At 62.3% G+C, this 57,671-nt stretch carries 44 protein-coding genes and 1 pseudogene (2 of these 45 only partly in view); 29 read left to right on the top strand and 16 right to left on the bottom strand.

Annotation, left to right across the window (positions count from 1 at the left end; all coding sequences use genetic code 11):
- From DMX11_RS11750 to DMX11_RS11740, 3 genes are all read left to right on the top strand, one after another.
- A protein-coding gene (locus DMX11_RS11750; protein ID WP_110744686.1) for an RHS repeat-associated core domain-containing protein crosses the window boundary here: on the top strand, positions 1 to 904 show its 3' end. It extends 3,290 nt beyond the left edge of the window; only the last 904 of its 4,194 coding nucleotides appear in the window; its start codon lies beyond the left edge, outside the window; the stop codon is at positions 902 to 904.
- Entirely contained in the window at positions 904 to 1,170 is a 267-nt protein-coding gene (locus DMX11_RS26435) for a MafI family immunity protein (protein ID WP_110744685.1), read from the top strand. Before DMX11_RS11750 ends, DMX11_RS26435 begins: the two co-directional genes overlap by 1 nt.
- 132 nt (positions 1,171 to 1,302) lie before the next feature.
- Positions 1,303 to 1,593, top strand: a complete 291-nt coding sequence (locus tag DMX11_RS11740) for a hypothetical protein (RefSeq protein ID WP_110744684.1) — start codon at positions 1,303 to 1,305, stop codon at positions 1,591 to 1,593.
- A 74-nt stretch (positions 1,594 to 1,667) separates the two neighbouring features.
- Here the strand turns inward: DMX11_RS11740 and DMX11_RS11735 are convergent, their stop codons facing one another.
- On the bottom strand, positions 1,668 to 2,186 hold the full coding sequence (locus tag DMX11_RS11735; protein ID WP_110744683.1) for an Hcp family type VI secretion system effector: 519 nt from the start codon (positions 2,184 to 2,186) through the stop codon (positions 1,668 to 1,670).
- Between the two features lie 740 nt (positions 2,187 to 2,926).
- Between DMX11_RS11735 and tssA the strand changes: the two genes are divergently transcribed.
- The 20 genes and pseudogenes from tssA to DMX11_RS11635 form a co-directional block, all read left to right on the top strand.
- Entirely contained in the window at positions 2,927 to 4,489 is a 1,563-nt protein-coding gene (gene tssA / locus DMX11_RS11730) for a type VI secretion system protein TssA (RefSeq protein WP_110744682.1), read from the top strand.
- A gap of 34 nt (positions 4,490 to 4,523) precedes the next feature.
- Positions 4,524 to 5,033: a type VI secretion system contractile sheath small subunit gene (gene tssB, locus DMX11_RS11725; protein WP_110744681.1), complete on the top strand. Its 510-nt coding sequence runs from the start codon at positions 4,524 to 4,526 to the stop codon at positions 5,031 to 5,033.
- A 27-nt stretch (positions 5,034 to 5,060) separates the two neighbouring features.
- On the top strand, positions 5,061 to 6,533 hold the full coding sequence (gene tssC / locus DMX11_RS11720) for a type VI secretion system contractile sheath large subunit (protein WP_110744680.1): 1,473 nt from the start codon (positions 5,061 to 5,063) through the stop codon (positions 6,531 to 6,533).
- Between the two features lie 12 nt (positions 6,534 to 6,545).
- Positions 6,546 to 6,953, top strand: a complete 408-nt coding sequence (gene tssE, locus DMX11_RS11715; protein ID WP_110744679.1) for a type VI secretion system baseplate subunit TssE — start codon at positions 6,546 to 6,548, stop codon at positions 6,951 to 6,953.
- Between the two features lie 72 nt (positions 6,954 to 7,025).
- The gene (gene tssF / locus DMX11_RS11710; protein ID WP_110744678.1) at positions 7,026 to 8,813 is read left to right on the top strand and encodes a type VI secretion system baseplate subunit TssF; all 1,788 of its coding nucleotides are present in this window, start codon (positions 7,026 to 7,028) and stop codon (positions 8,811 to 8,813) included.
- Positions 8,777 to 9,784: a type VI secretion system baseplate subunit TssG gene (gene tssG / locus DMX11_RS11705; protein WP_110744677.1), complete on the top strand. Its 1,008-nt coding sequence runs from the start codon at positions 8,777 to 8,779 to the stop codon at positions 9,782 to 9,784. Before tssF ends, tssG begins: the two co-directional genes overlap by 37 nt.
- Before the next feature lie 11 nt (positions 9,785 to 9,795).
- On the top strand, positions 9,796 to 12,375 hold the full coding sequence (gene tssH, locus DMX11_RS11700) for a type VI secretion system ATPase TssH (protein ID WP_110744676.1): 2,580 nt from the start codon (positions 9,796 to 9,798) through the stop codon (positions 12,373 to 12,375).
- A 10-nt stretch (positions 12,376 to 12,385) separates the two neighbouring features.
- Positions 12,386 to 13,903 carry a sigma-54-dependent Fis family transcriptional regulator gene (locus DMX11_RS11695; protein WP_110744739.1) on the top strand — a complete coding sequence of 506 codons (1,518 nt, stop codon included), beginning with the start codon at positions 12,386 to 12,388 and terminating at the stop codon, positions 13,901 to 13,903.
- A 35-nt stretch (positions 13,904 to 13,938) separates the two neighbouring features.
- Complete coding sequence (locus DMX11_RS11690; protein WP_110744738.1) at positions 13,939 to 14,076, top strand: type VI secretion protein; 138 nt, start codon at positions 13,939 to 13,941, stop codon at positions 14,074 to 14,076.
- 21 nt (positions 14,077 to 14,097) lie between these two features.
- Positions 14,098 to 15,264 (top strand): type VI secretion system-associated FHA domain protein TagH, encoded by a 1,167-nt coding sequence (gene tagH, locus DMX11_RS11685; RefSeq protein ID WP_110744675.1) that lies wholly within the window; start codon positions 14,098 to 14,100, stop codon positions 15,262 to 15,264.
- Positions 15,265 to 15,269: 5 nt separating this feature from the next.
- Positions 15,270 to 15,761 carry a type VI secretion system lipoprotein TssJ gene (gene tssJ / locus DMX11_RS11680; protein ID WP_110744674.1) on the top strand — a complete coding sequence of 164 codons (492 nt, stop codon included), beginning with the start codon at positions 15,270 to 15,272 and terminating at the stop codon, positions 15,759 to 15,761.
- Positions 15,758 to 17,092, top strand: a complete 1,335-nt coding sequence (gene tssK / locus DMX11_RS11675) for a type VI secretion system baseplate subunit TssK (RefSeq protein WP_110744673.1) — start codon at positions 15,758 to 15,760, stop codon at positions 17,090 to 17,092. The genes tssJ and tssK overlap by 4 nt, the downstream gene beginning before the upstream one ends.
- Positions 17,093 to 17,094: 2 nt before the next feature.
- Positions 17,095 to 17,964: a type IVB secretion system protein IcmH/DotU gene (icmH, locus tag DMX11_RS11670; RefSeq protein WP_110744672.1), complete on the top strand. Its 870-nt coding sequence runs from the start codon at positions 17,095 to 17,097 to the stop codon at positions 17,962 to 17,964.
- A 15-nt stretch (positions 17,965 to 17,979) separates the two neighbouring features.
- A complete protein-coding gene (gene tssM, locus DMX11_RS11665) occupies positions 17,980 to 21,474 on the top strand; it encodes a type VI secretion system membrane subunit TssM (protein WP_110744671.1) in 3,495 nt (1,164 codons plus the stop codon).
- A 2-nt stretch (positions 21,475 to 21,476) separates the two neighbouring features.
- Positions 21,477 to 22,202, top strand: coding sequence for a PP2C family serine/threonine-protein phosphatase (locus DMX11_RS11660; protein ID WP_110744737.1), 726 nt, complete (start codon positions 21,477 to 21,479; stop codon positions 22,200 to 22,202).
- Positions 22,199 to 23,191, top strand: coding sequence for a serine/threonine-protein kinase (locus DMX11_RS11655; RefSeq protein WP_110744670.1), 993 nt, complete (start codon positions 22,199 to 22,201; stop codon positions 23,189 to 23,191). The genes DMX11_RS11660 and DMX11_RS11655 overlap by 4 nt, the downstream gene beginning before the upstream one ends.
- Complete coding sequence (gene tssI / locus DMX11_RS11650; protein WP_110744669.1) at positions 23,178 to 25,421, top strand: type VI secretion system tip protein TssI/VgrG; 2,244 nt, start codon at positions 23,178 to 23,180, stop codon at positions 25,419 to 25,421. The genes DMX11_RS11655 and tssI overlap by 14 nt, the downstream gene beginning before the upstream one ends.
- Positions 25,422 to 25,436: 15 nt before the next feature.
- Complete coding sequence (locus DMX11_RS11645) at positions 25,437 to 26,690, top strand: VRR-NUC domain-containing protein (RefSeq protein WP_110744668.1); 1,254 nt, start codon at positions 25,437 to 25,439, stop codon at positions 26,688 to 26,690.
- Positions 26,691 to 26,701: 11 nt separating this feature from the next.
- A complete protein-coding gene (locus DMX11_RS11640; RefSeq protein WP_110744667.1) occupies positions 26,702 to 27,817 on the top strand; it encodes a type VI immunity family protein in 1,116 nt (371 codons plus the stop codon).
- Positions 27,818 to 27,840: 23 nt separating this feature from the next.
- Positions 27,841 to 28,505: pseudogene (locus DMX11_RS11635) on the top strand (OprD family outer membrane porin); the annotation flags it as partial.
- A 196-nt stretch (positions 28,506 to 28,701) separates the two neighbouring features.
- Here DMX11_RS11635 and DMX11_RS11630 read toward each other — a convergent pair.
- The 3 genes from DMX11_RS11630 to DMX11_RS11615 form a co-directional block, all read right to left on the bottom strand.
- Complete coding sequence (locus DMX11_RS11630) at positions 28,702 to 29,379, bottom strand: thioredoxin domain-containing protein (protein ID WP_110744666.1); 678 nt, start codon at positions 29,377 to 29,379, stop codon at positions 28,702 to 28,704.
- Between the two features lie 497 nt (positions 29,380 to 29,876).
- Complete coding sequence (locus tag DMX11_RS11620; protein ID WP_110744665.1) at positions 29,877 to 30,392, bottom strand: DUF4880 domain-containing protein; 516 nt, start codon at positions 30,390 to 30,392, stop codon at positions 29,877 to 29,879.
- A 434-nt stretch (positions 30,393 to 30,826) separates the two neighbouring features.
- A complete protein-coding gene (locus tag DMX11_RS11615; protein ID WP_110744664.1) occupies positions 30,827 to 31,138 on the bottom strand; it encodes a DUF6124 family protein in 312 nt (103 codons plus the stop codon).
- Positions 31,139 to 31,268: 130 nt separating this feature from the next.
- On the opposite strand from DMX11_RS11615, the gene DMX11_RS11610 reads away from it, so the two are divergent.
- Positions 31,269 to 31,931, top strand: a complete 663-nt coding sequence (locus tag DMX11_RS11610) for a LexA family transcriptional regulator (protein ID WP_110744663.1) — start codon at positions 31,269 to 31,271, stop codon at positions 31,929 to 31,931.
- 355 nt (positions 31,932 to 32,286) lie between these two features.
- Here the strand turns inward: DMX11_RS11610 and DMX11_RS11605 are convergent, their stop codons facing one another.
- The 4 genes from DMX11_RS11605 to DMX11_RS11590 are packed head-to-tail and all read right to left on the bottom strand — an operon-like array spanning position 32,287 to position 37,845.
- Positions 32,287 to 34,239, bottom strand: coding sequence for an acetyl/propionyl/methylcrotonyl-CoA carboxylase subunit alpha (locus DMX11_RS11605; protein ID WP_110744662.1), 1,953 nt, complete (start codon positions 34,237 to 34,239; stop codon positions 32,287 to 32,289).
- The gene (locus DMX11_RS11600; protein ID WP_110744661.1) at positions 34,236 to 35,051 is read right to left on the bottom strand and encodes a gamma-carboxygeranoyl-CoA hydratase; all 816 of its coding nucleotides are present in this window, start codon (positions 35,049 to 35,051) and stop codon (positions 34,236 to 34,238) included. The genes DMX11_RS11605 and DMX11_RS11600 overlap by 4 nt, the downstream gene beginning before the upstream one ends.
- Before the next feature lie 3 nt (positions 35,052 to 35,054).
- Positions 35,055 to 36,662 (bottom strand): carboxyl transferase domain-containing protein, encoded by a 1,608-nt coding sequence (locus DMX11_RS11595; RefSeq protein WP_110744660.1) that lies wholly within the window; start codon positions 36,660 to 36,662, stop codon positions 35,055 to 35,057.
- Between the two features lie 19 nt (positions 36,663 to 36,681).
- Positions 36,682 to 37,845: an isovaleryl-CoA dehydrogenase gene (locus tag DMX11_RS11590; RefSeq protein ID WP_056803169.1), complete on the bottom strand. Its 1,164-nt coding sequence runs from the start codon at positions 37,843 to 37,845 to the stop codon at positions 36,682 to 36,684.
- Between the two features lie 243 nt (positions 37,846 to 38,088).
- On the opposite strand from DMX11_RS11590, the gene DMX11_RS11585 reads away from it, so the two are divergent.
- Entirely contained in the window at positions 38,089 to 39,762 is a 1,674-nt protein-coding gene (locus DMX11_RS11585) for an AMP-binding protein (protein ID WP_110744659.1), read from the top strand.
- A gap of 37 nt (positions 39,763 to 39,799) precedes the next feature.
- Here the strand turns inward: DMX11_RS11585 and DMX11_RS26045 are convergent, their stop codons facing one another.
- Entirely contained in the window at positions 39,800 to 39,961 is a 162-nt protein-coding gene (locus tag DMX11_RS26045) for a hypothetical protein (protein WP_003251307.1), read from the bottom strand.
- A 139-nt stretch (positions 39,962 to 40,100) separates the two neighbouring features.
- On the opposite strand from DMX11_RS26045, the gene DMX11_RS11580 reads away from it, so the two are divergent.
- From DMX11_RS11580 to glgB, 3 genes are all read left to right on the top strand, one after another.
- The gene (locus tag DMX11_RS11580; protein ID WP_110744658.1) at positions 40,101 to 42,119 is read left to right on the top strand and encodes an alpha-1,4-glucan--maltose-1-phosphate maltosyltransferase; all 2,019 of its coding nucleotides are present in this window, start codon (positions 40,101 to 40,103) and stop codon (positions 42,117 to 42,119) included.
- A gap of 74 nt (positions 42,120 to 42,193) precedes the next feature.
- Positions 42,194 to 45,514, top strand: a complete 3,321-nt coding sequence (gene treS / locus DMX11_RS11575; RefSeq protein WP_110744657.1) for a maltose alpha-D-glucosyltransferase — start codon at positions 42,194 to 42,196, stop codon at positions 45,512 to 45,514.
- Positions 45,511 to 47,721 carry a 1,4-alpha-glucan branching protein GlgB gene (glgB, locus tag DMX11_RS11570; protein ID WP_110744656.1) on the top strand — a complete coding sequence of 737 codons (2,211 nt, stop codon included), beginning with the start codon at positions 45,511 to 45,513 and terminating at the stop codon, positions 47,719 to 47,721. Before treS ends, glgB begins: the two co-directional genes overlap by 4 nt.
- A 55-nt stretch (positions 47,722 to 47,776) precedes the next feature.
- Here the strand turns inward: glgB and DMX11_RS11565 are convergent, their stop codons facing one another.
- Positions 47,777 to 48,853 carry an autotransporter outer membrane beta-barrel domain-containing protein gene (locus DMX11_RS11565; RefSeq protein ID WP_110744655.1) on the bottom strand — a complete coding sequence of 359 codons (1,077 nt, stop codon included), beginning with the start codon at positions 48,851 to 48,853 and terminating at the stop codon, positions 47,777 to 47,779.
- Positions 48,854 to 49,042: 189 nt separating this feature from the next.
- On the opposite strand from DMX11_RS11565, the gene DMX11_RS26215 reads away from it, so the two are divergent.
- The gene (locus tag DMX11_RS26215) at positions 49,043 to 49,168 is read left to right on the top strand and encodes a hypothetical protein (protein WP_256590603.1); all 126 of its coding nucleotides are present in this window, start codon (positions 49,043 to 49,045) and stop codon (positions 49,166 to 49,168) included.
- Positions 49,169 to 49,171: 3 nt separating this feature from the next.
- Here DMX11_RS26215 and DMX11_RS11560 read toward each other — a convergent pair whose 3' ends face one another.
- The 6 genes from DMX11_RS11560 to treZ form a co-directional block, all read right to left on the bottom strand.
- Positions 49,172 to 49,966, bottom strand: a complete 795-nt coding sequence (locus DMX11_RS11560) for an endonuclease/exonuclease/phosphatase family protein (protein ID WP_110744654.1) — start codon at positions 49,964 to 49,966, stop codon at positions 49,172 to 49,174.
- A gap of 120 nt (positions 49,967 to 50,086) precedes the next feature.
- Complete coding sequence (gene glgX / locus DMX11_RS11555) at positions 50,087 to 52,240, bottom strand: glycogen debranching protein GlgX (protein ID WP_110744653.1); 2,154 nt, start codon at positions 52,238 to 52,240, stop codon at positions 50,087 to 50,089.
- 153 nt (positions 52,241 to 52,393) lie between these two features.
- Complete coding sequence (locus DMX11_RS11550) at positions 52,394 to 52,675, bottom strand: DUF2934 domain-containing protein (RefSeq protein ID WP_110744652.1); 282 nt, start codon at positions 52,673 to 52,675, stop codon at positions 52,394 to 52,396.
- A gap of 17 nt (positions 52,676 to 52,692) precedes the next feature.
- Positions 52,693 to 55,467 carry a malto-oligosyltrehalose synthase gene (locus tag DMX11_RS11545; protein ID WP_110744651.1) on the bottom strand — a complete coding sequence of 925 codons (2,775 nt, stop codon included), beginning with the start codon at positions 55,465 to 55,467 and terminating at the stop codon, positions 52,693 to 52,695.
- Positions 55,464 to 57,533, bottom strand: coding sequence for a 4-alpha-glucanotransferase (gene malQ / locus DMX11_RS11540; protein ID WP_110744650.1), 2,070 nt, complete (start codon positions 57,531 to 57,533; stop codon positions 55,464 to 55,466). Before malQ ends, DMX11_RS11545 begins: the two co-directional genes overlap by 4 nt.
- Positions 57,530 to 57,671 carry the end of a malto-oligosyltrehalose trehalohydrolase gene (gene treZ / locus DMX11_RS11535; RefSeq protein WP_110744649.1) on the bottom strand. Its footprint extends 1,601 nt past the window's final position, so the window shows 142 of its 1,743 coding nt (coding positions 1,602-1,743); its start codon lies off the right edge, out of view; its stop codon occupies positions 57,530 to 57,532. The genes malQ and treZ overlap by 4 nt, the downstream gene beginning before the upstream one ends.

The following is a 57,671-nucleotide window of genomic DNA, read 5'->3' as shown; positions in this document are numbered from 1 at the left end:
AACCTGGCATGGCACACAGTTGCAAAGTGAAGCGCATTACCGCTACGACTGCCTGGGTCGGCGTATTGGCAAAGAGGTCACCCGCAACGGTCAGACCGAGCGCATTACGTTCCTGTGGCAAGGGTTGCGCCTGCTGCAAGAGCAGCAACCGCAATTGCGCAGCCTGTACATCTACGAGCCAGACAGCTACGCCCCGCTGGCGCGCATCGACAGCGATCCCGAGCAGCCGGAACGACCCGGCAAGTGCTACTGGTTCCACACGGACCAGATCGGCACGCCGCAAGAGCTGACCGATGCCGAAGGGCAGGTGGTGTGGCGGGCGTACTACAAGGCGTGGGGCGGGCTGGAGGCGCTGTCGCCGAACGGGGTGGAGCAGAACCTGCGGTTTCAGGGGCAGTACCACGACCGGGAAACGGGGCTGCACTACAATACGTTTCGGTATTACGATCCGGGGGTGGGGCGGTTTACGACGCAGGATCCGATTGGGTTGGAGGGAGGAACAAACTTCTACCAGTACGCCCCTAACCCACTGAACTGGATCGATCCCCTCGGGTTATTTGGCTGTGACCCAAAGGCGCAAAGGCATATTCTTCATGGTGATGGTCCCGGTCGTGGCGGCCATATGTGGCCCGGACAACCTGGTAAAACCGTTTTCCCTCAGTCTTGGAATTCGAAAAAAATCATTTCTGAGGTGAATGACATTGTGAACTCACCGTCAACTAAGTGGTATGCTCAGCAAGGTATTGGCGGCGCATTAACCAAATCAGGAAAAGCTGCTAATTGGGTCGCATGGGAGGTCAGAGGTGGAGTGCAAATCAGAGTAGTGTATCAGCCAGCAAGGGGACGGATAGTAACTGCGTTCCCAGATAACGGACCCGTTCCACACTTGCCGGGGGCAAAATAATGGCTACAGTTGCTGGCACCAAATTGAAAAGCCTTGGTGAGACATTCAATGATAGAGTCTCCGCCGAGGAGTTGAATTATGCATTGAGCTATATAGATTTTGGAGAGGAGCCACTGGCACTTGAAATGCTTTGTGATCATATCTGTGAGCACGAAATTATCATAACTAAAAATGAATATGAAAGCATCTGCAAACTCAACTCATCACTTAATAATCCTTTGGACAAAAATGTAATCAATCACCTGAAGTCTTTAATAAGTAGCTAGTTATAGAATTTGCAAGCACTATATTTTCGCTAAATTCTACTGGCAATCAAAAACAGCAGCGACGCCTATCAACGCTTCCACTACGACAGCGAGAACCGCCTGGTCCGTGCAGAAACCTGGCATGGCACACAGTTGCAAAGTGAAGCGCGTTACCGCTACGACTGCCTGGGTCGGCGTATTGGCAAAGAGGTCACCCGCAACAGTCAGACCGAACGCAGTACGTTCCTCTGGCAAGGGTTGCGCCTGCTGCAAGAGCAGCAACCGCAATTGCGCAGCCTGTATCTCTACGAGCCGGACAGCTATGCCCCGCTGGCGCGCATCGACAGCGATCCCGAGCAGCCGGAACGACCCGGCAAGTGGTTGCCGTTGGTGCCCTGGATGGAGAGGGTGAGAGAACGCTGGCTTGCCTGCCTGAACATCTAATGCCGTTAAGGTCAGGTAGCGTTGAGGTGGTAAGCGCCGACGGCGCGGAGTACCGTCGGCAGGTTCACGCGTGGTTACACCGAGACCGGGGTACGCCAGTCGTCGGAGCCGGACGTGCCGGAGACCTCGTGGGTCCAGGTAATCTTGCGGTAGGTAAAGTAGACGTCTTCCAGATGGGTGAAGTGCGCCATGTTGGGGTCTTGGCAATTAGCCATGTTGGACTGCACGTCGACGATGATCGCGTCTTCGAGCTTGATGGTGTAGTAGTGCTCTTGAGTGCCGGAGGCCGAGGTGCGGAACCACTTCAGGGTGCACTCCTTCAGGCGCTCACCACTCGTCAGGGCAGTGAAGATCAGTGGTGAGGACTTATCGAACACCTTCGTGATCTTCAGTGGTTTGTGCACGCGCTGGCCGGTCGGCTGTCCGGACTGCGGGTCACGCGGAATGATCACCTGGTGGTCGAAGGCCTGCACCAGGATCTCGTCCTCATGGCCTTCCTGGAAGATGTTGCCGACCGAGTCCTGGGTGAAGGTGCCGGCGGTCATGAGGCCTTGTTTGGTGCCTTGCAGGGTCAGATACGCGGGTGTTGGCATTGCAGCTCTCCTTGCGGAATAGGTATGGATTGGCCGGGTATTTCTGTTCCGGTCACGCCAGTTCTAATCAAGTTGCATGCCATACATTAAGAAACCCAATAAAATCACGGGTTTGTTGATGTCGGACATTTTTCAGTGCGTCGGTATGATGGGATTCAGGGCGAATGTGCGCAGCTTTCTGCGCGGCAATGTGCAAGAAGTTGCGCACCGTGTCCCGGCGCCTGTCAAAAGGGTGCCTGATAGGTATCATCTTCTATTTCTTGTAAATGGTTGCGCAACTTTTTGCGCAGTTCGCTATCTGTGGATTTCCTGCTTTTAGCTCTTTGAGTGTGAGTGGGTGTTTTCTATGGTGCATATAAATAATGCGCACTCTAAGAGGTGCCAATATCTTGTAGGAAAATTCGTTGCAGCGTGTAGGACTCGCCCTTCGAGTGTGTAGGAAAGATTCTGCTACTTGACCTGAGTCGCGCGTCGAATCAATCGGTTCTATGCCTCTAGGGTGCAGGTTTCAAGGGTGATTCTGCTTGTTTTTAACGTGCTCGGACCTGTTCGAAAATACGTTGGGTGGAAAGATGTATAAATAGAGTGAGCGGTTTAAGGGCGCTTGCGTCTTGCTGGGTCACCATTTATGCTCCAATTAACTGCCCCTCTGGCGTAGCGTTCCAAGTATGCGAATCTTCATTAGCTTGTTTAATGAAGGGTTGCTCGTGGCACGCCAAAAAACCGTTAAAAGGCCGCGGATGGCGTATTCAAATAAGTTGTGCACTCGTTATCTAGAACTCGTGAAATCGCCTGTGTCTGGTGCTGCATTCGCTGGTGAGGACGTGCGCTTTTCCAACGAATTCGAGGCGCTGGAAGAAGAACTCAACAAGGACTCGGCAATGCATGATGTCGGTCGCACCGACTGGGCCAAAGTGATCGACGGCTGCGAGGTTCTGCTGCGCGACCAGACTCGTGATCTGCGCGTTTGCGTGTGGCTTATTTGGGCGCTGCATCAGCGCGAATCTTTCGTCGGACTGGTGGCCGGCTTGGGCATGTTGCGGTACCTATGCCGGCAGCACTGGGCCGAGCTGCACCCGCTGAAAGTGCGTACCCGCGCTGGCGCCTTTGTTTGGCTGATGTCGCGTCTGGAGCAGACGCTGACCGATGACGTACCGGTTAAAGAACAGCTGTTGCTGTTCCGTGCCATAGTTGAACACCTTGAGGCACTCGACGAAACGCTTGCCGCCCAGCTGGGCGATGACGCGCCGCTGATCCTGCCAATGTGCCGGCGCTTGGCCAAGATGGTCGAGCGCGGTGGCGAAGGCCAGCCTGGGCCCGGCAGCGTCGGTGCGATGTTGGCTCAGGTCAAGCACGCCGCCACCCAGTTAGTCACGCCGGGCGCAACCATCGACAATGAAAAGGATGCCCACAAGGCCTTGCGCGCCCTGCAGGACGGTGGGCGGCCGCTAGGTGCCTGGTGGCTGAAGCAGAAAGCAAGCGACCTGCGGGCGTTGCGGCTGAATCGCACTCTGGCCTGGTTGCCAATCGAAGGCTTACCTGGCCGCAACGCTGAGCAGGTCACCGCGTTGCGCGGCTTGCCCACCGACAAACTTAACGACTATCGCCAGCGCTTCGAGGCCGGCAAGTACGCTGACCTGTTGGTGGACGTCGAGGCCAGCTTAGCGCTTTCGCCGTTCTGGTTCGATGGCCAGTGTTTGGCCTGGGAATGCTTGCACGCCTTGGGCAGCGAGGCGGCTATGCGCGAGGTGGAGATAACCTTCGCGCTGTTCCTGCAACGCCTGCCAGGCATCACCGACCTGCGTTTTCACGATGGTCAGCCGTTCGCCAGCGCCGCCACCTTGAGCTGGATAAGCGCCACAGTGTTGCCGCACCTGGCAGCCCCAGTCGCCGCGCGCCTGGTTGGGCCCGATGAGCAGGAGCGTCTGCCAGCCTGGGAGCTGGCGCTGGAGACTGCCCAATCTGTATTGCGCGAGGATGGTCTGAAGGCTGCGGTTCAGCAGCTCAAACAGGGCATGCAGTCCGCTCAGGGCGGGCGGGAGCGGTTTTTTTGGCAATTTAGCCTGGCTCGGCTTTGCCACCATGCCAAGAAGTACGAACTGGCCCGTACCCAACTCGAATCCCTCGATCGCCAGCTGCATGGCGCAGGACTGGATCCCTGGGAGCCGGCGCTCGTGCTGCAGGTTCTGCAGTTGTTGCACAACTGCTGTGAACTGCTGCCGCAGAACCATGAGGTGCGCGAGCGCAAGGACGAGGTTTATCGCAGGTTGTGCCACCTTGATCTTGAGGTGGTGCTCGATTAGGCCCTCGGGCCGTAACCGCAAATGGAGAAGACCGATGGCCAAAGAAGGCTCGGTAGCACCCAAGGAACGCATCAACGTCACGTTCAAACCAGCCTTGGGTGATGCCCAGGAAGAAATCGAGTTGCCGCTCAAGCTGCTGGTGCTGGGTGATTTCACCCAGCGTGCCGACGATCGCAAGATCGAGGACCGTAAGCCAGTCAGTATTGATAAGAACAACTTCGACGATGTGCTGGCCAAGCAGAGCCTGAGCCTAACCCTCAGTGTGCCGAATCGCCTGCAGGACGACGTGGCCGAAGGCGAAGAGCTGGCGGTGGAAATCAAGGTCTGCGCCATGCAGGACTTCAACCCAGCCAACCTGGTCGAGCAGGTCCCGGAGTTGCAGAAGTTGATGGAGCTACGCGAGGCACTTGTGGCGCTCAAGGGGCCGCTGGGCAACGCCCCGGCCTTCCGCAAGGCTATCGAAGGCGTTTTGGCTGATGACGAAGCGCGCAACCGTGTGCTGGGCGAGCTCGGCATGGATGCCTCCCCCAAGCAGCACGCTTGAGCCCGGACTGTATAAGGACACTGACCCATGAGCACCGAAGTACAACAAGTAACCGAAAGCCTCGCCGAGTTCGGCATCCTCGATCAGATCATCGCCGAAACCAGTCTCACCCCGGAAGACGATGCCTACGGCATCGCCAAGCGTGGCGTCTCGGCCTTCATCGAAGAGCTGCTCAAGCCGCAGAACCAGGGCGAGCCGGTCAAAAAGGCAGTCGTCGACCGGATGATTGCCGAGATCGATGCCAAGCTCAGCCGACAGATGGACGAGATCCTGCACAGTCCCGAGTTCCAGTCACTGGAAGCTTCCTGGCGTGGTCTGAAGATGCTGGTGGACCGCACTGATTTTCGCGAGAACATCAAGCTCGAGCTGCTCAACGCCTCCAAGCGGGATTTGCTGGACGATTTCGAAGACTCTCCGGAAGTTATGCAGGGCGGCCTCTACAAACATGTGTACACCGCAGAGTACGGTCAGTTTGGCGGTCAGCCGGTGGGCGCGATCATCGCCAACTACTTCATGTCGCCCAGCGCACCTGACGTAAAACTGATGCAGTACGTTTCAAGCGTATCGTGCATGTCCCACGCGCCGTTTATCGCTGCCGCCGGCCCGAAGTTCTTTGGCCTGGAGGCTTTCACCGGTCTGCCAAACCTGAAGGATCTCAAGGATCACTTCGAGGGCCCGCACTTCGCCAAGTGGCAGAGCTTTCGTCAGTCCGAAGACTCGCGCTACATGGTTCTGACCGTGCCGCGCTTTCTGCTACGTAACCCCTACGATCCTGAAGAAAACCCGGTTAAGACCTATGCGTATCGGGAGATGGTTGCCAACAGCCACGAGCACTACCTATGGGGCAACACCGCCTTTGCGTTTGCTACCCGCCTGACCGACAGCTTCGCCAAGTTCCGCTGGTGCCCGAACATCATTGGGCCGCAGAGCGGTGGCGCGGTCGAGGACTTGCCGCTGCATCAGTTCCAGAGCATGGGCGAGATCGAGACCAAGATCCCGACCGAAGTCCTGATATCGGACCGCCGCGAGTACGAGTTGGCCGAGGAAGGTTTCATTTCCCTGACCATGCGCAAGGGCAGCGACAACGCCGCGTTTTTCTCTGCCAACTCCGTGCAGAAGCCCAAGTTCTTCGGCAACAGTGAAGAAGCCAAGAGCGCTGAGCTGAACTACAAACTCGGTACACAGCTGCCGTACATGATGATCATCAACCGCCTGGCACACTACCTGAAGGTGCTGCAGCGCGAGCAACTGGGGGCGTGGAAGGAACGCACCGACCTCGAGGATGAGTTGAACAAGTGGATCCGCCAGTACGTAGCTGACCAGGAGAACCCGAGCGCAGAAGTACGTGGCCGTCGCCCGCTGCGTGCTGCCGCCATTGCCGTCAGTGATGTCGAAGGCGAGCCGGGCTGGTACCGCGTGAGCCTGAACGTGCGCCCGCACTTCAAGTACATGGGGGCTGATTTCACCTTGTCGCTGGTCGGCAAGCTCGACAAGGCTTGATTGGAGTAGTGCATGAGCGGATACGGCAGTCTGTTCGAGCGCCTCGCTGGTGAGGCCGCCGGACGCAGCGAGTACGACCGCGAAGTCAGCGTGACCACCTCGGTGGCCAGCCACCTGAGCAAGATGCTTAGCACCCGCGCTGGCAGCGTGCAGATGCTGCCCGACTATGGGCTGCCGGACCTCAACGACATGCGTTTGAGCCTGCATGACGCCTTGGCCCAGGCCAGGGAGGCGATCCGACGCTTCATTGAAACCTACGAGCCGCGCTTGGGCAGCGTCCAAGTGGTCTCGCAGCCGCAGGGCGGCGATCCGCTCACTCTCACGTTCGCCATCGAAGGTTGGCTTGAAGTGGAGGGGATCCGCTGTGCGGTCTCCTTCACCGCCCAGCTCGATGGCAGCGGCAAGGTCAAGGTTCGATAAGGAGTTTCGACATGGGCGAACCCGCTGCATGGGGCAGTGCCCCAACCATTTCGCAACAGAGGTAATTACCCAGTGTCGTTCAACCACTACTACCAGAGCGAACTCACCGCCCTGCGCCAGTTGGGACGGCGCTTCGCCGAACGTAGCCCGGCGCTGGCGCCGTACCTGGGCCAGAGCGGGCGCGACCCGGACGTCGAGCGCCTGCTCGAAGGTTTCGCCTTTCTCACCGGGCGCCTACGCCAGAAGCTCGATGACGAGCTGCCCGAATTGACCCACTCGCTGATGCACCTGCTGTGGCCCAACTACATGCGTCCGCTGCCGTCGTTCAGCATGCTGCAGTTCGAGCCGCTGCGACAGGCCGGCCCGGCGCAGACGGTCGCGCGCGAAACCCCGGTGGAAAGCGTCCCGGTCGATGGCGTGCGTTGTCGCTTTCGCACCTGCTACGCCACTGAGGTACAGGCCCTGGACCTGGCCGCCATCGATTACGCTGTCATGGGCGACGGCGCGGTGCTGACCCTGCGCACCGAGATGAGTTGCGATGGCTTTCTCGCCGAGCTGGAACTCAAGCGCCTGCGCCTGCATTTGGCCGGCGAACGCTATATCAGCCAGATGCTCTACTTGTGCCTGCTGCGCAACCTCGAAAGCATTGAGCTGGTGCCACTGGACCAGCACGGCAAGCCGTTCTCGCGCATCAGCGCCCCCGATCTAAGCTACATCCTGGGCGGCGACAAGGTTTCTGCGGTTGGCTTTGGTGAGGAGCACGCGCTCATTCCGTACCCGCTCAACACCTTCCGCGGCTATCGTTTTCTGCAGGAATATTTCTCGTTCCAGGACAAGTTCCTGTTCGTCGACCTCGAAGGCCTGGAGGCGCTGGCGGCCATTCCCGAGACGCTGCAGGAGCAAGTGCGCGGCGTGGCAATCCGCTTCAACATCCGCAAGAGCGGCATCCAGCGCCTGCGCCCGAGCCTTGAAAATATCAAGCTGCACTGCACCCCCATCGTCAATCTGTTCCGCCACGACGCGCTGCCGATTCGCTTGGACGGCAAGCAGGACGAACACCTATTGCTGCCGGCTGAGTATGACCTGCAAAGCTGCGGCGTGTTCGCTGTGGAAGGGGTGACCGGTTGGCTGCCGGGCGGCGTGGGCTACCGCAACTATGTGCCGTTCGAGTCGTTCGAGCACGACGCCAGCTTCGATGTGAAGGAATGCAGCCCGCACTACAGCGTGCGTCAGCGTAGCTCGCTGCTGCACGAAGGCCTGGACACCTATCTGAGCTTCGGCATCCGTCAGACCCAGTCCCACGAGACACTGTCGATTGAGCTCACCTGCACCAACCAAAACCTGCCGCTGCGCCTGCGTGAGGGCGATATCTGCCTGATAGCCGAAGGTACCCCGGAATCTCTGCGCTTTCGCAATATCACCGCCGCCACCCCTAGCTATGCGCCGCCCATCGGCCGGGACTTCCTCTGGCGGCTGATCAGCAACATGTCGCTGAACTACCTGTCGCTGGCAAACGTTGAGGCGCTCAAAGTGGCCCTTGAGACCTACGACCTGCCGCGCTACTACGACCAGCATGCGGAAAAGGTCAGTAAGCGACTGCTCGGCGGCCTCAAGTCCGTGCGTCACGAGCATATCGACCGACTACACAAGGGCCTGCCGCTGCGCGGTCTGCGCACCGAGCTGACGATCGACCCGGAGGGCTACGTAGGGGAGGGCGACCTGTTTGTTTTCGCCTCGGTGCTCAACGAGTTCTTCGCACTCTACGCCAGCCTCAACTCGTTCCATGAGCTGAGAGTCAAAAGCACACAAGGAGAGGTGTACCAATGGGCACCACGCATGGGCCTACAGCCTCTGCTCTGAACGATCTGACGCGCCATATCCGCGAATATTCATTGTACCAAGCGGTGCTGTTGGTGGTCGATCGTCTGCGCGAAGACAGTCCGTGGCTCGACCAGGACGAGCTATACGAGCGCCTTGAGTTCGAAGCTAACCCGAGCTTGGGCTTCCCCGGCAGCGATGTTGACCGTGTGCAGTTTTTCCACGAGCGCGGTGAACTATGCGCGCGCTTGCGGCTGAACGTGGTTGGCCTTGTGGGCGCCAGCTCTCCATTACCCACTTTCTACGCTGAGCAGGCGATCGGTGACAGCGACGAAGGCAATGCTACCCGCCAGTTCCTCGACCTGTTCCACCACCGGTTGCAGCGCCTCATGTTGCCGATCTGGCGTAAGCATCGCTATCACGTGCGCTTCGAGGCCGGCGCCACCGACCCGTTCTCGGCGCAACTGTTCGCCCTGATCGGCCTGGGCGGCGAAACCATTCGCCAGGCCAGTGAGCTGAACTGGCGGCGCCTGCTGCCATATTTGGGCCTGCTAAGCCTGCGCGCCCATTCGGCGGCGTTGATCGAGTCGGTGCTGCGTTACTACTTCAAGCACGAGGAGCTGCTTATCGAGCAGTGCGTTGAGCGCCGTGTGGTGATCCTCGACGAGGAACGTAATCACCTAGGTTTAGCAAACAGCCTATTGGGCAACAACGCGGTGCTGGGTGAGTGCTTGCGCGATCGCGGGGGCAAGTTTCGCATCCATGTGTATCAGCTCACATGGGAGCAATTTCACGGGTTCCTGCCGGTCGGGCCCGGCTATCAGCCCTTGTGCGCACTGGTGCGTTTCACCTTGCGCGATCCCCTGGACTACGACCTGCGCCTAGTCCTCAAACACGAGGAAATTCGCGAGTTGCGCATCGGCGAAAACAACGCCTGCCGCCTCGGCTGGACCAGCTGGCTCGGACGCGAACGCGCCGACGGGGTCGTCACCCTCGGCAGCCGGATTCATTGAGGACCAATAAAATGATCAACGTCGATTTGCAACAGCTCATCAAGGCGCTGGACGCCGAAACCCGCCGCGACCTGGAAGGCTGCGCGCAGCGTTGTGCCGGTCGGGGCGGCAGCAAGATCCTCGTCGAGGACCTGCTGCTGGCCCTGCTCGAGCGCCCCGAAGGCCTGCTGGCCAAGGCCCTGCAGGATGCCGAGGTGGACGCCCAGGTACTCGCCGCGGCGCTACAGCCGTTGCCCGAGCACAGCGCTTCGCGCAATCCCGTGTTCGCCCCAGAGTTGGTGCAATGGCTCCAAGACGGTCTGATGGCCGCCAGCCTGGAACTGGGGCAGAACCAGATCGACCAGGCCGCTCTGATCCTGGCCCTGCTGCGCAATCTGGTGCGCTATGCCGGCAGCCGCTACCAGCCGTTACTGGTATGCATCGATGCTGCTCGCCTGCGCGAATATGCGCTGGCCCAGCGCCCTGAGGTCGCCCCAGGCAAAACCGCCGCCGGTGGCGAGTCGCTGCTGGCCAAGTTCACCCACAACCTCACTCAGCAGGCCCGCGATGGCAAACTTGACCCGGTGCTGTGCCGTGACGGCGCGATCCGACAGATGGTGGATATCCTCGCTCGTCGGCGCAAGAATAACCCCATCGTGGTTGGCGAGGCCGGTGTGGGCAAGACCGCGATCGTCGAAGGCTTAGCCCTGCGCATCGCCGCTGGCGAAGTACCCGAGTCGCTCAGGGGCGTCGAGGTGGTGGCCTTGGACATGGGCTCTCTGCAGGCTGGCGCCAGCATCAAGGGTGAGTTCGAGCGTCGCCTGAAGGGCCTGATCGACGAGGTCAAGGCCTCACCCAAACCGATCATCGTGTTCATCGATGAAGCCCATACCTTGATCGGCGCGGGTGGCCAAACCGGCGGCGCCGATGCCGCCAATCTGCTCAAACCGGCCCTGGCCCGTGGTGAGCTGCGCACCATAGCGGCCACCACCTGGGTCGAGTACAAGAAGTACTTCGAGAAAGACCCAGCCTTGGCCCGGCGGTTCCAGCCGGTGCAGTTGCACGAGCCCACTGTCAGCGAGGCGGTGACTATTCTGCGCGGTCTGGCGCCGGTGTACGAGAAGAGCCACGGCATCTACCTGCGTGATGACGCGGTGGTCGCTGCTGTTGAGCTGTCGGCCCGCTACCTGTCCGGCCGGCAACTACCGGACAAGGCTGTAGATGTGCTCGACACCGCCTGCGCCCGAGTGCGCATCAGCCTGGCCGCCGCCCCCGAACGCATCGAGTGCCTGCGCGCTGAACGGGCCGAGGGTGAGCGCCAGGTGCAGGCCCTGCGTCGCGATGCCGAAGCCGGCCTGCCGGTCGAACACGACGCCTTGCAAGCACTGGAAACCCGCCTGCAGCAGGCCAGCGACGAGCAACGTGCACTCCAAGCCCTGTGGCAGGAGCAGCGCAACCTGGCTGAACGCCTGCTCGACCTGCGCCAGCGCCTGGCCAACCCGCCGGGTGGCGACGAAAGCTCCGATGCCGTGCAGTGTCAAACCGAATTGCTGCAAGTGCATGGCGCGCTGACCGACGCTCAGCAGCGCGAACGCCTGGTCAGCTTTGAAGTGTGCCCGCGCCTTGTGTCGGAGGTCGTCAGCGCCTGGACCGGAGTGCCGCTGACCCAGCTGGCCCGCGAACACAATGCTAAGGTAATCAACTTCGCTGACGACCTGCGCCTGCGCATCCGTGGCCAGGAGCAGGCGGTCCTGGCCCTCGATCGCGCCATGCGCGCCACTGCTGCCGGCCTGAACAAGCCAGATGCGCCGGTGGGCGTGTTCCTGCTGGTCGGCCCCAGCGGGGTGGGCAAGACCGAAACCGCCCTGGCGCTGGCCGACCTGCTGTACGGCGGCGAGCGCTTCCTGACCACCATCAACATGTCCGAATTCCAGGAGAAACATACCGTTTCGCGCCTGATCGGCGCGCCGCCTGGCTATGTCGGTTACGGCGAGGGCGGCATGCTCACCGAGGCGGTGCGCCAGAAGCCGTATTCGGTGGTGCTACTGGACGAGGTGGAAAAAGCCGACCCTGACGTGCTTAACCTGTTCTATCAGATCTTCGACAAGGGCGTGGTCAACGATGGTGAAGGGCGCGAGATCGATTTTCGCAACACTCTGATCCTGATGACCTCGAACCTGGCCAGCGAGCGTATCAGCCAGCTCTGCGAAGACGGCCAGCGGCCCTCGGCTCAGGACCTTGAAGCGGCCATCCGCCCGGCCCTGAACAAGCACTTCAAGCCGGCCCTGCTGGCGCGCATGCGCGTGGTACCGTACTACCCGGTGGGCGGTGCAGTGCTCAACGAACTGGTGCAGATCAAGCTCGGCCGCCTGGGCGAGCGTCTGCAACGCCGCCAGTTGGGTTTCAGCCACTGCCAGGCATTGGTCGAGCACCTGGCCCAACGCTGCATTCAGAACGACAGTGGCGCGCGTCTGATCGACTACCTGATCGATTCGCACTTGCTGCCGAGCATCGCTGACCGCCTGCTGGATGCCATGGCTAGCGGTGAACGACTGACTCAGGTGCACGCAACCCTCGACGGCAACGGTGGGGTGGTTTGTGAGTTCGGTTGAGATGACCGGGCTGTTCGGCCAGATCCCTAGGCCGCTGGGCTACCCCGAGCAACTGCTGGCTGCGTTTGGCGTGCTGTCGCAAGCTGCGGAGCAGGGCGCGTTACTGGATGCCTTCGCAAGCCAGGCCTGCGCCCTGAGCGGCTGCGAGCTGGCACAGGTCTACCTGCTTGATGCTGGCCACAGTGCACTGCGCCTGGGCGCCGAGTGCCTGCGTGGCAAGCTGCGTACGGGCGATGGCGCGGTGCTGTCGGCCGACTACCGCGGCGATGAGCTGCTGCAGTTCAGCCTGTGCCAGAACCGCGTGCTGTGCCTGGACTCTCTCGGCGACGGGCTGTATTCGACCAACTTTCTTCCGGCCAGCGGCGACGCCTGGCGCAGTCTGCTGTGCGTGCCGCTGAACAATGCGGCGGGCGAGGTGGGCGGCTTGCTGATCAGCGCAAGCCCGAGGGCACTGGAACTGCAACATTTCGTCGCTTCGCTGGCACAGCTTGGTCGCTTCGTGCTCACCCAGGCTGCGCTGATGCTGCGTCTGCGCGGCAGCGCCGTGGTAGCAACTGCTCCCCCCGACAGCAACGTGTGCCCCAGCGACTACGGCCTGATCGGCACCAGCGAGGCTATGCGCAAGACCTATCGGTTGATCAGCAAGGTGCTGCACAGCACCTACACCGTGCTGCTCAACGGCGAGACCGGCACCGGTAAGGAAGTGGTAGCCCGCGCCTTACACGAATGCGGCTTGCGCCGCAGCAAAAATTTCATCGTGCAAAATTGCGCGGCGTTCCCCGAGGACCTGCTGGAGAGCGAACTGTTCGGCTACTGCAAGGGCGCCTTCACCGGCGCCGATCGCACCCGGATGGGCCTGTTCGAGGCCGCCGACGGCGGTACCTTGCTGCTCGATGAGATCGGCGACATGCCCTTGGCGCTGCAGGCCAAGCTGCTGCGGGTGCTACAGGACGGCGAGATCCGCCCACTGGGGAGCAATCAGACGCGCAAGATCGACGTGCGCATCATCGCCGCTACCCATCGCGACCTACCTGCCATGGTTGCCCAAGGGCAGTTTCGCGAAGATCTCTACTACCGCCTGGCGCAGTTCCCTATCAGCCTGCCGCCGCTGCGCGAACGCGGCGATGACCTGTATTTACTGGCTGAGCACTTCGTCGCCAAGGCCTGTAACTGCATCGGCCGCGGCCCGCTGCGCTGGTCCGAGGCCGCGCTGGCGCATTTGGCAGGCCACGGCTTCCCCGGCAACGTGCGCGAGCTCAAGGGCATGATTGAGCGCGCGGCGCTGCTGTGCGACGGCGATGAACTGCGCGCAGAGCACTTCGGAGTATGTGACGAGGCGCCGGCAGAACCGAACAACCTGCACCTGCGTGAGTACATGGAGCGTGTCGAGCGCGCCTACATGTTGGGGTGCCTGCGCCGCAACAAAGGCAACCAGACCGTCGCCGCCCTGCAGTTGGGGCTGCCGCGTCGCACCCTGTTGTACCGACTCGACCGCCTGAACATCGACCCGAGGGAGTTCAAGGCGTGATCTTCGATTACTTGATATCGCATGGGGACTTTTTGATGCCTTCACGTCCATGGCTTCTCTCCGCCGGGCTGGTGCTGCTGCTCGGCCTTGCCGGTTGCCACGGCAACTACAAGTTTAACGATGACCAATACCGGCCCCTGGGTGAACCCCAGGTGGTAAACCGCGGCCGATGACCGCAAGGAGTGCACAAACACATGGAACTCGTGCTCGAGATTCAGAACACCCGGCAACTGATTCCCCTGCATGCCCGCACCTGCCTGTTCGGCGTCGCCGGCGGAATCATCGGTCGTGCCAGCGATTGTGAGTGGATCATCCCCGATGGTAAGAAGCACCTGTCAGGACACCACGCCAAGGTCAGCTGCGAGCGGGGCACCTTCTTCCTGACTGACCTCAGTCGCAACGGCGTGTTCACCGGCTCCGGCGTGCTGTTGCCCAAGGGCGAGCCATTTCGCATCGAGCACGACAGCGTGTTCCGTCTGTGTGACTTCGAGATTCACGCACGCCTTGTGCGTGAGCCGGCGCGTTTCGACGGCGAGATCGGGCGCGCGGTGCCGGCCGGCAGCATCATCCCTGACGATGCCTTCCTCGCCCTCAACCCACTCAGCGCCTTCACGGCGTCGGCCGACAACGCCTTCGCCAGCGCTTGGCACGAGCCGGTGCAGCGCAGCGATTCTGCGCGCATCGACACTGAGAACCTGATCGTCCCGGAACTGGTGCCGGAGCCTGTGGTCGAGCGGGGCTACCAGGCCCCGGCGTTCAAAGGGGAGGCAGTGTCGGAGCAGTTCTGGGCGCGCTTCGGCGAGGCCCTTGGGGTCGATGTGCATGCCCTTGATGGACCTGCCCGCGAGGCCCTGGCGGTGAAGGCTGCGAGCTTGCTCAAGCAGAGCATCGGTGGCCTGCAGCAGAGCCTGCGCACCCGCAACGACCTGAAGAACGAGCTGCGCCTGGGCCACACCACCGCACAGCAGAGCAGCAACAACCCGCTGCGCCAAGCCGGCGACAGTGCTCAGGCCCTGCGGCTGCTGCTGCAGCCCGGGCAGGGCTGTTCCGAGCAGGTACTGGCCAGGAGCTTGCGCGACTTGCAGGCGCATCAGGTGGCGCTGCTGGCCGGTAGTCGCGCGGTGGTGCGCAGCACCCTGGAGCACTTCACCCCTAGCCAACTGACCCTGCGTTTCGAGCGTGAGCGCGGCAAGCCGCTGCTGGCCACCGCGGGTAGCCGCTGGCGCGCCTTCCAGCGCTATCACCAGGCCTTGAGCCTGGACGACGATTTTGCCGAGCGGTTGCTGGCCCGTGATTTCGCCCAGGCCTATGAAGAGCAGGTTCGCCTGATCGCCACCCTGCACAGCGAGCATGAAGGATGAACCCCATGCCTCCCCTCAAGAACTTGATCAGTGCACTGGGCCTGCTGTTGCTGGCCGGCTGTTCGGCGCTGTCGCCGTATTCGACCCAAACCAAGCTGCAGCTGAGCTTGGTTAGCAACGAGCGCCTCAACCCCGACGTCAACGGCCGTGCCTCGCCGATTGTGCTGCGACTGTATGAGCTCAAGCACCCGGTGGCGTTCGAAAACGCCGATTTCTTCAGCCTGTACGAGCGTGGCAAGGAGGTGCTGGCCCAGGACCTGGTCAACAGTGAGGAGTTGGAACTGCGTCCAGGCCAGGTCATGGACCTCAAACTCAGCGTCGCCGGTACGAGCCGCTTCGTCGGAGTGATGGCCGCCTACCGCGACATCACCGACACCCAGTGGCGCTACGTGATCACTGTGCTTCCCGAGAAGATCACCCGCATCCAGCTGGTGCTGGACCAGAACGGCATCCACGATGCCGCCGAGCCTATCGCCAAGGTGGATGACCGCACATGAACATCGACAAAGTCATCTGGCAGGAAGGCATGCTGCTGCGCCCGCAGCATTTTCAGCAAAACGATCGCTATTACGATAACCAGATGAAGTCGCGCACCCAGTTGCTGGGGCGTTACAACTGGGGCTTTCTCGGCCTGGAAATCGACCTGCAGTTCCTCGGTATGGGCAAGCTGGTGGTCAGCCAGGCCAGCGGAGTGCTGCCCGACGGCACCCTGTTCAACCTAGAGAGTAGCCGTGAACCGTTGGCTGTGGATGTGCCACCGAACATCACGAAGATCCCGGTGTACCTGGCCCTGCCGCTGGTCACCGGCGGCCATGTCGAGGCCCGCCGCCCCGACCAGCCCGATGTGCTGGCGCGTTACACCGCCTATGGCTTGGAAGTGAATGACTCCAACGCTGGCGAGGATGCCAGCAGCCAGGTCAGCTGCGCTCGCCCTGACTTTCGTCTGCTGCTGGGCGAGCAGCAGAGCGACCAGGCCTACGTCAAGCTCAAGGTGTGCGTGATCAACGACACCTCGCCCGACAGCGTGATCACCCTCGACAGCGACTTCGTGCCGAGCTTCGTCGACAGCCATTCTTCGCCATACCTGCTGTCGTGCCTGAAAGAAGTGATCAGCATCCTCGACAACCGCGGCGATATCCTCGCCGACCGTATCCACGCCAACGGCAAGGTCGGCGGCGCCGAGGTCGGCGATTTTCTCATGCTGCAGCTGATCAACCGCACCAGCCTGCTTTTGCGCCACTACATGGGCGTGGAGCAGGTGCACCCCGAAGAGCTGTACCGCACCCTGCTGACCCTGTTCGGCGACCTGTCGGCGTTTTCCAGCGACAGCAAGCGCCCGCGCAACGACAGCCGCTACGAGCACAGCGACCAGGGCGCGAGCTTCCGCAAGCTGATGGAATCGATCCGCCAGGTGCTGTCGATGGTGCTTGAACAGCACGCCATCGAGATGGCCCTGCAGGAGCGCCAGTACGGCATCTTCGTGGCCCCGTTGCATGACCATCAGCTGCTCGGTCACGCCCAGTTCGTGCTGGCGGTCAAGGCCAACTGCGACACCGAGGAGCTGCGACACCGCCTGCCCAGCCACCTCAAGGTCGGCCCGGTAGAGCAAATCCGGCAGTTGGTCAATCTGCACCTGCCGGGCATCAAGGTACGGCCTATGCCGGTGGCGCCGAGGCAGATTCCATTCCACTCGGACAAAACCTACTTCGCTCTCGATTTCAGCACCGAAGACCTGGCTAGGCTCGAACGCTCTGGCGGTTTTGCCTTCCACGTCTCCGGTGAGTTCTGCGAGCTTGAATTGAAATTCTGGGCCATAAGGAACGCATGAGCATGACCAAGGAAATGGAGTGCAGCCAGGACGATCGTACGGTCCTGCTCAATCAGCACGGCGAGCGCCCAAGTAATGAAGCTTTGACCGACTTTGCCCGCCCGCCGCGCTATGAGGACCTTGAGGAACGCATGGTGTATGCCTCCAATCGGCGGCTGGAGCAGCGCTTCAACATCAGTCTGAATCCATTGGTAGCAGCAGCTTCACCGCTGCTGTCGGCGATCATCGAGATCAAGTCCAGCGGCGAGGGCAGCAACCTCAGTACCCTCAAAACCAGCCTCGTCGAGCACCTGCGCCATTTCGAGACACGAGTGCTTGAGGAAGGTGTGGACCACGGTGAAGTGATGATGGCGCGCTACGTGCTATGCACCGTCACCGACGAGGCGGTGGTAACCACCAGTTGGGGCAACGAGAGCGAGTGGTCGACCATCAGCTTGCTAAGTAGCTTCCATAACGAGACATCTGGGGGCGAGAAGTTCTTTCAGCTGTTGGAGAACATGGGGCGAAATCCGATGAAACATCTGGCCATGTTGGAGCTGATGTACATCTGTATGTCGCTGGGCTTCGAAGGCAAGTTCCGCGTCCAGGCACGCGGCAACATTGAGTTGGATGCCATCCGCGATGGCGTCTACCGGCAGATCCGCCAGTTGCGCGGCGATGTACCGCGTGAGTTGTCACCGCGCTGGGCGGGCTTTACCAGTGCTCGCCAGGGGGTGGTGCGCATGGTGCCCTGGTGGCTGGTGACGGTCTTCACCGGTATCTCCCTGGTGGTGATGTTTTCGGGCTTCGCTTATGTGCTGGGTGACAAGCGCGAAGCGGTACTGCAGCGCTACCAGCCGGCCGACCCGGTGGTGGTCGAGGCCAAGTCGTAACTTCAGGGACGTACCATGAACAACTTTTTCCGTAAGACCTGGGCATTCTTGACCAAGACCTGGGTCTGGACCCTGCTGCTGGTGCTTTTGACCGCATTGTTGGTGTGGTTTGTCGGCCCTTTGCTGGCGATCGCAGACAATAAATTCTGGGAGGACTCCAGTTCGCGCTTGCTGACCATCGCGGTGCTGTTTCTGCTGTGGGGCCTGTTCATCGTCTTCGCCAGCTGGCGCGGCAATGTGCGCAAGAAGGAGGTTGCGCAGAGCGAGACCGGCCAGGCCGACCTGGCCCGCCGCGCTGCAATCGAAGTCGCCGGGCGCACCCTGCGCGAGCGCTTCAAGGATGCTCTGCGCACCCTCAGGACCTCCAGCATGTACCGTGGTCGCAGTGAGCGCTGGCGCAACGACCTACCGTGGTACCTGGTGATTGGCCCCCAGGGCGCCGGCAAGACCAGTCTGCTGGACTTCTCTGGCCTTGAGTTCCCGATCAACAAGGTCGAACGCAAGCTCAGCCGTGATACGAGCAGCACCGCTTTTTGCGACTGGTACTTCGCTGAAAATGGCGTACTGATCGACACCAGCGGCCGCTACATGGATCAGGGCGACAGTGACGTCGACGGCGCTGGCTGGTCGACCCTACTAGGGCTTTTGCGCTCGCGCCGCCGCAATCGGCCGCTCAATGGCGTACTGATCACCGTCCCGGTGACTACGCTGCTTAGCGGAGATCGCGAAGGCATGGTGGTCCTGGGGCGCTCCTTGCGCGACCGCCTGCAGGAGATCCAACAGCAACTGCACGCCGACGTGCCGGTGTATCTGGTGCTGACGAAGGCCGATAAGATTCTCGGTTTCGACGCCTTTTTTGACCAGTTAGCGCGCGAAGAGAGCGAGCAGGTACTCGGCGCCAGCTTCGGCAAGGACCAGAATGGCGCCGATGTGGCAGTGCTTAACCACGAGTTCGAGGACCTGCTGTCGCGCCTTGGCGCCCAGGTGATCACGCGCATGCATCAGGAGCGCGATGCCCAGCGCCGTGGCCTCGTCCTCGACTTCCCGCAGCAATTGGGTCAGGTGAGGGCCAACCTCGGCATGCTGGTGGATGCTGCATTCACCGGTAACCGTTATCAGCGCGCCAGCACCCTGCGCGGCTTTTACTTCACCAGTGCGCCGCACACCAACGCCGCCGGGGCAGTGGACGCCAAGGGCCAGCCGCTGCCAGTGACCTACAGCGGTCGCACACGCTTTATCTATGATCTGATGACCAAGGTGGTGTTTCCCGAGGCGGCCCTGGCCGGTCTCGACAAGCGCGAAACCAACCGTATCAAATGGAGGCAACGTGCGTTGTACGCCGGAGCGCTGTGCTGCATGGGGCTGTTCGGCCTGTTGTGGGCAGGTAGTTTTTCGGCCAACGACGGTAACTTGGAGAAACTCAGGGTCTTGGCCGACCGCCACGGCCGCGAGGGCTCCGCACTGACCGCCCGTGACGATGACATGGCAATCCTGCCGCTGCTGGACAACCGCTACGCCGCTACTCAAGTGTTCCCGGCTCCGGGCGATGCCTCCTACGCCGAGCGCGGTGGTCTGTATCAGGGCGATGAAACCAGCGCGGTACTGCTGGAGGCTTACAACCGTGAGCTGATCGAGCAACTACTGCCACGTGTGGCGCAAACCCTCGAAGGGCAAATCCGCAGCAGTATGGGCAACCGCGAACGCCTGCTGGCCAGCCTGCGCGCCTACCTGATGCTGAACATGCCCGACCGGCGCGATAACGCGTTGCTCAAGGAATGGATGGCCAAACAGTGGTCGGGGCGCTACCCCGGCAACACCAAGCTGCAGGACGACCTTAACACCCACTTCGAGCGCCTGTTGGCGCTGAGTTACAGCCAACCGCTGAACGACCCGCTGGTGGCCCAGGCACGCCAAGTACTGCGCCGTGAATCGCTGGCGGCGGTGGTCTACCGGGTGCTGCGCGAGCAGGCCCGTAGCCTGCCCGAGTACCGTCTGAGCCAGCACACCGGCCCGCAGGGTGCGGTGTTCGCCGGCATCGACTACGTGATCCCGGGTTTCTACACCCATCGTGGCTACCAGCAGTATTTCATAGCCCAAGGCTCTGTCCTGGTGCAGGAAATCCTGCGCGACAACTGGGTGCTGGGCGAGGGCGCCCGCCTCAGTGGCATGGACATGCGCAAGTTGCTGGTGCAACTGGAACAGTTGTACTTCAACGACTACGCCAACTACTGGAGCGAGGCCATTGGTCAAGTGCGCCTGGCAACCTTCACCAACAGCGAAGAGGGCGCTAACCAGCTGGCCAGCCTGAGCGCGGCCAATTCGCCATTGCTGCTGATGCTCGCCGAAGTGCGCGAAAATACCCGCTTCCCGGCCGTGGCCGACGCTGCCGATGTGGCGACCGAAGTGGCGCAGCAGGCCGCAGGCAAGCTGGGCAACGTAGCCGCTGCTACTGCCGGGTCCGCCAGCCAGGCCCTGGCCAAGCGCCTGCCGGACACCTCGCGCAAGGCCCTGGAGCGGCGCTTCGAGTCGTTGCACCGGCTGTTGGACGAGGACAACGGCCCGACCGCTGATCTGGGCATGGCGCTGCAGGCGCTCAACGACCTGCAACTGCAGCTGCTGGGCCTGGCCCGATCCAGCCAGCCTGAGCTGGCCGCCTTCGAAGTGGCCAAGGGGCGCATGGTCGGTAATCAGGGTGACCCTATCAGCACCCTGCGCAACACCGCCAACCGCCTACCACGGCCGGTAAGTGGCTGGTTTTCGACGCTGGCCGAGGATAGCTGGATGCTGGTGCTGGACAACAGCTACGAGCACATCAACCAGCGCTACGAGACCCAGCTGTACAACGTCTACAGCAAGACAATCGACGAGCGTTACCCGTTCCATGCCCACAGCAGCAGCGATGTGGCGTTGAACGACTTCCGCGAGTTCTTCAAGGTCCAGGGCATCGCCGACCGCTTTTTCGACACCTACCTCAGGCCATTCGTGATCGGCGAGCCAGGCAGCTACCGCCTGCGCGCCGTCGATGGTCGCAGCTTGCCGGTGTCGCGTGAGTTTCTCGTCCAGATGAACAACGTGCAGACCATCCAGCGCGGCTTCTTTGCCGACAACCCCAACGAGCCGCAGGTACAGTTCAAGCTAGAGCCATACACACTGGATTCCACTGTCGGCCGCGCCGAGTTTCGCTTCGGTGCCCAGCAAATAGTGTACCGCCACGGACCGATCGTGCCGATGGCCTTCAAATGGCCGACTGATGCCGACGACGGGCGCACCAGCCTGGCCCTGGAAGGCCTCGACGGCAAGGCTACGGTGCTGGAGAAGAACACCGGCCCGTGGTCGCTGTTCCGCCTGTTCGACCTGATGCAGACCGAGTACCAGAGCGGCCGCGATGTACTGATGATCAAGGGCAATGTCGGCGGCATGCGGGTCAACTACTTGGTGCTGACCCAGCGTTCGCCCAACCCGTTCGATCTAAGCGCGGTGCGTAACCTGCGCATGCCGGTGGCGCTGTGACGCTGGTGACGGGACATTGGCGCAGCGCCGGGCGCACCGATCCAGGAAAGGTGCGCAGGCGCAACGAAGATGCCTACCTCGACTGCCCCGAGCGCTGCCTGTGGGCGGTCGCCGACGGCATGGGGGGCCACCAGGCTGGTGATCTGGCCAGTCAGATGGTGGTCGGAGCCCTCAACGGTCTGGCGCTGGAGGGCAGCCTAGACGAGCAGGTGCGTGAGGTGCGTCAGTGTCTGCATTGGGTCAATCGCCGCTTGGGCGAGGCGCTGACCGTGGTCGTTGGGCGCGCTGAGCCGATCATGGGTAGCACCGTGGTGGTGCTGCTAGTGCGCGAAGGGCGTGCTGCATGCATCTGGGCCGGCGACAGCCGCTGCTACCTGTGGCGCGGCAAGCGCTTGTTCCAGCTGACCCGCGACCACTCGTTGCGCGAGCAATTGATCGACCAAGGCCGCTACAGCAGCGAAGAGGCCGGGCAGCAGCCCGGCGCTCACGCCCTGACCCGCGCTCTGGGCGGTGATGAAACACTGCGTCTGGAGGTACTGGAATTCAGGGTGATGCCCGGCGACACCTTCCTACTGTGCAGCGACGGTCTGTATCAGGGGCAGAGCGACGAGAGCCTGAGCAAGGCGTTGAGTCAGGCCCAGCCGCCCCGGGCCCTGGAATTCCTGTTCGACAAGGTGCTGCAGGGTCGAGCCCCGGACAACCTTACCGGCGTGGTAGTGCGCCAATGAACGCTGTCGAGTTGCTGGGCAGCGCCAGCGATCACCGGAGTTACTTTGCTACGGTCGCCACGCCGCTGCCTGGCGTGCTGCCACCGCTGCTGAACGGGCGCTACAAGCTAGAAGGCTTGCTCGGTGCTGGCGGTGTGGGCATGGTCTACCGCGCCCGCGATCTGCTGGCTGAGCAGTGTGGCGAACCGCAGCCGTTGGTGGCGATCAAGCTGCTGCGCGACGACGTCGCCGTTTGTCCCGATAGTGCTGCTTTGCTGTACAGCGAGTACGCACTCACTCGCCATCTGTCGCACCAAGGCGTGGTACGGGTGCACAGCTTCGAGGTGGACGCCGCCAGCCAACGGGCCTTCTTCAGCATGCAGCTGTTGTCCGGTATGCCTTTGGACCGACTGCTGTGCGAGCAACCTCTGGGCTTGGCTTGGGGTGAACTGAGCAGCATTGCCATGGGCCTGTTGGACGCACTGGCCTTTGCTCATGGGCACGGTGTGTTACATGGTGATATCAAACCCAGCAACTTGATTCTCGGCGAGCAGGGCGTGCAGCTGCTCGACTTTGGCCTGGGCCAAGCCATGGACGGCGTGCTCGATGGCCTGGCCCGGCTCAGCCGCAATCGTATCAGGGCTTGGACCCCGGCCTATGCCGCTCCTGAGCTACTCGATGGCGCGCCCTTGTCGACAGCTTCCGACCTGTTCGCCGCCGCCTGCGTCATTTACGAGTTGGCCGGGGGCAAGCAACCGTTTGATCGCGTTGGTGCTCGAGCCATGGGTGAACAGTATCCAGGCCAGTCGCTGGACCGGCCTGCCAACCTGCCGGCCAAGGTGTGGCCGGCACTGCGCCAGGCCCTGGCGCTGGACCCTGCGGCCCGCCAGTCCGGTGCCCGGGGGCTGCAACAGGCCCTGGTGATCCCCCCCCTTTCGTTATTGCGCCGTTGGTTCGGCCAACCCCAAGGATATCCTGCGGACACGGAGAGCCCCCATGTTCAACCCTAGCGATGCAACTCACTTCAGCCTGACCCTGGAAAACGCCGATGTCGACTTTCAGGTGCTGTCGTTCACCGGCCACGAGGCCGTCAGCCAACCCTACTGCTTCAAGGTGGAACTGGTCAGCGAACGCCCTGACATCGATCTGGAAATCCTGCTGCACAAGCAGGCGTTCCTGGCCTTCGACCTTGACGGTAACGGTATCCACGCGCTTGTTTACCAGGTCGGCCAAGGCGATTCGGGCAAGCGTTTGCACCGCTACCGAATGGTGCTGGTGCCGCACCTGGCGTACCTGGCGCACCGCACTAACCAGCGCATATTCCAGCAACTGAGCGCCCCGCAGATCATCGGTACGATCTTCGAAGAGCACGGCCTACCGAGCGACGCCTACCGCTTCAGCCTCAGCACCCCGTGCCCTGTGCGCGAGTACTGCGTGCAGTACGACGAGACCGATCTGCACTTCGTGCAGCGCCTGTGTGAAGAAGAGGGCATGCACTACCACTTTGAGCACAGCCGCGAAGGCCATCTGCTGGTATTTGGCGACGACCAGACGTTCTTTCCCAAGCTGAGCGCTCCGGTGGCCTACATGCAGGGCAGCGGCATGGTCGCCGATGAGCCTGTGATAAAGCGCTTCAACGTGCGTTTAGAAACCCGCCGCAGCCGCGTTACTCGTCGCGACTACGACTTCCAGAAGCCACGCCTGCTAATGGAAGCCGCGTATAAACCAGCCCAGCCGGCTTTCGCTGAGCCAGATCTGGAGGACTACGACTACCCGGCTGGTTTTACCGATCGCACGCGCGGCAAGCAACTGAGTCAGCGCGCGCTAGAACGCCATCGTGCCGACTTTTGCCTGGCCGAGGGCCAGGGTGATGTGACCCGTTTGGTGAGTGGGCACTTCATGGGGTTGTCCGAACACCCGCGCGCCGAGTGGAACGACCTGTGGCTGCTGACCGAGGTGCATCACGAAGGCAAGCAGCCGCAGGTACTGGAAGAGTCGGTGACCAGCGACACAACCGACGATAAGGAAGACTTCCACCAGGGGTACCGCAACCGTTTCCTGGCTACCCCATGGGACGTGTTCTACCGCCCGCCGCACAAACACCCCAAACCCCAGGTGCTAGGCAGCCAGAGCGCCATAGTCACCGGCCCGAAGGGCGAGGAGATCTATTGCGACAAGTACGGCCGGGTGAAGGTGCAGTTTTTCTGGGACCGTGAAGGCCAGGGCGACGAGACCACCAGCTGCTGGCTGCGGGTGTCGTCCAGCTGGGCGGGCGAGCGATACGGCGGTGTGGCCATCCCACGGGTTGGCATGGAAGTGCTGGTCGATTTTCTCGAAGGTGATCCTGACCGCCCGCTTGTGAGTGGATGCCTGTATCACGGCGAGAACGTCCCGCCTTATGAACTACCGGCGCACAAGACTCGCAGCGTGTTCAAAACCCTGAGCAGCCCCGGTGGCGGCGGCTTCAACGAGCTGCGTATCGAGGACAAGACAGGCCAGGAGCAGATCTTCGTGCACGCTCAGCGTGACTGGGACCAGCACATCGGCCATGACCAGAAGGTCTACGTCGGCAACGAGCGCCACGATACCGTGGTGGGCAACAGCTACAGCAAGTCCGAGGCCGAGGAACACCGCACCACGGTGGGCGACCGCAAGACCGAGATCAAGCTCGACGACCACCTGACCGTGGGCAACAGCCAGCACGTGAAGATCGGTGGCTCGCAGTTGGTGGAGGCGGGCAGGGAGATTCACATCAAGGCTGGGGAGAAGGTCGTGATCGAAGCGGGGCTGGAGCTGACGCTCAAGGCCGGTGGCAGTTTCATCAAGCTCGATCCCGGAGGGGTGACGGTGCTGGGCTCGCAGATCTTGCTCAATGCCGGTGGTTCGCCGGGCAGTGGCAGCGGGATAGCGGTGAAGGCGCCGGCGTTGCCGGGGGCGGTGGATGCAGATCAAGCGGGGGCGGTGCCTGCGCCGCTTCAGAAGCACCGTGGGCGGTATCAGCTGCTTGACGAGAAAACGGGCAAGCCTCTCGCGGGAGCCGCCTATGTACTCGTACAACCTGACGGGACGCGTTTGGCTGGGTATAGCGATGAAAAGGGCTTCACCTTCCAGGCGGTGACAGAGGGGCCAGCGGATTTGAATCTGCTGACGCCGCAACGCAAGCCTGAGCCGGTAGAGCAGTTGTTCAGGGCGGGTGAAGCAGCGCCTCAGGAGTTGAACATGGACCACAAAGATATCTAGTCAGAGGGATGACGTATGGCTATGCCACAAATGCCAGAACTGCCGCAGGGTTGTACCAAAACGAGTATCGAGGGTACGGTCAAGGACGCCCCGTTGCCTTCGCTTGGAAATAAGCCGTATTTGATGGAAAAGGCCGAGTATGCCATGAAGTTTCCCAAGCTGAGCATGCGGAGTAGTAAGAGTGGCGGGAGCAACTCTATTGAGCTGAAACAGATTGTTATGAGCGGCTTGATCAGGGCGGACGAGTACCGTTTTGCATTTAACTGGGCCTACAAGGCTGAGGTTAGCTTTGATATGAGGTTTTCTCCGCCTAAGCCCTTTTTAAGCTCGTCGGGCGGAGTGCAGGATTCAGGGCGGCGGCATTCATTGACACCATTTCCGAAAGGATTCATGGGGGGAAAGCTCAGGCGGCCCGATGTGACAATTGTCACGAATAAGAGTATCAGGTGGCCTGGGCAGGCGGGCCCAGATCATCAGGGAGTCGAGCATCCGAATAATTTGGAACGTATTGTTGAGGTCAAGTTTCCAGGTGATGTGCTAGGCAGTGAACAACGTAGGGACTATATCCGGATTGCGGGCAGTTCAAAAAAATTTTCGGTTCTGGAGGTGACTGACTGCCGAGAGAACGAAGAGCGTGAAAAGGATCGTGAGTACAATGCTCACACCAATCCGACGCAAGCGTACGACTCTCGACAGTGGCCTGTCCCGTTCGAGCGGCCTCGGAAGGCTCCAACACCAGTACCTGTTTATGGCCCAACAGCGACATCCAAACCTGCCTATGTTGAGGCGTGGACTTTGGCTCAGGAAGCTGTGGAAAGTTTACGCGAAGGCGGAAAGAATGCGATCGATGCTTTGTCTCAAGAGGTCAGGCAGTATTTGGAGAGCGCTAGCGTCTGGCTGACGCAGCAAGGTAAATGGATTCGCCAAGAAGCCGGAAAGGCCTGGGAGTGGGTGAGCGAGAGCACAGGAGAAGTGCTGCGATGGACAGATGAACAGTTGAGGGAAATGTGGCAGCAGGTACAACGCTACACTGACTTGACCCTTGACATGCTCAAGGAAATTGATTGGGTACAAGTTCTAGTAGATATCGGCATCGTCGTGGGTACCGTTGTGGTGGTAATTGCCATCGGTGCTGGGTTGGTGGCCGCTGGCGTACCTGCGGCTATTGTGAGTGCTCTTGTTGTTTTGGTCAGGCTTGCTCAAATGTTCTGGGGAGTTTTAGCGGCTGTTCTCGGAGGAGGGGCAGTGCTGACTGCCGCCTCAGCGTGAAGGATATGACAATGAACAATATTGAAAAAATTAAAAATGAACTCGCCGGTCTCGAATTCGACTCTTCCGAGGGCGTTCCGGTAGTCAGACTAGGCTTGGTCGTTACGTTGTATTTTAAAAATGGCTACACGCCTGCAGTTATAAGTAATATAGTCGCCTGCTTTCGGAAATTCTCAGTGGAGTTTGAAGGCTCGCTTCGAAGTATGGTTTATAAGCGCTACAAGAAGTACTCCGGCAAGTCGCTGGAAAGTGCCTTGGAGGCAGTTACAGCGAAAGCGGATCAATTTGAATTGTATTTGAGTAGCGCTTCCTCTGCTTATGACGTTGGTGTCTACAGTTTGGCGGTGCTTACTACCCTTGAGGATCTCGGTGATTCTCTAAGGTCTTACATTAAGTTGACCGTGCCCTGGGAGGAGTTGGGCACGCCTGACGGCGTTGAGCGGTTTCAGGAGTGGGTGCTGTATCTCAGTGAGCAGGTGGATGCCGAGCACGGCTTTGGCGGCTTATCCACTTTGTTACCGTATGACTTCGACAGGTATATGCCAATCGAATACGAGCTTTCACAGAAGTACCCAGGATTGGAAGTCGATACCATGGCAATGGCCCATTCACTGAGGCTGGTCGGGTCTATCAAGGGCGTTAACTGGTTCACCATCGTGGGTCGAACACTGCTGGAGCGACTGGGCGGCCTGGATTCAGTACGCCGCAAGCTGTCCTCTCAAGGAGGCATCCAATGCCTCGAGTACAGCAGTGGGTTGGTCGTCAGGGCCGGTGCCTTACCTGAGCTGGGCTCTGTAACAGAACTGCCCAAGCTGTACGTTGCCGCTAACCGTGTATTGAAGCCGTTGCGTTCGTCGGACCCGGATACGCTGCAATCGTACTCCGAGTATGGCAATGGCTATGACGAGGAACGTTCGCTGCGTTGGTATGCACGCTTCGATGAGGATGGGCCGGTCGCGCAAAGCCCGAGAAAAATCGCCGCAGGTGGCATCTGTACCCATACCGGGTATTGGTTCAGCCCAGCCCAGGCCGACTCCCGTCGTTTCTTCAACGCAGGCGAGGTTATGCCGGAGTTTGTAGGCTCTGCATGGGGGGCGACCTTCTGGTATTGGGCAGGCCAGGAATAGTGGTGCTGGAAGCTTAAGGTTGGGGTGTCACTTCGGATCGCTTCAACTTCGTCGGTGGCGAGTACACCTTCAATAACAAGCGTACATTGCTTGGCGGGTGGGGGGCGGAGTTAAAGGATATCTACCGCCAGCAGATGATCCAGATCACTCACAGTCAGCCCATGCGTAAATGGACCCTGGGTGCGAACATCCAGTGGTACACCGGTAAGGATGACGGGCGGTCGCTGGCGGGGGATCTCGACAATCGGACCTGGTCCGGATTGTTTTCAGCGATGTATGGCGCGAACACCTTTTATATCGGCTTGCAGAAGGTTTCCGGTCAAGACGGCTGGATGAAAGTCAACGGTACTTCGGGTGGATCGCTGGCCAACGACAGCTTTAGTTCCAGTTACGAAAATGCCAATGAGCGCTCCTGGCAGGTGCGTCACGATTATAATTTCGTGGCATTGGGCGTTCCCGGTCTGGTCATTATGAATCGTTATATCAAAGGTAGCGGTATTCATGTAGGAGGTGAAATCGGCGTCAAAGAGTGGGGGCGGGAGACAGAGCTTGCTTACCTGTTCCAGGCTGGCGCGCTCAAAGACTTGAATATTAAATGGCGTAACTCGACCTTGCGTCGGGGGTGGGGTGCCACACGAGCTTTAATGAAAATCGTTTGGTCATGAACTATCCGCTCTCATTATTTTGATACTTTGTGATGCTCGGTGTTCTGTGCCCGCTGTACATAGTTGCAGCGGGGGCGGCTGACAGCGTCGAGCAGTGCCTCAATCACTGCCCTTTGGCAGCGGGCGCCAAGAAGCTAGTTACTGAGCCTCTGTCTTGATCCCCCACCCGCAAAATCAGTACGAACTCACCCCGCCTTCCCCTAGCCGTGACGCCGTGGGCTACCTGGGCATATCGCTGATCGCGTCAGCGGGCATTTCAATAATTTCGGCCGCGCCCAACAGGTCCACTGCGGACAGCAAGACATCGTGGTCGATTGGGCCTTCCAGGATCAGGGTGTGCTGGGTGTGATTGTCGGTCAGGCGCAGCGTAGGGGTAGGGTTGAGTCCGTTCCCCAAAGTTTCCGCTTTTTGCGTGTCCACGACTTGAGCTGCCCGTTCGCCGGCCATGCAGCTTTGCAGGGACGGGCTGATGTCTGGATAGTCTTGTTCAGAAGCCAACCGACGGCCGTTGCCTTGGGTATGCAGGTAGACCCAGACCACCTTCCCCCACAAGCCTTCGCGTCCTTCAGGCTGACCCACGCATTCCATCCGCCGCGCTTCCCGACTGGCGGCCGGTTCATGCAGGGGGAGGGGCAGGTGACGCCAGGCGAGGTTGACGTGATCATTGGTGACGATCCAGCGCTGCAGTTGCGGCAGGTAGACCTGGCAGTGCGGGCATTCCAGGTCGGCGTAGAGGGTGATAGTGAAGCGCGCTTCGGGGTTGCCGTAGATCCGCGGCGGGCCATCATCGGCGGTGGACCGAAAAGGTAGCGGCAGCCACCAGCACAGTGCCAAAACCGCGGCTGCGAGCCAGCCGCAGGCCCACTTTAGGTTGGTTGCACTCATCCGTTCGTGCATGCTGTTGCTCCTCGCAATTCCAGGTCGAACGGCTCGATACCACGTGCACTGTCCATATCCTGAGGGGTGCGGATTGCGGCATCGAGTCCACTGATGCCGAGTTGCTGCATGAGGCTATGACGCTGGCATTTTCTTCAGGTTCCCTCATCGCCCATCGAGGCGGCGCGGGGGCGACTTGGAAGTAAATTCACAGGAGTTCGCGCTGGTCTGGCAGGACCAGGGTTTGCAGGTTGCCCGGCGCGTCATTGTGGGACTGCAACAAGCCAGCGCTAGCAGTTGCACGTTGGCGTCGTCGAAGTCTAGAGCTTCTTCCAACAGCGTCTGGCCGAGCGCTACCCCTTGGTTGTCAGGGTACCCGACGCTTCGCTGGAAGACTTTGAAGCGTTCTTCGGGCCGAATGGGTGACTGCCGCCAGCCAGGCTATCGATAAACTGAAGTTGGGTGCGCGCGCGGTGCGTGTTCACGGGGAAGGAAGTACAGCCCTGCTGAAGCGCTGATCAAGCCCACAACCCAACCAGCACCAACGCCGCCACACCCAGCCCGACTGCAACCGAGCAGCCACCCAGCGACAGCGCCGCCCGGCCTTGCCGATACCAGCCGTCATGGCCCAATTGCCGTGCCGGGGCCAGCAGGCTGCGCCACCGCAGTTCGGTGTCGTGAAACGCCTGCAAGTTCGCCATATCGGCATCCAGCCAGCGGCGGAAGTCGATACGCTCACATGCCGTCACCTGCGGGCTCTGCAGGCGCACATACCATTGCCCGGCCACGCTTGCCAGCACATCCCGGCGCGAGCGGCCAGCCTGCAGCGCCTGATCCATGTTGCGCTCGATACTCGCCAGTGGCAGGTCAAGGCGCACAGCGATGCTGGCAAAGTCCAGCTGATCGAGGCGGTTGAGCAGAAATACTTGCTGTACGCGCCGTGGTAGCCGCTTCAGTGCATACAGCAGGGCATCGTCGGCATCATGCTCAGCAGCAGGAGCGGGGTGTTCAAGGGGCAGCAGCAGACGGGTCATGGACAGCTCCTTGCTCTTTAAAGGGGGAGGGGGCATCTTCCTTGATGCGGAAACAGCGTAGGCGAAACGAGATTGATTCTCAAGTGCGGATTCCGCAAAGTTTTGTAACGAGCGTTCACGCCCTGAAACACCTTTGCTATCATGCGCGCCATCACGATCTTCATTAGCCTGAAGAGCCAAAAAAAAGACCCGGCAAAAAAGCCGGGTCAAAAACCGTGATTAGCCTGATGAGGAGATAATCTGAGAGCGACCTAAGCTTTCAGGTTATCCAGCGGATCTCGCGATCAGCTGAGTGCAATAATAATCGTTATCATTTGCCAGTCAAATGAATTTTCGCTAATCCGGTAAAAAAGTTTTACCGGCGCGCTTCCTTGTCCCGGCAATAGGGGCCTTTGCCGTTACCCGGCCATCACGTCTTCTCCCTTCTTTCGTAGCTAAAAACCCGGTTCGCCGTTGGGTTTGTGCTCCAGCAGTGCACGCGCCATATCCATCATGTGCATCAGGGCATAGGTCAGCTCGCGCTGGCTGCCGTGCTGGTGCGTGGCGGTTTCCTGCGCGGTAGCGGCGGCACAGCGCAGCAGGGCGATCGCATGTTCCAGCGCCTGCTCGCTGGTCACCCCTTCGTGCAGGGTCCAGATTTTAGTGTCCAGGGTCGGGCGTGGTGGGTTGGGGTTGAGGTAGTAGTCGAGCGCGCGGCGGGCAGCTTCGCTGTCGAGATCTGTTTCGTCGTTTTTCGATGGTTTCATCCTGATACCTGCTAGAGCCAGTAGGGGAAGGGGTCCGACCGATAGTAATACCCTAGGTATTTTCATGCCCTTTGATAAATAATACTGAATGTTTATTGAGCGGTGAAAGGCAGTCCGTATCGTGCCAGCGATGAATATGGATAAATGGATTGCCCTCGTCCGTGAGCGGATGGAGGAGCTTGGGCTCACTCAAGAGCAGCTTGCCGAGCGCGTTGGCGTGTCTCAAGGCAGCGTAGGGCATTGGGTGAACAAGCGGCGTCAGCCGAAGATCGAGTCGATGAACCGCACGTTCGTCGAGATTGGCATGCCTCATTACAACGTCAGCCTGCAGCTGCGCATTCAGGGCCAGGCTGGCGAGGCGCGTGGCGTCTATCAGATGGAGTCCGATGACGATCTGGACCTCATGCAGTACATCGTGTGTTTCCGCTACCCGGTGTTGGCCTGGAATGAGCTAGGTGTTACCGAGCGTGAGCAGCCTGGTGTGTTCGAGCAGACGGACTACCTGGCTCAGGGCAAGGCATTCTGGTTGACGGTTGAAAATGACGCGATGAGCGCCGTCAGCGGTCGCAGTGTGCCGCAGGGCATGCGGATGCTGGTGGACCCGGGTGTGGAGGCTGAGGCGGGGCGTTTGGTTATCGCTCGTCAGCCGGGCAAGCCGGCGATTTTCCGCGAACTGGCCGAGGAAGGTGGGCAGCGTTATCTGAAGGCATTGAACAGTAACTACCCGGCGCTGTTGTGCGAAGAGGGTTGCGAATTTCTTGGGGTAGTCGTGCGGGTGCATGGTGCCTTTTGAACGGGTTTGAATGGGGGATGGGGCTGGAGCGCGCAAGGCTTGGGTTTTGGGGCGCCTTCGAGATCGCGCGCCGCCCGCGCGGCGCATCGCGAGCTGCGCTCGCTCCTACGTTTGTTTCTGGCCAGTAACGCCTGTGACAGGCGCGCGCGACCGCCTTGTTTGTACGGCGCGGTATCGCGACATGCGCCAAGGCGTTCGCGCGCAAATCCCACTGGAATAATTGGCCCGAAAAAAACGTAGGAGCGAGCGCAGCTCGCGATGCGCCGCGCGGGCGGCGCTCGGTCTTCCACGCGACGCACCTCTACCGCCGTACTCTTACGAAGCCACCCCAACACTCAAGCCAAGCGCCCCCACCTCACTCTGCCAGTTCGACCAGCACCGTCCCTTCGCTGACCATATCCCCTTCCTGACAGAACAGCGCCTTCACCGCCCCGCCATGCGGCGCACGAATGCTGTGTTCCATCTTCATGGCCTCCAGCACCACCAGCGCAGTACCCGCTTCCACCACCTGCCCAGGTTCGACCAACACGCGCACGATGCTCCCGTTCATGGGGGCGCCCAGGCCGCCTTGATGGCTATGGCTGGCCTCGGCCTCAGCAACGGGGTCGAATGCCTGAATCGCGTGCATTTCGCCATCCCATTGCAGGTACAGCGTGGCACCGCGACGCATCGCCAAATATTGGCGACGCACACCGGCCTGGTCGTGTACCAGTTGCTCGCCCGCCAGCTGCCAGGTGGCAGCAGCGCTGTGCTCCAGAGCAACCGCCTGGTCCTGCCCGCCGCTCACCAGATGCAGGCTGCTGCGTGCCGGCAGGCCCAAACGCAGACCGTTGCGCTCACCCCACGGCGAACGGCGGTCGTCATCGCGCTGATGCCCGGCCTGGCCTTGCAGCCAGGCTTCGGCTGCCGCCTCCCAGAAGCCAGCCGGCAGCGCACGTGGCGGCGGCAGCAGCACATCCTGGTGGCGGGGAATGAAGCCGGTGTCCAGCTCTGCCGCCGCGAACGCAGGGTGCGCGAGAATGCGGCGCAGGAAGGCGATGTTGGTCTTCAATCCGCCAATGGCAAACTCGTCGAGCATGGCCAGCAAGCGCAGGCGTGCCTGTTCGCGGTTTTCACCCCACGCAATCAGCTTGCCCAGCATCGGGTCGTAGAACGGCGACACCACATCGCCTTCACTGACCCCGCTGTCCACCCGCCGGCCTTCGCCAGGCGCCGACTCGCGGTACAGCACCAGCTTGCCGGTAGCCGGCAGAAACTCGTTGGCCGGGTCTTCGGCGTACAACCGTACTTCGATGGCATGGCCAATGAGCGGCACCTGTTCCTGAGTGATCGGCAGAGGCTCGCCGCAGGCTACGCGAATCTGCCAGGCCACCAGGTCCAGGCCAGTGATGGCCTCGGTGACCGGGTGTTCCACCTGCAGGCGGGTGTTCATCTCCATGAAGAAGAACTCGCCACGTGCATCAAGCAGAAACTCTACGGTGCCGGCACCCACGTAACCGATAGCCTGGGCGGCACGTACCGCCGCTTCGCCCATGGCCCGGCGCAGTTCGGGCGACAGGCCGGGGGCAGGGGCCTCTTCCACCACCTTCTGATGGCGGCGCTGAATGGAACAGTCGCGTTCGTTAAGGTACAGGCAGTTGCCGTGCTGGTCGGCAAACACCTGGATTTCGACATGGCGCGGCTTGAGCACGTACTTTTCCACCAGCATGCGCGCATCGCCGAACGACGACTGGGCTTCACGCTGGGCCGAGGCCAGGGCGTCGGCCAACTGGCTTTCTTCCTCGACCACTTTCATGCCCTTGCCACCGCCGCCAGCGCTGGCCTTGAGCAGCACCGGGTAGCCGATGCGTTCGGCAGCGGCGCGGAAGGTGTCCAGGTCCTGGGCTTCGCCGTGGTAGCCCGGCACCAATGGCACGCCGGCCGCTTCCATCAGTGCCTTGGCCGCCGATTTGCTGCCCATGGCGTCGATGGCGCTGGCCGGTGGGCCGAGGAAGATCAGCCCGGCCTGTTCGATCGCGCGGGCGAAGCCTGCGTTTTCGGACAAGAAACCATAACCCGGGTGAATGGCCTGGGCACCGCTGGCCTTGGCTGCTGCCAGCAGCTTGTCGATCAGCAGGTAGCTTTCGGCGGCCTTGGTGCCACCGAGATCCACGCGGATATCAGCTTCGCGGCTGTGACGGGCGTCACGGTCGGTGGCGCTGTGCACGGCGACAGTGGTCAGGCCCATGGCCTTGGCTGTGCGCATTATACGGCAGGCGATTTCGCCACGGTTGGCAACCAGCAGGGTGGTCAAAGCGGGGCGGCTCATGGGCGCGGTTCCTTCTTGTCATCGGTTTGCCACGCGGGGCGGCGTTTTTCGAGGAAGGCGCGCAGCCCCTCCTGGCCTTCAGCGCTGACGCGGATGAGGGCAATGGTGTTTTCGCAGTAACGGCGCAGGGCCGGGCTGAGTTCGCCGTCGTCCACTTCGCGCAGCAGGTCCTTGGTGGCGCGTAACGCTTGCGGGCTGTTCTGCAACAGGTTATCCACCCACGCTTCGACCTGGGCATCCAGCTCACTGGCTGGGTACACTTCGGCCAGCAGCCCCAGTTCGCGGGCCCGTACGCCGCTGAAGCGTTCGGCGGTGAGGGCGAAGCGGCGCGCGGCTCGCTCGCCAATGGCCTTGACCACAAACGGGCTGATGACCGCCGGGGCCAAGCCGATGCGCACTTCCGACAGGCACAGCTGCGCGTCTTCGGCGCCGATGGCCATGTCGCAGCAGCTGATCAGGCCTAGCGCGCCGCCGAAGGCTGCGCCTTGCACCACGGCCAAGGTCGGGACCTTGAGGCGGTGCAGGGCGTACATCAGTTCGCCCAGTTCGTGGGCGTCACCCAGATTGGTGTTGAAGTCCAGTTGTGCCGACTGCTGCATCCAGGCCAGGTCGGCACCGGCGCTGAAATGCCGGCCACGGCCACGCAGCAGCACAAAGCGCAGGCTGGCATCTTCGGCCAACTGGTCGATGGCCACGATCAGTTCGCGGATCATCTGTGCGTTGAAGGCGTTGTTCTTGTCCTCGCGGCTGAGCCACAGGGTGGCAAAGCCGCGCGGGTCGCGGATCACTTCAAGGGTGCTGAAATGGCTCATGGGTCACATCCGGAAAATGCCGAAGCGGCTCGGTTCAATCGGCGCGTTCAGCGCGGCGGACAACGCAAGGCCGAGCACATCGCGGGTCTGCGCCGGGTCGATGACACCGTCATCCCACAGGCGGGCACTGGAATAGTAGGGGTGGCCCTGGTGTTCGTACTGGTCGAGGATCGGCTGCTTGAGCTTGGCTTCGTCTTCGGCACTGAATGGCTGGCCGCTGCGTTCGCTCTGCTCGCGCTTGACCTGGGCCAGCACGCCGGCGGCCTGTTCGGCGCCCATCACGCCAATCCGTGCGTTGGGCCACATCCACAGGAAGCGCGGGTCGTAGGCGCGGCCGCACATGCCGTAGTTGCCGGCACCAAAGCTGCCGCCGATGATCACCGTGAACTTCGGCACCTGGGCGCAGGCCACGGCGGTGACCAGCTTGGCGCCGTGCTTGGCGATACCGCCTTCTTCGTATTTCTTGCCGACCATGAAACCGGTGATGTTCTGCAGGAACAGCAGCGGGATGCCGCGCTGGCAGGCCAGTTCGATGAAGTGCGCACCTTTTTGCGCGGCTTCGGCGAACAGGATGCCGTTGTTAGCCAGGATCGCCACCGGGTAGCCATGCAGGTGGGCGAAACCGCACACCAGCGTGGTACCGAACAGTGCCTTGAATTCATCGAACACCGAACCGTCGACCAGGCGTGCGATCACCTCGCGTACATCGAACGGCTGCTTGGCATCGGCCGGCACCACGCCGTACAGCTCGTCGGCGGCGTACAGCGGCGCCACGGGAGCCAGGCGCTGCAGCTTGCCCTGCTTGTGCCAGTTGAGGTTGGCCACGCTGCGCCGCGCGATGGCCAGGGCGTGTTCGTCATTGTCGGCGTAATGGTCGGCGACGCCACTGGTGCGGCAGTGCACATCGGCGCCACCGAGGTCTTCGGCGCTGACCACTTCGCCGGTGGCGGCTTTCACCAACGGCGGCCCGGCGAGGAAGATGGTCGCCTGCTGGCGCACCATGATCGCTTCGTCGGCCATGGCCGGCACGTAGGCGCCGCCAGCGGTACACGAGCCCATCACCACGGCGATCTGCGGGATGCCTTGCGCGCTCATGTTGGCCTGGTTGAAGAAAATCCGCCCGAAGTGTTCGCGGTCAGGGAACACTTCGTCCTGGCGTGGCAGGTTGGCGCCGCCCGAGTCCACCAGGTAGATGCACGGCAGGCGGTTTTGCAGCGCGATGGTCTGCGCGCGCAGGTGTTTCTTCACCGTCAGCGGGTAGTACGAACCGCCTTTGACCGTGGCATCGTTGGCCACGATCATGCATTCCACGCCTTCGACGCGGCCAATGCCGGCGATCACGCCCGCAGCCGGCACGTCTTCGCCATATACCTCATGGGCCGCCAGCTGGCCGATCTCGAGAAACGGCGAGCCCGGGTCCAGCAGGCGGTCTATGCGCTCGCGCGGCAGCAGCTTACCGCGCGAAGTGTGCCGCTCCTGGGCCTTGGGCCCGCCGCCCTGGGCGACCTGGGCCAGCAGGCCGCGCAGGGCCTGGACCTGTTCGAGCATGGCCGCGCTGTTGCCGGCGAATTCTGCCGAACGCGGGTTTATCTGGGTGTGCAAGGTAGCCATGTGCGCCCGTTCCTTATGTTCAGCGGGTTTCGTTGAACAGTTCGCGGCCAATCAGCATCCGGCGGATTTCGCTGGTGCCGGCGCCGATTTCGTAAAGCTTGGCGTCGCGCAGCAGGCGGCCAGCCGGGAATTCGTTGATATAGCCGTTGCCGCCGAGAATCTGGATCGCTTCCAGGGCCATCTGCGTGGCGCGCTCGGCGGTGTACAGGATCACCCCGGCAGCATCCTTGCGGGTGGTCTCGCCACGGTCGCAGGCCTGGGCCACGGCATACAGGTAGGCGCGGCTGGCGTTCAGCTGGGTGTACATGTCGGCAATCTTGCCCTGGATCAGCTGGAACTCGCCGATGCTCTGGCCGAACTGCTTGCGGTCGTGGATATACGGCACCACCAGGTCCATGCAGCTTTGCATGATGCCGGTCGGTCCGCCGGACAGCACCACACGTTCGTAGTCCAGGCCGCTCATCAGGACGCGCACGCCGCCGTTGAGTTGGCCCAGAATGTTCTCTGCCGGCACTTCCACGTCATCGAAGAACAGCTCGCAGGTGTTCGAGCCGCGCATGCCCAGCTTGTCGAACTTGTTGCTGCGGCTGAACCCTTTCCAATCGCGTTCGACTATGAAGGCAGTGATACCGTGCGCGCCCTTGTCCAGGTCAGTCTTGGCGTAGATCACGTAGGTGTTGGCGTCTGGCCCGTTGGTGATCCAGGTCTTGCTGCCGTTGAGCACGTAGTGGTCGCCGCGTTTTTCGGCGCGCAGCTTCATCGACACTACGTCGGAGCCGGCATTGGGCTCGCTCATGGCCAAGGCGCCAATGTGCTCGCCGCTGATCAGCTTGGGCAGGTACTTGAGCTTCTGTTCGTGGGTGCCGTTGCGGTTGATCTGGTTGACGCACAAGTTGGAGTGCGCGCCGTAGGACAGTGCTACCGAGGCCGAGCCACGGCTGATTTCCTCCATCGACACCACGTGGGCGAGGTAGCCCAGGCCGGCGCCGCCGTATTCTTCGGACACGGTGATGCCCAGCAGGCCCATGTCACCGAACTTGCGCCACATGTCGGCGGGGAACAGGTTGTCGTGGTCGATCTGCGCGGCGCGTGGGGCCAGTTCGGCGGCGACGAAGGTGCGCACCTGGTCACGGAGCATGTCGATGGTTTCGCCCAGGGCGAAGTTCAGGGAGGGGTAATGCATGCTGGGGCACCTTGTTGTTCTTGGAAATTGGGTAACACCGTAGCTCAAAGGCTGTGTACCGACCCTGTGCAGCGGGTCAGTGCCGTGCCGATGAACTCGGGATCGTTCATCACCTTTACGTTAACGTAAACCTGCAAGGGTGGACTGTCAATCGGCTTGTCACCTTTACGTAAACGTAAATCTGCGCCAGAGTATTCCCGCTTGCTTCAGCCGTGCCCAAAACAACCACAAGAAGGGACACCCATGAGTCAACCGAGCTATACCCGCGGTCGTCAGGACCGACCTTTGCTGACCCAGACCATCGGCCAGGCCTTCGATGCCACCGTTTCCCGCTGTGCCGACGGCGAAGCCTTGGTATCGCGTCACCAGGGCGTGCGCTACAGCTGGCGGCAGCTGGCCGACCAGGTCGAATTACATGCCCGCGCGCTGATGGCGCTGGGCGTGAACACTGGCGACCGTGTTGGCATCTGGTCGCCCAACTGCGCCCAGTGGTGCATCTTGCAGCTGGCCACTGCCAAGGTCGGTGCCATCCTGGTCAATATCAACCCGGCTTATCGGGGCGGCGAACTGGAGTACGTGCTGCGCCAGTCTGGCTGCCGCTGGCTGGTATGCGCTGAAGCCTTCAAAACGTCTGATTACCAAGCGATGGTGCAGGAGCTGGTGCCTGAACTGGCCAGCGCCGCGCCTGGTGAGCTGGCCAGTGAATGCCTGCCCGAGTTGCGTGGCGTCATCAGCCTGGCCGCCAACCCGCCTGCCGGCTTCCTGCCCTGGCACGCATTGACCGAGCGTGCAGGGCAGACATCTGCCGAGGCCTGCACAGCCCGCCAGCAAAGCCTGCAATTCGACCAGCCGGTGAACATTCAGTACACCTCCGGCACCACAGGTGCGCCCAAAGGTGCCACGCTCAGTCACTACAACATCCTCAACAACGGTTTCATGGTGGGTGAAAGCCTTGGCCTGACAGCCAGCGACCGTATGGTGATCCCGGTGCCGCTGTACCATTGCTTCGGCATGGTCATGGCCAACCTCGGCTGCATCACCCACGGCAGCACCATGATCTACCCCAACGACGCCTTCGATGCCGAGCTTACCCTGCGCGCCGTGGCAGAAGAGCGCGCCACCATCCTCTACGGCGTACCGACCATGTTCATCGCCATGCTCGACCACCCGTCGCGTGCCCACATGGACCTGTCGACCCTGCGCAGCGGCATCATGGCCGGCGCCACCTGTCCGATCGAGGTGATGCGCCGGGTCATCGACCAGATGCACATGGCTGAAGTGCAGATCGCCTACGGCATGACCGAAACCAGCCCGGTGTCGCTGCAGACCGGCCCGGACGATGATCTGGAGCTACGCGTGACTACCGTCGGCCGCACCCAGCCGCAGTTGGAGAACAAACTGGTGGACGCCGATGGCTGCATCGTCGCGCGCGGTGAGATTGGCGAGCTGTGCACCCGCGGCTACAGCGTCATGCTTGGCTACTGGGACAACCCCCAGGCCACGGCGGATGCCATCGACCCGGCCGGCTGGATGCATTCGGGCGACCTGGCGGTGATGGATGAGCAGGGCTATGTGCGCATCGTCGGGCGCAACAAGGACATGATCATTCGCGGCGGCGAGAACATTTACCCGCGTGAGCTGGAAGAGTTTTTCTACACCCACCCGGCGGTGGCCGATGCGCAGGTGGTCGGCATTCCGTGCAGCCGCTATGGCGAAGAGATCGTCGCCTGGATCAAGCTGCATCCTGGGCATAGCGCCACGGTCGAGGAACTGCAGGGTTGGTGCAAGGCACGCATCGCCCACTTCAAGGTGCCGCGGTATATCCGTTTCGTTGACGAATACCCGATGACAGTGACGGGCAAGGTGCAGAAGTTCCGGATGCGGGAGATCAGTGTGGCGGAGCTGACGACGGGTTGATGTGCCGGCCCTGCCAGCACACCAACCTGGTCTACCCTTAAGCCTTCACCGGTGGCTCCTGGCTCGGCGGGTCACCTACCGTCGGCGGCACGGTCGGCTTGATCGGCAGCTCGTCCGGGTCTTCTTCCGGTACGGGTGGCGGCAAGCTCGGGTCGTCGATGTTCGGATCGGGGGTTTCCGGTGGAATGGGAATGTTCATGGCCTGACCTCGCGTGGGTGGGTGAAGAGGTGCTGTAGGCTCTGACCGCTGGCAGCTGCCGTTCGCTCAATTATTTTGAACCCCCCGCCTGTGCCCGGCTCTGAACCCTTACCGCCACCAGCCTGAGGGAGCAAGGTCGATGTCACGAAACGAGCCCTTTGAAAGCGTGCCCACGGCGAACGATCACCCGGATCAGGCCATTGGCCTGTCCCAGGCGCTGTTGGCGCCGCGCATCGTCATCGAAGACACCCAACCCGTGCTCGACGCTGGCACCTTCGCCGCCAAGGCCATCAGCGGCCAGCCAGTTGCGGTCAGCAGCAAGGTTTACAGCGATGGCCACGACCGCCTGGCGGTGATGCTCAACTGGCGCCAGGCCAACAGCCGGCGCTGGCATTGCGTGCCCATGCAGTCGCCGGGCAACGACCTGTGGCTGGCCGAATTCACCCCCACCGAGCTAGGCCCGCACCGGTTCAGCATCGAGGCCTGGATCGACCCGTTCGCCACGTACTGCCACGACCTGGAGAAGAAGTACCACGCCGGTGTCGAGGTCAGGTTGGAGCTGGAAGAAGGTCGCTTGATGCTGGGCCAGGGCATTGCCTTGTGCAACGGCGCCCTGCGTGAAGCGTTGCAGGCCCTGCAACAGCGCATGGGCGAGTTGGGTGTCGACGACCAGGTGGCACTGCTTCTCGACCCCACCACCAGCCGCCTGATGAGCGAAGCCGAACACCGCAGCTACCTGGCCCGCAGCCGTGAGTTTCCGGTGGATGTCGACCGCCCGGCGGCGCAGTTCGCCAGTTGGTACGAACTGTTCCCGCGCTCCATCACCGATGACCCCCAACGGCATGGCACCTTCAATGATGTGCACGAACGCCTGCCGATGATTCGTGACATGGGCTTCGACGTGTTGTACTTCCCGCCCATTCACCCCATAGGCATGCAGCACCGCAAGGGCCGCAACAATGCGCTCAAGGCCGAACCGGGCGACCCGGGTAGCCCGTATGCCATCGGCAGCGCAGAAGGCGGCCACGAGGCGATCCACCCGCAACTCGGCAGCCGCGATGACTTCCGCCGTCTGGTGGCTGCGGCTGCGGAACACGGCCTGGAAATCGCCCTCGATTTCGCCATCCAGTGCTCCCAGGACCACCCGTGGCTCAAGGAGCACCCGGGCTGGTTCAGCTGGCGCCCGGACGGCACCATCCGCTACGCCGAGAACCCGCCGAAGAAGTACCAGGACATCGTCAACGTCGACTTCTACGCCCCCGATGCCGTGCCCAGCCTGTGGCTGGCCTTGCGCGACGTGGTCATCGGCTGGGTCGAGGAGGGCGTCAAAACCTTCCGCGTCGACAACCCGCACACCAAGCCGCTGCCGTTCTGGCAATGGCTGATCGCCAATGTGCGCAGCCAGTACCCAGAGGTGATCTTCCTCGCCGAGGCGTTCACCAAGCCTGCGATGATGGCGCGCCTGGGCAAGGTCGGCTATGCGCAGAGCTACACGTACTTCACCTGGCGCAATACCAAAAAGGAACTGAGCGAGTACTTCGAGGAACTCAACCAGCCGCCGTGGAGCCAGTGCTACCGGCCCAATTTCTTCGTCAACACGCCGGACATCAACCCGTTCTTCCTGCATACCTCTGGCCGCGCCGGGTTCCTCATACGCGCCGCGCTGGCCACCATGGGCTCGGGCTTGTGGGGCATGTATTCGGGCTTCGAGCTGTGCGAGGGCACGCCGTTGCCCGGCAAGGAGGAATACCTGGATTCGGAGAAGTACCAGCTGCGCCCGCGCGATTTCAGCCAACCCGGCAACATCATTGCCGAAATCGCCCAGCTCAATCGCATCCGCCGGCAGAACCCTGCGTTGCAAACCCACCTCGGCGTGGCGTTCTTCAATTGCTGGAACGACAACATCCTGTACTTCGCCAAGCGCACGCCCGAGCGCGACAACTACATCCTGGTGGCGGTCAGCCTCGACCCGCACAACGCCCAAGAGGCGCACTTCGAGTTGCCATTATGGGAGTTGGGGCTGGACGACAACGCCGAAACCCAGGGTGAAGACCTGATGAACGGCCACCGCTGGTCATGGTACGGCAAGACCCAATGGCTGCGCATAGAGCCCTGGCACCAGCCGTTCGGCATCTGGCGCATCGAAAAAGCCCGTTAACCAGGCTCTGACTGTGCCCCCTGTGGGATCGAGCAAGCTCGGATGTCTGTGCATGCAATTGAAAGGAGTCGCACATGGCCAAGCGTTCCCGCCCGGCAGCCTTCATCGACGACCCGCTGTGGTACAAGGACGCCGTCATCTACCAGCTGCACATCAAGTCGTTCTTCGACTCGAACAACGATGGCATCGGTGATTTCGCCGGACTGATCAGCAAGCTCGACTATATCGCCGAGCTGGGCGTCAACACCTTGTGGCTGCTGCCGTTCTATCCCTCGCCACGCCGTGACGACGGCTACGACATCGCCGAATACAAGGCCGTGCACCCTGATTACGGCAGCATGGCCGACGCCCGCCGTTTCATCGCCGAGGCACACAAGCGCGGCCTGCGGGTGATCACCGAGCTGGTCATCAACCACACCAGCGACCAGCACCCGTGGTTCCAGCGCGCCCGCCACGCCAAGCCCGGCAGCAAGGCGCGCGAGTTCTACGTGTGGTCGGACGACGACCAGAAGTACGACGGCACCCGCATCATCTTCCTCGACACCGAAAAGTCCAACTGGACCTGGGACCCGGTCGCCGGCCAGTACTTCTGGCACCGGTTTTACTCGCACCAGCCGGACCTCAACTTCGACAACCCGCAGGTGCTCAAGGCGGTGATCGGGGTGATGCGTTTCTGGCTGGACCTGGGGGTCGACGGCTTGCGCCTGGATGCCATCCCTTACCTGATCGAACGCGACGGCACCAACAACGAGAACCTCGCCGAAACCCACGACGTGCTCAAGGCGATCCGTGCCGAAATCGATGCCAACTACCCCGACCGCATGCTGCTGGCCGAAGCCAACCAGTGGCCGGAAGACACTCGCCCGTACTTCGGCGAAGGCGATGGCGACGAGTGCCACATGGCCTTTCATTTCCCGCTGATGCCGCGCATGTACATGGCGCTGGCCATGGAGGACCGTTTCCCGATCACCGACATCTTGCGCCAAACCCCGGAAATCCCTGCCAACTGCCAGTGGGCGATCTTCCTGCGCAACCACGATGAGCTGACCCTGGAAATGGTCACCGACCGTGAGCGTGACTATTTGTGGAACTACTACGCCGAAGACCGCCGCGCGCGCATCAACCTGGGCATCCGTCGGCGCCTGGCACCGCTGCTGCAGCGTGACCGCCGGCGAATCGAGTTGCTCACCAGCCTGCTGCTGTCGATGCCCGGCACGCCCACCCTTTACTACGGCGATGAACTGGGCATGGGCGACAACATCTACCTCGGCGACCGCGACGGTGTGCGCACGCCCATGCAGTGGTCGCCGGACCGCAACGGCGGTTTCTCCAGGGCTGACCCGCAGCGCCTGGTGCTGCCGCCGATCATGGACCCGCTGTACGGCTACCAGACGGTCAACGTCGAGGCGCAGAGCCACGACCCGCACTCCCTGCTGAACTGGACCCGGCGCATGCTGGCGGTGCGCAAGCAGCAGAAGGCCTTTGGTCGTGGCACGCTGCGTACCCTCACACCGAGCAATCGGCGGATTCTTGCCTACATCCGCGAATACACCGATGCCGATGGCAACACCGAGGTGATCCTGTGCGTGGCCAACGTCTCCCGCGCCGCCCAGGCCGCGGAACTTGAGCTGTCACAATTTGCCGACAAAGTACCGGTGGAAATGCTCGGCGGCAGCGCCTTTCCGCCGATCGGCCAACTGCCGTTTCTGCTGACCTTGCCACCTTATGCCTTCTACTGGTTCCTGCTGGCCTCACACGACCGCATGCCCAGCTGGCACATCCAGGCCACCGAGGGGTTACCCGAATTGACTACGCTGGTACTGCGCAAGCGCATGGAAGAACTGCTGGAAGCACCTTCCAGCGATACCCTGCAAACCGCCATCCTCCCGCAGTACTTGCCCAAGCGGCGCTGGTTCGCCGGCAAGGAAGGCCCGATAGACAGCGTACGCCTGTGCTACGGCGTACGCTTCGGCAGTGCCACCACGCCCGTGCTGCTCAGCGAAATCGAGGTCATCAGCGAGGGTACAGCCAACCGCTACCAACTGCCGTTCGGCCTGCTGCGCGAGGAGCAGATCAACAGCGCGCTGCCGCAGCAGCTGGCGCTGTCGCGGGTGCGCCGTGCCCATCAGGTCGGCCTGATCACCGACGCCTTTGTGCTCGAACCCTTTATCCGCGCCGTGTTGAGCGCCTGCCAGGACGGCCTGCGCCTGCCCTGCGGCAATGACGAGGGTGACCTGCGGTTTGAGAGCACCGCGCAATTGGCCAGCCTTGAACTGAACGACGAAAGCGAGGTGCGCTACCTCAGCGCCGAGCAGTCCAATAGCTCGGTGGTGATCGGCGACCGTGTGGTGCTCAAGCTGATCCGCCGGGTCAACCCGGGGATCCACCCAGAGCTGGAAATGAGCGCCTACCTGACCGCTGCCGGCTTTGCCAATATTTCGCCGCTGCTGGCCTGGGTCAGCCGCGTTGATGAACAAACGGCACCCCATTTGCTGATGATTGCCCAGGGCTACCTGAGCAACCAGGGCGATGCCTGGGCCTGGACCCAGAACACCCTTGAGCGAGCCATTCGCGACCAGATGCAGCCCACCCCAAGCGACGCCGAAGTGCATACCGACGCCCTGGCCGAACTCACCGGCTTTGCCGCCTTGCTCGGCCAGCGCCTGGGCGAGATGCACCTGTTGCTGGCTGCGCCGACCGACGATGAAGCCTTCCAGCCGCGCCCAAGCGATGCGCAAGACAGCCAGCGCTGGAGTGCACAGATCAGCGCTGAACTGACCCACGCGCTGGACCTGCTGGCCCAACACCGCGACAGCCTCGACAGTGACAGCCAGGCGCTGGTCGACGATCTGCAGCAACAGCGTGAGGGTCTGGCCCAGCACATAAGCCGGTTGGCCGAACAGGCTGAAGGTGGTTTGCTGATGCGCGTGCACGGTGACCTGCACCTGGGCCAGGTGCTGGTGGTGCAGGGCGATGCCTACCTGATCGATTTCGAAGGCGAGCCGGCCCGGCCACTGGAAGAGCGGCGGGCAAAACACAGCCCCTACAAAGATGTCAGCGGCGTGCTGCGATCCTTCGACTATGCTGCTGCGATGATCTTGCGCAGCGCGTCTGCCGTGGACCTTTCCGACCCGGCGCGGCAAGCCCGGCAACGGGTTGCGCGGCAGTACTTGCACCAGTCGCGGCATGCCTTTGTCGAGGCCTACGGCTTGGCCACCGCTGCCATGCCTCACGCCTGGCAGCAGGCTGAAGGCGAGCGTGCGGCACTGGAATTGTTCTGCCTGGAAAAAGCCGCCTACGAAATCACATATGAAGCCGAGAACCGTCCAAGCTGGCTGGCCGTACCTTTGCATGGCCTGCATGGACTGATCAGTACCTGGGGAGAGTCAGAATGAACGTAACAACGCGTGAAAACGGCGGCCTTCGGCAACGGGACCTCGATGCCCTGGCCCGCGCCGAACACGCCGATCCATTTGCGGTACTCGGCCCCCACGGCGACGGCGCAGGCGGGCAGGTGGTTCGTGCCTTCCTGCCCACTGCCCTGAATGCGCGCATCCTCGCCCGGCATGACGGGCGCATCCTCGCCGAAATGGAGCAGGGCAGCCTGCCCGGGTTGTTCAGCGCGCACCTCGATGAGGCACAGCCCTACCTGTTGCAAATTGGCTGGGCCGGGGGTGAGCAGGTCACCGAGGACCCTTACAGCTTCGGGCCGCAGCTGGGTGACATGGACCTGCACCTGTTCGCCGAAGGCAACCACCGCGACCTGTCCGGGCGTTTCGGTGCGCAGCCGATCCAGGTCGAGGGTATCGACGGCGTCTGCTTCTCGGTCTGGGCTCCCAACGCCAGGCGGGTCTCGGTGGTCGGTGACTTCAACAACTGGGACGGCCGCCGCCACCCTATGCGCCTGCGTCACAGTGCCGGGGTGTGGGAACTGTTCATCCCGCGCCTGGGCGTGGGGGAAACCTACAAGTTCGAAGTGCTCGGCAAGGATGGCATCTTGCCGTTGAAGGCTGACCCGCTGGCCCGCGCCACCGAACTGCCGCCGAGCACGGCGTCCAAGGTGGCCGGTGCGCTCAGCCATGCCTGGCAAGACCATGAATGGATGGCGCAACGCGCCCAGCGCCATGGCTACAACGCGCCACTGTCGATCTACGAACTGCACCCGGGCTCATGGCGTTGCGAGCTGGACGAAGCGGGCGAAGTCGGGCGCTACTACAACTGGCGCGAACTGGCCGAACGTCTGGTGCCGTATGTGCAGGCGCTGGGCTTCACCCATATCGAACTGCTGCCGATCATGGAGCACCCGTTCGGTGGTTCCTGGGGCTACCAGCCGCTGTCGATGTTCGCACCCACCTCGCGCTACGGCACGGCCGAGGACTTTGCCGCCTTCATCGATGCCTGTCACCAGGGCGGTATCGGTGTGCTGCTGGACTGGGTACCGGCGCACTTCCCGACTGATGAACACGGCCTGGCGCGCTTTGACGGTACGGCCCTGTACGAATACGACAACCCGCTGGAAGGCTACCACCAGGACTGGAACACGCTGATCTACAACCTGGGCCGCAACGAGGTGCGTGGCTTCATGATGGCCTCGGCGCTGCACTGGCTGAAGCACTTCCACATCGACGGCCTGCGGGTCGATGCGGTCGCCTCGATGCTGTACCGCGACTATTCGCGCAAGGCCGGCGAGTGGGTGCCCAACCGCCACGGCGGGCGCGAGAACCTGGAAGCCATCGACTTCATCCGCCACCTCAACGGCGTGGCAGCACACGAGGCCCCGGGCGCGCTGATCATCGCCGAAGAGTCCACCGCCTGGCCCGGGGTCAGCCAACCTACCCAACAGGGCGGCCTGGGCTTTGCCTACAAGTGGAACATGGGCTGGATGCACGACACCCTGCACTACATCCAGAACGACCCGGTGCACCGCACCTATCACCACAACGAGATGAGCTTCGGGCTGATCTACGCCTATTCCGAGCACTTCATCCTGCCCATTTCCCATGATGAGGTGGTGCACGGCAAGCACTCGCTGATCGACAAGATGCCCGGCGACCGCTGGCAGAAATTCGCCAACCTGCGCGCCTACCTCACCTTCATGTGGGCCCACCCGGGCAAGAAGCTGCTGTTCATGGGCTGCGAGTTCGGCCAGTGGCGTGAGTGGAACCACGACAGCGAACTGGACTGGTACCTGCTGCAATACCCCGAGCACCAGGGCGTGCAGCGCCTGGTGGGCGACCTCAACCGTCTCTACCGCGAAGTGCCGGCGCTGCACGAGCAGGATTGCCAGCCGCAGGGCTTCCAGTGGCTGATCGGTGACGACGCGCAAAACAGCGTGTACGCCTGGCTGCGCTGGGGCAGCAGCGGTGAGCCGGTGCTGGTGGTGGCCAACTTCACCCCGGTGCCGCGTGAGGGCTACCGGATTGGCGTGCCGTTCGGCGAGCGTTGGCAGGAGCTGCTGAACAGCGATGCCGAGCTGTATGCCGGGTCGAACGTGGGCAATTTGGGGGCAGTGGCCAGTGAGGCAGTGGCCAGCCATGGGCAGCCATTGTCGCTGGCATTGAACCTGCCGCCGCTGGGTGTACTGGTGATGAAGCCGGCCTGACCCGTTTCCTGTACTCGCCTCTTCGCGGGTCAACCCGCGAAGAGGCTTGCCCTGCCTACCACCGCATCCGCACACCCAGGCTGCCAATCAGTCCATTCAGATCGTTGTCATCCACATCACTGCTGTAATCGGCACTCACGAATAACGCCACTGCCGGTGTCACTCGTGCCACCAACCCCAACCCCAATTCCACCGTGGTCGAATAGCGCGAACTGGAGATCTTGTCGACCTGGTCCAGCTTCACCTCATCGGCATTGCTGAAGTCATACCACACGTTGGTCCGCACATAGGGCTCGATCGGCATGCCGCGCACTTCGTAGCGCCCGGACAGTTTGGCACCGACCCGGCCGCTCCAGCTCGGCTGGCTGTCGAAGGCCTGCAGGGTCTCCTCCTGCACCTGGTTGCCAGGGAAGAACTGCTGGTTGATCAACTGTGCCTGAGGTTCGATGACCCAGTTGCCGCCCAGGCGGATCGGGTAGCCGCCTTCCACCGAGAACGTCATTGCATGGCCGCTTTCATCAAGGCGCTGGCCGTTTTCGCCCCGGCCCATCACATCGATCCGCGAACCCATTGCCACGGCATCAAGGTGCCAGCCCTGCTCATGGGTCATGCTCCAATATACGCCCAGGCTTTCCCCGCTCAGGTTCACGGCGTTGCGTTGCTTGTCGCCCAGCAGCGGGCGCATGCCGTTGAAGCTGCTCTGCAAATTGTTTTGCCCCACGAAAATCCCCGCCCGGTGCACATTGCCCGCGGCCGTCTCGCGCACGAACAGGTCTGGGCCGATCATCAACTGCTGGCTGGGAGCTTCCAGCTGCTCTGGAGGCTGCGCTCCGTTGCGTGTGCCAGTGGGAAAGAATTGCGACCACTGGCTGGCGATAAGGTCCGGTGCGGCCTGGCCGTGACGCCCGCTCATTTGCTGTGAAAACGCATTCAAGGTACCGATACTCAAGCCACTGGCGCTCACCGGATCAAGTGACAGCTGCGGTACTGCCGCCTGTTGCAGATAACGGGGTGATAGGGGGTCATCCTGCAGCTCGTACGCGAAGGTTTCCACCGGGGTTGCCAGAAGCAGCGACGTGGAAACCGCGTAGAAAATACGGTCGAAGCTTTTGGGGCCCGAGGTGTTTTTCATGGCGGATCTCCTTTGTTTTTGTGGGGTACAGCCCGAGGACCTGGCCTGTTGTCACGAGCTGTACGGCAAAAACAGAGGGCGACCCAAACCAGCACGCCAGCTTTCGCAAGCGCGCACAAAGGCGCGAGCTAGAGGCCCGGCGCGAGATCTTTACTACTAGATAATGTTCAGCTAAGGAGAGGACGACGCTTGCGTCAAGAAAGCGTGAAGGAACCGTTCATCTTTCGTGCTTTGCACCAACTGATTGATATTGCTGTAGAAAGACCATTGCATAGCGGGGTTCGCTATTTGCCGCCGGCTGGCTATGAAGAATGATTGCTAGAGGTGTACTTCCACCGCCAACGGCAGGTGATCTGACAGGTGCGACCAAGGTTTGTGCCCCAGAATCCGCGGCCCGTGGCTTTCGGCGTTGCGCAGGTAGATCCGGTCCAGGCGCAGCAAGGGCAGGCGAGCAGGGTAGGTGCGGGCGAGGTGGCCATGATGGCGCTCGAACGCCTCGTGCAGGTCACGTTGCAACCCGAGGGTGCGATTGCCATGCGCCTTCCAGTCGTTGAAATCGCCGGCGATGATCACCGGTGCGTCGACCGGCAACGCATCCAGCAATTTGCGCAGCAGCTGTAGTTGCTTCTGACGGTGGCTTTCCAGCAGTGACAGGTGGACGCAGACCGCGTGCACCTGGCCTTGGCCGGGCACCTCCACGATGCAGTGCAGCAGGCCTCGGCGCTCGGGGCCGGTGATCGACACATCGAGGTTGCGGTGCTCGACGATCGGGTATTTGGACAACAGCGCGTTGCCGTGGTGGCCGTCCGGGTAGACGGCATTGCGGCCGTAGGCAAAGTCGCTCCACATGCTGTCAGCGAGGAACTCGTACTGCGAGGTCTGTGGCCAGCCAGGGTAGCGTGCAGCGTGTCGGTCGTGGCTGCCGAGCACTTCCTGGAGGAAGACGATGTCGGCCTGGGTGCTGCGTACCGCCTCGCGCAGCTCCGGCAGGATGAACCGCCGGTTGAAGGCGGTGAAGCCCTTGTGCGTGTTCACCGTCAGCACCCGCAGCCGCTTCACGGCTGGGGCCTGGTTGACACTGGCGAAACCTTTACTGCCGGCTTCGAGGCTCACGATTCCTCCTGAAATCAACCCAGTCTGAGTGCAACCGCTAAAGCCTGCGGGGGCGGGCATGGCCCCCCCACAGGTAGGGGATTGCGATTACGATGTAGGACCCGCCTGGGTTATCACGGTTCACTCCTCGTCATGCTGCAACACCATCAGCAGCATCGACCGGCCCTTCACCTCGAAGGTGCTGTCGAACTGCAGGTGCTGCCCCTTGCGCAGCTCTGGGCGGTCGGTGTCCACCAGGCAGCTCCAGTAGTCGCCTTCGGGTACGGTCGGCAACTTGAACGGCACGACATCATGGTGGGCATTGACGATCAGCAGCACGGTAGCCTCGGCACCAGGCCGGGCGATGCCACTGACCTGCGCGCGGCCATCGATCAGCATGCCCAGGCAGCGCCCGTGCGGGTCTTCCCACTGCTCCACGCTCATCTCGCCGCCATCCGGTGCCAGCCAGGTCACGTCCTTGACCCCGATCGCCTCATTGTAGTCGCCGACCAAAAAGCGCGAGCGACGCAGCACCGGGTAGGCCAGGCGCAGGCGGGTCAGGCGCTTGACGAAGGCCAGCAGCTCCTGGCCTTCCTCGTCCAGGTCCCAGTTCACCCAGCCGATCTCGCTGTCCTGGCAGTAGGCATTGTTGTTGCCGTGCTGGGTGCGGCTGAACTCGTCGCCGGCCACGATCATTGGCGTGCCTTGGGCCAGCAGCAACGTGGCGAAGTAGTTGCGCATCTGGCGCATGCGCAGGGCATTCACCGCCGGGTCATCGGTCGGCCCTTCGACACCGCAGTTCCACGACAGGTTGTTGTCGGTCCCGTCCTGGTTGTTCTCGTCGTTGTCTTCGTTGTGCTTGTGGTTGTACGACACCAGGTCACGCAAGGTGAAACCGTCGTGGGCGGTGATGAAATTGACCGAGGAGTAAGGCCGCCGGCCGCGGTTGTTGAACATGTCGCCCGACGCGGTCATGCGGGCGGCAAAGTCGGCAAGTTGGCCCTCGTCGCCTTTCCAGAAAGCGCGTACGGTGTCGCGGAAACGGTCGTTCCACTCAGCCCAGCCCGGGGCGAAGTTGCCCACCTGATAGCCGCCCGGGCCGCAGTCCCACGGCTCGGCAATCAACTTGACCTGGCTCAGCATCGGGTCCTGGCGGCAGGCGACGAGGAAACCGTGGCGCTCGCTATAGCCGTCGTGGTAGCGGCCAAGGATGGTCGCGAGGTCGAAGCGGAAGCCGTCCACGTGCATTTCACCGGCCCAGTAGCGCAGCGAGTCGGTGACCAGTTGCAGCACGCAGGGGTGGCTCAGGTCCAGGGTGTTGCCCGTACCGGAGTCGTTGATGTAGTAGCGCTTGTCGTCCGGCATCAGGCGGTAGTACGAGGCGTTGTCGATACCGCGCATGGACAGGGTCGGGCCGCGTTCATTGCCTTCGGCAGTGTGGTTGTAGACCACGTCGAGAATCACTTCCAGCCCGGCATCGTGCAGGTGCGCGACCATCTCCTTGAACTCGGCGATCTTGCCACTGGCCAAGTAGCGCGGGTGCGGCGCGAAGAAGGCGATGCTGTTGTAGCCCCAGTAATTGTTCAGGCCCTTGTCCAGCAGGTGCTGGTCGTTGACGAAGGCGTGGATCGGCAGCAGCTCGATGCTGGAAACGCCCAGGTCCTTGATGTGCTTGAGCAGTTCGTCATTGGCCAGGCCGGCGAAGGTGCCGCGCAGTTTTTCCGGCACTGCCGGGTGGCGCATGCTGATGCCGCGGGTGTGCGCCTCGTAGATGATCGTGCGTTCCCAGGGTATCTGCACCCGCTGGTCGCGGCCCCAGGTGAAGGCCGGGTCGATCACCTTGCATTTGGGTACGAAAGGCGCGCTGTCGCGTTCGTCGAACGACAGGTCCCCATCGGGGTGGCCGATGGTGTAGCCGAACAATGCCTCGGACCATTTCAGGCTGCCGACCAGTTGCTTGGCATACGGGTCGATCAGCAGTTTGTTGGGGTTGAAACGGTGGCCGTTTTCCGGTTCGTAGGGGCCGTACACGCGGTAGCCGTAGACCAGCCCAGGGTGCGCGTCGGGCAGGTAGCCGTGGTAGATCTCGTCAGTGTATTCGGGCAGCTCGATGCGCTCGATTTCCTGTTCGCCGGTGGAGTCGAACAGGCACAGTTCGACCTTGGTGGCGTTGGCCGAGAAGAGGGCGAAGTTGACCCCAAGGCCATCCCAGGTGGCGCCGAGGGGGAAGGGCATGCCTTCGCGGATGCGCGATGGTGCGACCGAGCGGGTTTTCTTTGGGGTACGGGGGCTCATGACGATCCTCAAGTGGCCGTGATGGAAGGGGAATGTGCGGTCCTGCGGTGGCCGGTTTACGGGGAAACCCGATGCCACAGGTACTGCATGGCTTTGAGCGCCTGTGATGAACCTGTGGCAGTGGGGTTACCCGCGAAGAAAGCCGGGACAGGCTTAACCGGCAGTAGGCTTTTTCACCGCCCGAGGCTTTTTCGCCACAGCGGGTTTAACGCCCGGCAGGGCAGTTACCTTGGGCTCGGCAGGCGCTTTGGGCTCCGCTGCAGCCTTGGGCTTGGCCGGCGCGCGCTTGCGCGGCGCTGCCTTGGGTGCCAAGGCTTCAGCCTCGGCCAGCTTGCGGGCCATTTCCCAGTGGCGATCTTCCTGGCCGGCGGGTTTACCTTCGGACTCCCAGATCTGGTAGGCAAATTCGCGAATACGCTTTTCATCGACACTCATCGTGACGCTCCTGATGCTCAAGATTGTTGTATCAACAGGTTGACCGGAAACTCCGCCAGCACGGCGCTCACATGCAGCTCCCTAGAAGGGCTGACCGCAGCACTGGAAAAAAGTCCCGTCGAGTTGGCAGGCGACAAGGCAAACGGCAAGATCACCCGGGTGTCGTCCCAGTTCTGCGCCGGGATCAACGGTATAGCAGCGCCGCCAAGCAGGCCGCTGGCCAGGCGCGGGGCGACGACAATGGCGCGTTCACTGTCACCCAAACGGGCAAAAGCGATCACCTTGTCAGCGTGCCGGCCGTGCACGGCAAGTGGCAGGTAGGCGCCACGGCGGAACAGTTCGGCATGGGCCTGGCGGCAATCGAGCACCTTGGCGACCAGGGCCTGCTTGACGCGGCCGTCGCGCCAGTGCGCCAGCAATTCGGTCAGCGGCGCGGCATCGTCCAGGGTGCGGCGCCTCAAAGCGTAGTCCACGGGGCGGCGGTTGTCCGGGTCGACCAGGCTGAAGTCCCAGTATTCATTACCTTGGTACAAGTCGGGCACGCCCGGTGCGGTCATGCGCAGCAACGCCTGGACCAGGCTGTTGAGGGCGCCGGGGCAGGCCAGCAGTTGCGCGGCATCCGCCAGGGATTTACGCAGTTGCTGGTTTTCGCTACCCAGCAGCAGGCTGTCCAGATAGCGTGCACAGGCCGTTTCGTAGGCCTCGTTCGGCGCGCTCCAGCTGCTGCGCAGCTTGGCTTCGCGCAGGGCCTTCTGCTGCCACTGGCGAACGCGCTCGGCGTACTGGCGCACGGCGTTGTCGTCGTGCAGGTCAAGCTCCAGCGGCCAGCTGCCGAGCAGGGTCTGCAACAGCATCAGCTCGTCGCCGGGGCTCGGCGCCAGGCCATCGTCCAGCTGCGCACGCAGCGGCGCCGCCAGTTCGCGCCAGTGCTCCACCCGGCTGGCCAGCCAGGGGCCGCGTTCGCTGAGCACAGCCAGGCGTGCGCGGGTGTCTTCGCCGCGCTTGTGGTCATGAGTAGCGGTGGCCAGCAGGTTGTCAGGGAAGTCGCGCAGGCGCCGCTGGGCCTCGTTGTGAAAGTCCATGAGCGGTGCGCTGAAACGCTCGGCCTCGAACCCCACATCGTTGCGCGACAGCAAGCGCGCACTGCGGTAGAACGCAGTGTCTTCCACGGCCTTGGCGGCGCTGGGGGCGGTCAGTTGCTGGAAGCGCACGCAGGCATGGCGCAGCTGCTTGCGTACTCGGCCCGGCGGTAGTTGGCGCCAGGCTTGGCCGCCCAACCATTGTTCCAGCTGCTCGAGCAGTGGCCAGTCGGCTTCGCCCAGGTCTTGGCGGGCACCGGCCAGTGCCTGCTGGAAAAAACCCTCGTCTTCAGGCGGGCGCCCGCAGGCATTGAAGTAGGTGCGGTACACCGGGTAATGCGCGACCAGCGCCTGCAAGGCGCGGCGAATGGCGCCCAGCGTCAGGTCGCGGGTCATCAGGTCGTTGCGTGCCACCTGCAGCAGCGCCTGGGCCACCGACTCGCAATCGCCCGCCAGGCTGGCGTTGAGCACCAGGTGGCGGGCTTGGCGCACTTCTTCGGGGAAGTCCGGGCGCTCGCTGACAGTGGCCCACAGCTCGGTCAGCGGTGCTTCCCCGGCCGGGTCGTGCTGCAGCAACGACACCTGGTTCATGAACTCGTAGCCGGTGGTGCCGTCGGTCAGCCAGTCGCGGTGCAAGTGTTCGTTGGCGCCGAGGATTTTTTCGACGTAGATCGGGAAATGCTCCAGGGCCGCGTTCAGTGGCCGCTTCGCCATCAGGCCATCGACCCTGCGACGCAGTTTGCGGCAGTAAGCACGCGGGTCGGCGAGGCCGTCGATATGGTCGATGCGCAGGCCGTCGACCAAGCCCCGTTCGATCAGCTCGAACAACTTGGCGTGGGTGGCCTCGAACACCACTGAGCGCTCGACGCGCAGGCCGCCGAGCTCGTTGATGTCGAAGAAGCGCCGCCAGTTGATGTCGTCGGCGGCCGTGCGCCAGCTGGCCAGGCGGTAGGTTTGGCGCTCCAGCAGCAGGTGCAGGCGCTTGAAGCCGTTTTCGGCGCGGCTGTCGAAGGCTATCAGGGCCGATTCAAGGTCGGCCCCTTCACTTACCAGGCGCGCCAGTTCAGCGTGCAGGGGCAGGGCATCGGCCAGCGGTGTGGCGGACTCGCCCAATGCCGTGAAATGTTCTGCCAGTGCCTTCAGGGCCGGCTCCGGGCTGAGCGCCAGGATCCAGCCGTAGTCGACCGGGCAGATTGGGAAACGGTGCTCGTAATGGGCCACCTGCAGCAGGCCCCGTTGGTTGTCGAACTCAAGCGGGATTTCGCCATTTTTCAACGCTACCCCGTAGTCGCTGGCGAGGAACGGCAGCAGCAATTGCCCGGCCAGCAGCGGGTCGCTGGAGTGCCACTGGATATCGAAGAACGCTGCATAGGGGCTGCGCCGGCCCCAGGCCAGCAGGCTTTGCCACCAGGGGTTGTCGGCCCCGCCCACGGCCATGTGGTTGGACACTGTGTCGAGGATCAGCCCCATGCCGTGCTGGCGCAGTGCGGCGACCAGCCGTTCCAGTGCGGCCTCACCGCCGAGTTCGGGGTTGACCCGGGTCGGGTCTACCACGTCATACCCATGCCGTGAGCCAGCGCGGGCCTTGAGGATGGGCGAGGCATACAGGTGGCTGATGCCCAACTGGGCAAAATACGGCACCAGCGGCACGGCCTGGTCGAGGGTGAAGTCGCTGTGAAACTGCAGGCGCAAGGTGGCGGTCATTGGCTTCATTGGTCACGCTCCCAAGCCTGTTCGCGAGCCTGGGCCAATAGCTCCAGGCGCCTTGCGGCATCTTCGTCGTCCAGCAGTTCTCGTACCGGGCGGGCGAAGCGCCGCCGCCAGTTGGGGTGGCCGCTGGTGGTGCCCGGCAGGTTGGGTTGTTCGTCGCAGCCCAGCAGGTCTTCCAGCGGTACCAGCACCAGCGGCGCACGGGTATGGCCCACGTAGCGGATGGCCGCGTCGATCAGCGCGTCGTTGTTCTTCAATTCGCCGTAGTTGGCTTGCAGGGTGCGGCGCAGGCCGTCATGTTCCTTTTGGCGTTCGTGGCGCCAGTGCAGTTCGGTGGCAGCGTCGATCAATTGCAAACGGTGGCTCCAGTCGATATCGCGGTTGGCCAGCCAGCCGGCTAGCGGTGCCAGGTCGTGGGTGCCGGTGGTGGCCAAGGCATGGTCCGGCCAGTCGAGAATGGGTTTGAACTGGCCGGGCTGGGTCTGTTCGAACGGCAGCACGCGCATGCCCAGCACGGCTTTCTCGGCCAGCGTTTCGCGCAGGCCTTCCGGCACCGTGCCGAGGTCTTCACCGAGGATGATCGCCTGGTGGCGCACCGACTCCAGCGCCAGCAGGCGCAGCAGGTCCTCCAGCGGGTAATTGAGGTAGGCACCCTCACTGGGCTTGGCCCCTTGCGGGATCAGCCATAGCCGACGCAGGCCCATGACATGGTCGATGCGCAGGCCCCCGGCATGCGCCAGGTTGGCCCGCAGCATTTCGATGAAGGCGCGGTAACCGTTGCGCTTGAGGCCTTCGGGCGAGAAGGCGCAGATGCCCCAGTCTTGCCCGGCGCGGTTGAGGATGTCGGGTGGCGCGCCGACTTTCAGGCCTGACAGCAGTTCGTCCTGGCGGCTCCAGGCCTGGCTGCCGGCACCGTCGGCGCCCACTGCCAGGTCGGCGATCAGGCCCACTGCCATGCCGCTGCTACGGGCGGCTTCCTGGGCACGTTGCAGGCTGCGCTCGGTCAGCCATTGGCAGAAAGCGTGGAACTCGACCTTGGCCGGGTAGGCGTTGGCGAAGGCTTCCACTTCGGGGTGGTACGGGTCGTGCCAGGCCTTGGGCCAGTTGCGCCAGTCGGCGCCCAGCCCGTTCTCCACCGCTTGCGCCTGCAACACTTCGAAGCGGCAGTGATGCTCAAGGGCCTGGCCACCAGCGTCACGGAAACTGTCGAAATCCCTGCGCAGTGGGTGGTTGCCCTGGCTGAAACCTTGGTACAGCGCTTCGAGCAAGCGCAGCCGGGCGCTGGCGGCGCGCGGCCAGTCGACCAGCGGGCCGTGCTCCAGGTCTTCAAGCTGTTGCTCCAGGCCACAGGCTTCAATGGCCATGCGCACTTCCCGTTCGCCCAGCAGGGCAGCAGGGCTGGCGTACAGGGCATTGAGCAGCAGGCGGCTGGACGGCGAGTAGGGGCTGTAGTGCTCTTGGTCGATGGCAGACAGGGCGTGGATCGGGCTGATGGCCAGGGCGTCGGCGCCGCGCTCGGCGGCCGAACGCGCTAGCTGTTCCAGGGCCAGGCAGTCACCGTAGCCGCCATCGCCGGGGCGGCGCAGGCTGTACAACTGCACCGCCAGCCCCCAGCAGCGTGGTGGTGGTTGCTGCACGTCGTCATCCAGGCTGTGGCAGCGTGGCGGGGCCACGGCCACGGTGAACTGGCGGCCGTCTATCTGCACCTGATGGTAGCCAATTGGCAGCTCACCGGGCAGGCGTGCCTGCTCATCAAGGGTGAGGGCAAGCGAAGCGTGGTCTTCCAGGGTGCAATGCGCGATGCTGGCGGCGCTGAAGTAGCGCGCCAGCGCCAGCGGCTGGCCAAGGTCGGCGGTCAGCAGCGGCGGCAGGTGCTCGCTGTCGTCGGCGGCTTCCACGGCACGCAGGCTGGCGGCAATGGCGCTTTCATCGGCGGCAGGATGGCCAAGCCCTTCGAGGATGTTGCGCAGCGCGTCGTCACTGACGCGCTGGGGACGAGCATTGGCGTCGATCCAGTCGCGGCTCAGCCCGACGCGGCGCGCCAGGCGATGCAGGGCGGTTTCGCTCATGGGCGCTCCTGGGCAGGGGGAAGCAGGCTGACCACGCAGCTGTAGGCGGCCAGGTGGGTATCGGGGTGGCGGGTGTCGCTGCTGTCGAACAGCCGCCAGGCTGGGGCGGGCAGTTCGACTGCCTCTGCGCTGTCGGCC

The sequence above is a fragment of the Pseudomonas sp. LB-090624 genome (assembly GCF_003205205.1).
Taxonomy (GTDB): domain Bacteria; phylum Pseudomonadota; class Gammaproteobacteria; order Pseudomonadales; family Pseudomonadaceae; genus Aquipseudomonas.
Note: the sequence above shows the minus strand (reverse complement) of the source record. Positions and strands in the feature narration are given on the sequence as shown.

Bases quoted from the DNA above. Each gene is read 5' to 3' on its own strand.
- DMX11_RS11655 (WP_110744670.1), top strand. From the start codon at position 22,199: ATGAACGCTGTCGAGTTGCTGGGCAGCGCCAGCGATCACCGGAGTTAC.
- DMX11_RS11640 (WP_110744667.1), top strand. From the start codon at position 26,702: ATGAACAATATTGAAAAAATTAAAAATGAACTCGCCGGTCTCGAATTC.
- DMX11_RS11595 (WP_110744660.1), bottom strand. From the start codon at position 36,662: ATGGCTACCTTGCACACCCAGATAAACCCGCGTTCGGCAGAATTCGCC.
- malQ (WP_110744650.1), bottom strand. From the start codon at position 57,533: ATGAGCGAAACCGCCCTGCATCGCCTGGCGCGCCGCGTCGGGCTGAGC.
- DMX11_RS26435 (WP_110744685.1), top strand. From the start codon at position 904: ATGGCTACAGTTGCTGGCACCAAATTGAAAAGCCTTGGTGAGACATTC.
- DMX11_RS11645 (WP_110744668.1), top strand. From the start codon at position 25,437: ATGGCTATGCCACAAATGCCAGAACTGCCGCAGGGTTGTACCAAAACG.
- DMX11_RS11565 (WP_110744655.1), bottom strand. From the start codon at position 48,853: ATGAAAAACACCTCGGGCCCCAAAAGCTTCGACCGTATTTTCTACGCG.
- DMX11_RS11605 (WP_110744662.1), bottom strand. From the start codon at position 34,239: ATGAGCCGCCCCGCTTTGACCACCCTGCTGGTTGCCAACCGTGGCGAA.
- tssM (WP_110744671.1), top strand. From the start codon at position 17,980: ATGAACAACTTTTTCCGTAAGACCTGGGCATTCTTGACCAAGACCTGG.
- DMX11_RS11580 (WP_110744658.1), top strand. From the start codon at position 40,101: ATGTCACGAAACGAGCCCTTTGAAAGCGTGCCCACGGCGAACGATCAC.
- tssA (WP_110744682.1), top strand. From the start codon at position 2,927: ATGGCGTATTCAAATAAGTTGTGCACTCGTTATCTAGAACTCGTGAAA.
- DMX11_RS11610 (WP_110744663.1), top strand. From the start codon at position 31,269: ATGAATATGGATAAATGGATTGCCCTCGTCCGTGAGCGGATGGAGGAG.
- DMX11_RS11615 (WP_110744664.1), bottom strand. From the start codon at position 31,138: ATGAAACCATCGAAAAACGACGAAACAGATCTCGACAGCGAAGCTGCC.
- tssK (WP_110744673.1), top strand. From the start codon at position 15,758: ATGAACATCGACAAAGTCATCTGGCAGGAAGGCATGCTGCTGCGCCCG.
- DMX11_RS11590 (WP_056803169.1), bottom strand. From the start codon at position 37,845: ATGCATTACCCCTCCCTGAACTTCGCCCTGGGCGAAACCATCGACATG.
- tssH (WP_110744676.1), top strand. From the start codon at position 9,796: ATGATCAACGTCGATTTGCAACAGCTCATCAAGGCGCTGGACGCCGAA.
- DMX11_RS11585 (WP_110744659.1), top strand. From the start codon at position 38,089: ATGAGTCAACCGAGCTATACCCGCGGTCGTCAGGACCGACCTTTGCTG.
- tssC (WP_110744680.1), top strand. From the start codon at position 5,061: ATGAGCACCGAAGTACAACAAGTAACCGAAAGCCTCGCCGAGTTCGGC.
- DMX11_RS11630 (WP_110744666.1), bottom strand. From the start codon at position 29,379: ATGCACGAACGGATGAGTGCAACCAACCTAAAGTGGGCCTGCGGCTGG.
- DMX11_RS11600 (WP_110744661.1), bottom strand. From the start codon at position 35,051: ATGAGCCATTTCAGCACCCTTGAAGTGATCCGCGACCCGCGCGGCTTT.
- glgB (WP_110744656.1), top strand. From the start codon at position 45,511: ATGAACGTAACAACGCGTGAAAACGGCGGCCTTCGGCAACGGGACCTC.
- DMX11_RS11690 (WP_110744738.1), top strand. From the start codon at position 13,939: ATGCCTTCACGTCCATGGCTTCTCTCCGCCGGGCTGGTGCTGCTGCTC.
- icmH (WP_110744672.1), top strand. From the start codon at position 17,095: ATGACCAAGGAAATGGAGTGCAGCCAGGACGATCGTACGGTCCTGCTC.
- DMX11_RS11550 (WP_110744652.1), bottom strand. From the start codon at position 52,675: ATGAGTGTCGATGAAAAGCGTATTCGCGAATTTGCCTACCAGATCTGG.
- tssJ (WP_110744674.1), top strand. From the start codon at position 15,270: ATGCCTCCCCTCAAGAACTTGATCAGTGCACTGGGCCTGCTGTTGCTG.
- DMX11_RS11735 (WP_110744683.1), bottom strand. From the start codon at position 2,186: ATGCCAACACCCGCGTATCTGACCCTGCAAGGCACCAAACAAGGCCTC.
- tssI (WP_110744669.1), top strand. From the start codon at position 23,178: ATGTTCAACCCTAGCGATGCAACTCACTTCAGCCTGACCCTGGAAAAC.
- tssG (WP_110744677.1), top strand. From the start codon at position 8,777: ATGGGCACCACGCATGGGCCTACAGCCTCTGCTCTGAACGATCTGACG.
- treS (WP_110744657.1), top strand. From the start codon at position 42,194: ATGGCCAAGCGTTCCCGCCCGGCAGCCTTCATCGACGACCCGCTGTGG.
- glgX (WP_110744653.1), bottom strand. From the start codon at position 52,240: ATGAGCCCCCGTACCCCAAAGAAAACCCGCTCGGTCGCACCATCGCGC.
- tagH (WP_110744675.1), top strand. From the start codon at position 14,098: ATGGAACTCGTGCTCGAGATTCAGAACACCCGGCAACTGATTCCCCTG.
- DMX11_RS11620 (WP_110744665.1), bottom strand. From the start codon at position 30,392: ATGACCCGTCTGCTGCTGCCCCTTGAACACCCCGCTCCTGCTGCTGAG.
- tssB (WP_110744681.1), top strand. From the start codon at position 4,524: ATGGCCAAAGAAGGCTCGGTAGCACCCAAGGAACGCATCAACGTCACG.
- tssE (WP_110744679.1), top strand. From the start codon at position 6,546: ATGAGCGGATACGGCAGTCTGTTCGAGCGCCTCGCTGGTGAGGCCGCC.
- DMX11_RS11545 (WP_110744651.1), bottom strand. From the start codon at position 55,467: ATGAAGCCAATGACCGCCACCTTGCGCCTGCAGTTTCACAGCGACTTC.
- DMX11_RS26045 (WP_003251307.1), bottom strand. From the start codon at position 39,961: ATGAACATTCCCATTCCACCGGAAACCCCCGATCCGAACATCGACGAC.